Genomic DNA, 51,524 nt, shown 5'->3' with positions numbered 1-51,524 from the left:
AACGCTCCCAGCTGGTGGAAGCTCCAGGAATGCAGCGTGACCCGCTGGGGCTTGCGAAGCCGTACCCGGTCCCGGATGCCCTGGAGGTCTTCCAGGGCGATCCCTTGGCCGGTGCGTTCTGCCTCGGTCACGAGCTGCTTGGCGATGACGTGATTGGTGTTGGCGGCGAACCGGGCCTCGGCCCGGCGGCGTTTCCTCAGCAGCCGTTTCGCGGACTTGGTCTTTTTGGCCTGCAACCGGCGGCGCAACTCGCGCCGGCGGTGCCGGACCGCGTTCAGCCCCTTGCCGCTGTGCCGGGCTCCGTCGCTGGTGGTGGCGATGTTGACGATGCCCAGATCCACCCCCAGGAAAGCCTCCGGGTCCTTGACGCGGGCATCAGGCAGGTCGCAGGTGGCGATCAGGAACCACATGCCGTCCCGGTAGAGCAGATCGGACTCGCCCTTGCGGTGTGCCGACAGGGTCTTGAGCTGTTCGGCGGAGGCGGTGAATCTCAGGTTCTTCAGTCTCCCGGCCACCGACCAGATCGACACCGTCCGCGCGTCGATCTGCCAGGACAGGCAGCGATCGTCGAACGGCTGGGCGGCCTCAGCGCGGAAGGCGATCGGCGTGGATTCGGCCCGTACCCGGCGGGCAGAGCCCACCTTGCCCAGGTTCCCGGCTCGGATGTTGGCATGCAGGGTGGCGTAGGCGTCGGCGACCTTCTTGATGACGTGCTGGGCGGCCAGCCCGTACCCGTCCTTGATCTGCGTGTAGGTGTGCTTACGCAGGTCATAGTTGCGAAACGTGCGCAGGGTGTGGGCTTGGCGGGAGACCTGGCAGGCGGCCGCGTTGACCGCGCGCAGGGTCGCCTCCAGCGCCGTCGCCTGCTCAGGCGTCGGCAGCAGCTTCACCTGCACCACCAGCCTCACAATCGAACACACTATCGCTCTGTCCATGTCGCCGCGAGGGGAACCCGATCCCGATATCCGCAGGGCCACGCACCGTCGTCCACAGCCTCCACGCCCATGTGGTCTTCATCTCCACATATCGGCGGAACGTGTTCACCGAGGAGATGCTGCGCCGCTGTGAAGCCATCATGATCGAGGTGTGCGACACCTTCGGCGCCGTCCTGGTCAAGTTCAACGGCGAACACGATCATGCCCACCTGCTGGTCCACTACCCGCCCAAAGTGGCCCTGTCGGTCCTGGTCAACTCCCTCAAGGGCGTCTCGGCCCGGCTCCTGCGCAAAGAGTCCGGCCCGCACATGCGCCAACATCTGTGGGGCGGGCACTTCTGGTCCCCGTCCTACTTCGCGCCTCCTGCGGCGGCGCCCCACCGTCGATCATCAAGGAGTACATCGACAACCAGAAACGGCCGGACTGATCCGCCCACACGACCGGCTGTCACGGCACCGCTCGGGCCTGGAGACCCTCCCGCGCTGTCGTTTCCCCCGGGCGTAAACGCCCGGGGTCCCACGCCAGATTCCGCTGAAGTGACTGCCCATGGGACAAGCCACCTCTGAGGTGGCTGCCCGTGGAACGAGGCCATCTCTGGGACGGCTTCCTGTGGAGAAAGCCACCCTTGTGGTAACTGCCCGTGCACGAGGCTGCCCCAAGACAGCTGCCCGGGGAAAGAGGCCAGGCCAGGCGAGGCGTTCCGAAAGCCGACCACGCACAGCGCCTTGAAGGCCGACCACACTCAGCGCCATGAGAGAAAAGCCGCCCAGCCTACAAACGAGTCAGCCGGACAGCCCACGCATCGCGCTGTAGAAGGCGTGGTGCCGGCCCAGTTCGCGTTCCACCGGCTCCACCACCATGGTCTCCGACACCGCGGCCACCCGTCGGCGCATCTCCCGTTCCAGGCGTTCGCGTTCCCTCGACGCCCCGAGCACGACGAAGTTGCGTGACGCGATGCCCGACAGCGCCCCCAACCCCAGTACGGAGGCCATCATCAGCCCCACCCAGGGCAGCGCGGCGCTGTCGCCGAGCAGTTGGAGGGAGGCGGGGAGCTGGCCGGGGACGGTCAGTCCCACCGCCAGCCAGGCGAGCCCGCCGATGAAGGCGCCGACCAGGAGGTACTGCCAGATCTTGAGTATCCGCCACCAGCCCGGCACCCGGTCGAGCTCGGGCGCGACCTCCGTGAGGTCCTCGGTCAGTACCTTGGGCAGCTGGCTGGAGCGGGAGCGGGCCGCGCGGTGCACCGCCGTACGCCACACCGGGTGCATCCCGACCGTCAGCCCGTCGGCGAGTGCCTGGACGGCGTTGGACACCTCGGCGGCCTGCGCGCTCACCGAGCCGGTCGTGATGCCGCGGATCTCGTCGCTGACATCCTCCAGGCGCAGTGACTTGAGCGGGTCCGGACGGAACTTGGCCAGCCAGCGCGGGTACGGCCAGCCCACCCAGCGGCTCGACCGCTCGGCGTAGACGTTCTCCATGGCCTCGCCCACGGCCGGAACGCCCACGGCGTCGCAGAGCGCGTCCGTCAGGCCGAGCCTGCGAGCCTCGTCGACCGACGCCGGGGCGGACAGGGCCTCGCCGACCGGCATGGTCTCGGTCAGGCGTCGCTCCAGCCTGCGCAGGTCGGCTTCGATCTTGTGGATGGCCGCCCGCCGCCGGCTGACCGCGCCCGAGATGACGCTCTTGAGGCTGTCGATGCCCCGGCCGCTGACCGCCGAGGTGGGCACCACGCTGGGATGTTCGACGCCTTCGCGGCGGAGCAGGTCGTTGAGGTCGATGACCAGCTCGGCGAGCTCCTCGGTGGACAGCTTGTCGGCCTGGTTGAGCGCGAACACGGTCATCGCGTCGTGCCCGGCCAGGTCGGTGACGTAGCGCCGGTGCGTGGAGGCGTCGGCGTACTTCTGCGGGTCGAGCACCCACACCACCAGGTCGGCCAGGCCGATGAGGCGATCGGCCTCGGTGTCGGTCAGCGCCCGGATCGAGTCGTGGTCGGGCAGGTCGAGCAGGATCAGCCCGTGGAGCTGGCTCTCACCCTTGTCCAGCGCGCTGGCGCGGGCGAAGCGGTGGCGCCACTGGATCTGCAGCCAGTCGAGCAGCGGCGCGGCGCCCTCCAGCCCCCACACGCAGGCGTGGGTACGGGCCGTGGTGGGCCTGCGTACGCCCGTGGGCGACAGCTCCAGCCCGGAGATCGCGTTGAACAGCGACGACTTACCGCTGCCGGTGCCACCCGCGAGGGCGACCACGGTGTGCTCCGACGACAGCTTGAGCCGGTCGCCGGCCCGCGTCAGCAGCGCGCTCGCCTCGGAGAGCACCTTCTGGTCGAGCCGGCCGGGGCCAAGCTCAACGATCTTGGTCAGGGCGGTCAGCCGCGGAGCCAGGCCCGGCCTGGTGGTGACGGCGGTCATCGAGCGACCTCGAGGTTGTACGTCGCCTGGTAGAGGCGGGTCGCGGTGGACTCGTCGGGTATCCCGGCCGAGTCGAGCGCTTGCACGTAACGCATGGATTCCTCGTCGAACAGCATGCCGATCCTGGCTCGCAGGTCACTGAGCGCCTTGGCGCCGATGCCGCGCAGCGACTCGGCGCCGAGCAGGGCATTGACCAGCCGGTGCGGCACGCCTTCGACGGTGCCGCCGCTGAACATCGCAACCATGAAGATCAACGATAGCGAGTCGGCGTCGAACGAGACGAACTTGGACACCGACCGCTTGGCCACACCTTCCGTGCGTACGAGCTCCGTGACGTGCTCCTGCCAGGCGGCGATGGCCCGGGTGGCATGCCGTACGAGCTCGTCGGAAGGTCGTTCGAGGCCCGCGCCGATCGTGCCGCCCAGCTCCGAGCGGTGCCGCCAGCGGGCGACCACCTCCTCGGCGGCGCGGTGGGCGGCGGCGACGATCACCGACTCCAGACCGGCGCGCAGCGCCGCGCGGAACGCCGTGACGCGCTCGGGCGCCTGCCTGCCCGACCTGCCCCGCTTGCGGAACTGGATCGTGCGCATGAGGTCGCCGGACCCGGCGAAGTCCTGCCAGCGGGCCAGCACCTCACCGTGGACGAGCATGCCGTTCCTGGTCGCCTTGTCGATCTCGGCGAGCGCGCTCATGTAGGCGGCCTCCACGTCCGCGCGCAGCTCGGTGCGGAACGCGACCTGCCCCTCCAGATGCCTGGCCAGGGCGGGGACGCGGGTGCGGAAGCTGTCGAGCACACCGTTGAGCGTCTCGTGTACGGCCTGCGCGCGACGGTCCTCGTCGACGGAGAGCTCGGCCAGCCAGAGGCGCAGATCGGTCATCTCATGATCGGGCAGCCGGCCGTCGACGACCTTCGTCTCGCCGATGACGAACCGGTCGACCTCGCCCAAGCCGTATTCGCTGAGCATCCGGCCAAAGTGCTTCAGTACGACCTCACGCGCCTTGGGCTGGACACGTGAGAGCACGATGGCCAGCCGGGCGCCGCGCTCCTTGGCCAGCCGCAGGAGGTTCCAGGCGGGGGCGTCGGCGTAGCGGGCGGCGGTGGTCACGAAGATCCACAGGTCCGCGGCGTCGAGCATGCGGTGGGCGATCTCGTGGTGCTCCTCGACGACCGAGTCGATGTCGGGGGTGTCGAGCAGCGCGACGCCCTGCGGCAGCTTCTCGGTCGCGACCACGACCAGGCTGCCGATGCCGTCCTCGGGTGACGGCTTGTCGATCCGCCGCATGCCGCCGAGCAGGTCGCCCTTGGTGAACCACTGGCGGTCGTCCGGGTGGCAGACCAGCACCGGGATGCCGGTGGTGGGCCGTCGTACGCCGGTGCGGGAGATGTTCTTCTCGGCGAGGGAGTTGACCAGCGTGGACTTGCCCGCGCCGGTCGAGCCCGCGACCACGATGAGGGCGGGCGCGGTGTTCGTCCGTACTCTCGGGAGCACGTAGTCCTTGAGCTGGGCGAGCAGGTCGGCACGGGCCTGCCTGGCCTCGGCCGCGCCCGGCAGGTCCAGACCGAACCGCAGGTCGGTCACGCTCTCGCGGAGCGCGTCGAGCGCCGCCGTCAGCGCGGCGACCATCTCGGGAGGCAGCGGCTCGACCCGCCGGACGGGGGGCCGCTCAACTGCGGCTTGCTCCGCGCCGACGGGCCGCGCAGGAGCTGCAGGTTCCACGGGCTCAGCGTGTACGGCCTGCGCATCCGAGACTTGTCCGGTCCGCGAGTCGTCCGAGCCCTGTTCGGCCTGCGGGTCCGGGAAGTGCCACGCGGACGGCTCCGGGCGGACAGCCGCCGGCCCCTCAGGCTCGTCATCGGCGAGGCGAAGGTCGTCATCCGCAGGCTCACCGCCCCCGGGATCGGACAACGCGGCCGACTCCATCAACTCGGCCCACGCCTCAGCCTCCGACAACGCCTCGGCATCGCCCGAGGGCTCCTCGTCGAAAGACGCCTCGGCGCCGCCAAGAGCCTCCTCGTCAGACAGCGCCTCAGGCTCGCCAGACGGCTGCTCATCGGACGGCACTTCAGGCTCATCCGACAACGCTTCAGGCTCATCAGAGGGCTGCTCGTCCGACGGCGCTTCGGGCTCGGCAGATGGCTGCTCGTCCGACAGCGCCTCAGGCTCGTCAGACGGCGCCTCAGGCTCATCAGAGGGCTTGTCGCCCTCGTCAGACGGCTCGTCGCCGGACGGCGACGCCCCGGAATCCGCCGGCTCGCCGGCCGAGGCCGAAGCCGGGACCGGGCCCTCCTCGTCAGCAGCGGATGCCGCCGGCGGCGCCGCGGACTCGTCCGTGAAGGCGCGGAAGCTCAACGTCTGCTCCCCAGGCGACTCCTGCCGCCCGTCATCCATGGCCGTGTTCACGGCAGACGCTCCGCTCTGACCATCTCGACCTCCTGGCCGACCCGTACGACGTCGCCGACGATGACGATCGCCGGCGGCCGTATACCAGCCGCGGACACGCGGTCGGCCACGCTGGAAAGTGGAGCCACAACCGCCCGCTGGGTCGGAAGAGTACCGTCCTGTACCACCATTACGGGAGTCTCCGGAGGGCGTCCATCTCTCAGGAGTGCCTCGGCCACTTTCGCCAGCCTCTCGACGGCCATCATGAGCACCAGCGTGCCCTGCGAACGGGCCAGCCCCGGCCAGTCGACGGTCGACCGGGCGTCGTCCGGCGCGACGTGCACGGAGATCACGTGAAACTCCTGGCTGACCCCGCGATGCGTCACCGGAACCCCGGCCGAGGCGGGCACCGCCACGGCGCTGGTGATGCCGGGAACCACGAGCACCGGGATGCCCGCCTGGGCGCAGGCGATCATCTCTTCGCCGCCGCGCCCGAACACGAACGGGTCGCCGCCCTTGAGCCGGACCACGAACTTGCCCTGCCTGGCCCGGTCGACGAGCAACTCGTTGATGGTCTCCTGCGACAGCGATCTGCCGTAGGGGACCTTGGCGGCGTCGATGAGCTCGACGTCGGGCGCCAGCTCGTCGAGCAGGGCGCGGGGCGCGAGCCGGTCGGCGACCACGACGTCGGCCTGCGCGAGGAGCTGCCGGCCGCGCACGGTGATCAGCCCGGGATCACCGGGGCCGCCGCCGACCAGGGCCACGCCGACGGGCTTGGTGCGGCTGCGGCGGGCGTCGACCGTGCCGTCGCGCAGCGCGCCCACGACCGCGTCCCTGATGCCGGCCGCCCTGCGCGGGTCGCCACCGGCGGTCACGGCCACGGTGATCTCGTCCACCCGACCGGAGGCGGGCGTCCAGGCGGCGGAGGCGTCCTTGTCGTCGGCTCGCACGCACCAGATCCGCTTGGCCTCGGCCTCGGCCGCGACGGCGGTGTTGACGGACTTGTCGTCGGTGCACGCCTGGACGAGCCAGGCTCCGTCGCAGTCGCCGACCTCGTAGGGGCGGGCGTGCCAGGTGACCCGGCCGGAGGCGATCAGGTCGTCGAGCGCGGGCGTGACACTCGTGGACACCACGGTGACCTCGGCGCCTGCCTCCAGCAGCGCGGGCACCCTGCGCTGCGCGACACGCCCGCCGCCCACGACGAGGACCCGGCGCCCGGAAAGCCGCAGGCCGAGGAGGTAGGGGCCCATGCTGGGGAATCTCCCGTTCGCGAAGCTTGGTGTGTTAAGAGGTAAACCTACCGGGTCTTACCGAGAGATTTATCGGCCGTCAAGAAGCGGCTGGTGAGGATCCCAGCGGGGCCCGCCATTATCGTCCTTCCGGCGTCTGGCCATCGCTGACAGCGCCTCAAGGATAACCCGGTTCCCGAGGAACGCGGTGATGTCCGCATGATCGTACGGCGGAGCCACCTCGACCACCTCCATACCGGCCACCGGCAGTTCGTAGCAGATCCGCCGGACCGAGTCGAGGAGCTGCCTGGCCGACAGCCCGCCCGGCTCGGGTGTGCCCGTGCCGGGTGCGTGACCGGGGTCGCAGACGTCGATGTCGACGGACAGGAAGATCTGGTCGCACTCGTCGAGCGCGATGCCGAAGGCCTCCGTCAGGCACTCTTCGAGCCCTCGGGTGACGATCTCGGTCATCTCGTACGAGCGCATGTTCTGCTCGGCCATCCAGCCGAGCGTCTCGGGACCCGGCCAGTAGCCGCGCAGCCCGATCTGCAGGAACCGGTCGCCGCGGATGGCGCCGGACTCGATGAGGCGGCGCATGGGCTGGCCGTGGCCGTACAGGTGGCCGAAGGCGATGTTGCCCGTGTCGGCGTGCGCGTCGAAGTGGATCATCGAGGTCCGGCCCGGCTCGTACGCCCTGGACGTGCCCCTGGCGTCGGGCAGCGCGACCGTGTGGTCACCGCCCAGGACCAGCGGCACGGCCCCGGAGGCGGCGACGCGGTGGACCGCGTCCTCGATGGCGGCCAGCGAGGACTCGACGTCGCCGGAGTAGCACTCGACGTCGCCCGCGTCGAGCACGCGCAGGTCCCGCAGCGCGTCGACGCGCAGGGCCAGGCTGGGCCTGGAGCCGTCGTGCGGCAGGTAGCAGGCCTGGCGCAGGGCCATCGGGCCGAACCTGGCCCCGGGACGGTTGGAGGTGCCGCCGTCGAACGGAGCCCCGATGATCACTACGTCGGCCCCCGCGTACGTCGCGGGGTCGCCGACATCGCACCGTTCGACACCGAGGAAGGTGACATCGGGCCCGTACATGGGGCCGTATCTCGACATGGCCCCATCATCACACGTGTTTTTCGGTCACTCCCGCCGAGTCGAAGGTGGCGACCTCGTGCATGACGCGTACGGCGGCGCAGACGAGCGGGTAGGCGAGCAGCCCGCCGGTGCCCTCCCCCAGCCGCAGCTCCAGGTCCACCATGGGGCGCAGGCCGAGGTGGCCGAGGGCGGCGGTGTGACCCACCTCGGCCGAGCGGTGCCCGGCGACGCAGTGGTCCAGCGCGGCGGGGTCGAGCGCCGCCGCCACGAGGGCGGCCGCTCCGGCGATGACCCCGTCGAGGATCAGCGGCACGCGGGCCGCGGCGCCACCGAGGATGAAGCCCACCAGCGCCGCGTGCTCGAACCCGCCCACGGCGGCCAGGGCCCGCAGGGCGTCGTTGGGCAGGGACATGACGGAGTTGACGCCGTTCACGCGCAGCGCCTCACGGATCACGCTCACCTTGCGGGCGTGCGTCTCGTCGTCGATCCCGGTCCCCCGGCCCGTCACGTCGGCCGGGTCCCGGCCGGTGAAGGCGGAGATCAGCGCGGCGGAGGCGGTGGTGTTGGCGATGCCCATGTCGCCGGTGATCAGGCAGCGGGCGCCGCCCGCCACCAGGTCGCGGGCCACCGAGATGCCGGCTTCCAGAGCTTGTACGGCCTGGTCCACGGTCATGGCCGGCCCCGCGGCCAGGTCGGCCGTACCGTAATCGATCTTGCGCTTCACCAGGCCCGGCGCGTCGGGCAGGTCCGCCGCGACACCCACGTCGACCACGGTCACCGTCGCGCCGACCTGCTTGGCGAAGGCGTTGGCCACCGCGCCGCCGGACAAGAAGTTGGCCACCATCTGGATCGTGACCTCCTGCGGCCACGGGGTGACGTTGCGGGCGTGGACGCCGTGGTCGGCCGCGAAGATGGCCAGGGCCGCCGGGACCGGCATGGGCGGCGGGGTGGTGCCCGCGGCGCCCGCCAGACGTACCGCGACCTCTTCCAGCGCGCCGAGCGAGCCGCGCGGCTTGGTGAGGCGGTCCTGGTAGGCCCGAGCGTCGGCGATGGCGCGCGGGTCGGCGGGGCGAATCGCGGCGAGCGTCTCAGCGAGCACGGCTTACCTCCGAGTAGGGGTCACGGGACCAGTTGGAGCGCTTCCTCGTAACGGTCGATGACGACATCGGCCAGGGTCTCGCAGTCGCCGATCACCTCGGCGCAACGGATGTCGAGATCGGGGTGGCCGGCGCCGTAGGCCAGCGCCTGCGCCCACACGCGCTCCAGCATCCCGCCCGCGAACAGCAGGTACGGGACGACGATCACCCGCTTGGCGCCCAGCCGGCGGCAGCGCTCGAGCCCGCCGGGCACCCCGGGCGGCGTGACCGAGACGAAGGCGGTCTCGACCGTCATGAAGTCGTAGGCGTGCGTCTCCCAGAACAGCCGCGAGACGCGGTGGATCTCGGCGTTGGCCGCCGGATCGGTGGAACCCTCGCCGACCAGGACGACCGCGGTCTCTCCCGGCTCGACGTGGAGGGGCAGCTCGGTGGCCGCGGAGTCGACGGCCCGCAGCCGCGGCCGGCCGCCGACCAGCTCCAGCGGGCGCAGCTTGGGCATCTCGGTGGCGGCGTCGTTGAGGCGCTCGGCCAGCAGCGCGAGCACGCGGGGGTCGGGCCCGAGCGGGCGGCCGTAGTCGCACATGAGGGTCGGGTGGCGTTCCTGCACCCTGGCCATGGCGGCGGGGAACTCCGCGCCCACCCGGCTGAGGCTCAGCGGCAGCGCCACCAGGCGGTGGTGTCCCCGGGCGACCAGGGAGGCGACGGACTCGCTCACCCGTGGCGTGGCGCGCTCCAGGTAGCCTCCGGAGACGTCGGCGGCCCGCTGGTCCAGGCGGCATCGGAGCCTGTGGACGAACCTGCCGAACTCGGCGGAGTCGGCGTCATCGTTCGAGCCCTGCCCGATGAGCAGGAGCGGGGGCTTCATTGAGGGAATCTCCGGTGCGTAGGCAAGACACGCGAGGATAACCGATGCGTGCCGGTTGAAACAGGTCACGCCACACGCGAGGGGGTCGCGTGTACGACGAAGACAGGGTCGGCCGCGGCCAGGCTATGCGATCCGTCCGGCTGAATGGTGAGCTTTGAGGCGATTATCTGCGTGCCCTCGGCACGATAGCCGTGCTCGCGGAGCCGGTCGAGCACCGCGGCGACCCGTTCGACCGTCTTCAGCGCGCAGACCAGCGTGCGCGGCCGACGGGCGGCGCAGGCCACGATGACGTCCGCCCCGCCCCCGCCGACGAAGACGGCGTCGGGATCGGGCAGCGGTTCGAGCGCGGGCGGCGCCTGTCCCCTGGCCAGGGCCACTTTGACGCCGTGTTCGAGTACGGTGGCGCGCAGCCGGGCGCAGGCCGCCTCCTCCCGCTCGACGGCCACGACGGCCGCGCCGAGCCGGGCGCACTCGACGGCGATCTCGCCGGAGCCCGCGCCCACGTCCCAGACCAGGTCGCCGAGCCGGGGGCCGAGCTTGGCCAGAATGTACGCCCTGACCTCGGCCGGCATCGAGCCCGCGAACGGCAGCGCCCATTCGGCCGGCCCCGGCTGCGCGCCCGCCACCCAGCCGGGCTCCCTGGCCTGGTGGAGGGGGTCGATGACGAGCACCACGTCGGGGTCCTTCCACGGCCGGGTGGTGGCCTCGCCCATGCGGCTGTGGGTGACCCGCTCGTCGGGTCCGCCGATGTCCTCGCAGACGATCAGCTCGCGCGGGGTCGTGGGCGCCAGCTCGCGGGCGATGTCGCCGGGCCCGACGCCGGGCGCGACCAGCAGGGCCACCTTGGGGTGCGCCCGGCAGGCGTTGACGACCCGGTTGAGCTGGTGCGGGCCGGCCGGGGCGACGACGAGCGCGTCCTCCCAGTTGAGGCCTGCGCAGGCGAAGGCGCGGGTGACGAGCGAGGTGGCGGGGAGTACGTCGGGCTTGAGCCCGTGGGCGCGCAGCCTGCGCACCACGCCGAAGAAGCCGGGATCACCCTCGGCGACGACCACGGCGGCGCCCTCGCCCTGTTCGAAATGGCTGTCGAGGGTCTGGAGCAGCGACCCGTCGGCCACGACCGGCGCGGTCAGCCTGAGCTGCCCGATGATGGCGTCCGGCCCCACCACGAGCGTCGCCCCGCGCAGCCGCTCGACCGCTCTGGCCGACAGCTCCGATCCGTCCCACCCGACCACTGTGATCATGCGCACCACCGCCTCACCACTAAGGGTGACGGGTGCCGCGGTGTTTCACAAAGGGTACGAAGGCCTGTCCGGTGTGCCTGTCCGCACGAACCACCCCGTCCTGCCCGCTGGACCGGCGCGATCCGTCAAGCCAGATCGGCTGGCGTGAGACTGTAGACGACCAGGTCACGCCCATGGAGCGCGTTGCGTGCCACACCCTCGCGGACGAAGCCCGCCTTCTCCGCGACCCGCTGCGAGGCCACGTTGCTGACCGCCGCCCGCAGTTGCAGCCGTCCGAAGCCCTGCGTGACGAACAGCCAGCGGGCGATCGCCAGCACGGCCTCCCCCGCGTACCCCTGACCGCGGGCCCAGGGCGCGGTCATGTAGCCGACCTCCGCCGACCTGTTTCCCCAGTCGGCGTCCCTGAGATCCACGTTCGCCACGAAACGGCCACCGGCCAGCTCCGTCACGGCGTAGGCGATCCCCTGTCCCCTGGTCCTGATCCGCTCGGCGGCGCCGATGAACGCCCGGGCGTCCGCCTCCGTGTAGCCGCGCGGCAGCCCGGTCTCGGCCTGGGTGAGCGGGTCGGCGCCCGTGGCCGCCAGGTCCGCCACGTCGGCCTCGGCCGGCGGCCTGAGCAGCAGCCGCCGGGTACGCAGCTCGGTGCGGGGCAGCGTGTCGGAGGGGGCGCGGCTGTCGCCGCGCAGCAGGCCGAACATCACCAGATCGTGCGGCCCGTCGTCCTCCATCGCGGCGTCGCGGAGCACGCCTTCCCAGGTGAAGCCCGCTTTCTGTGCGACGCGCAGCGAGGCGAGGTTGTCGAGGTTGGCCGTCAGGTCGATCCTGCGCAGCTCCGTGGTGGCGAACACCCAGTCGACCAGGCCGCGTACGGCTTCGGGCGCGAACCCGCGACCCCGGTAGAGGGGGTGCACGCCGTAGCCGACCTCGGTCGTACCCGCGCCCCACGAGGTCTTGAACAGGCTGATGGCGCCCACGACGCGGTCGTCGGCGTCGGCCATCGCCAGGTGCACGCCCTGTCCGGAGCGGCGCAGCTCGTGCACGCCGGACTTGAGCCAGTGCGCGATGCCCGACGCCTTGCCGGGGGTGCCGGGCGGCAGGAACTGGGCACCGGACTGCACGATCGAGCGGATCCGGTCGGCGTCCGAGACGCCGAAAGGCCGGAGCACGAGCCGCGCGGTGGTGATTTTCACACCGGGATCGAACACCTTCGGCAGGGTACACAGCCGCGATGTTTGCCCATGAAAGCGGGGGTAGGTCGCCTTAGAGAGGAGTGACCACCATGGAATGTGGCAGCGCCGAACACCTTGATGGGGAGCGCAAGCAGGAGAGGGGCGGCGGCCCCCCGCACACCGAGGGCGCCGAGCTCTTCGAATGGGTCAATGACACCTCTTTCCCCTCATCCAGGGAGGACCTGCTGCGGCACGCGGAACACCGGCACGCGCCCGACGAGGTGCTGGAGCTGCTGCACTCGCTCCCGGAGCGGCAGTACCACACCATCGGGCAGGCCACGGAGGCGCTCGGGCTCAGCATGGAGAGGCGGAGGTGGTAGGCGGTGCGGCTCGACTTCATCCGGCCGCTCTATGAGCGCCGCGGGCCGTACGCCTCGGTCTATCTGACCACCCTCACCAGGCGAGATCGCGAGAAGAACTGGCGCGGTCTACGCGCACAGCTCCGCGGCGAGGTGGATCCGGACACGCTCGATGCTCTGGAAGCGCAGGCGGCGGAGTCGGTGGCCGCGCGGGCGATGTTCGCCGCCCACGGCGACGTGGTGCTGACGGAGACGCTCGCCGAGGCGCCGGAGCTGGCCGCCTACAGCCCGCTGCCGCTGGTCACGCCCATGCTGATGCTGCGCGGAGAGAACGTGCCGCACCTGCGGGCCATCGTGGACCACGCGGGCACCGAACTGACCGTCTTCGGCAGCGGCTCCCCCCGCCGGGCCACCGTGGCGCCCACCCCGTGGCCGCTGCACAGGACCAGCTGGGGTGGCTGGTCACACAAGTGGTACGAGCGCGACATGGAGGAGGCGTGGGAGGAGAGCGCGAACGCCGTCGCGCACGAGATCGACGAGCAGGTCCGGCGGCTCGCCCTCGAACTCGTCGTGGTGGCCGGCGACCCGAAGTCGCGTTCGCTGCTCTGCGATCATCTCGGTACGAAGTCCGTGGACCGCGTGCTGATGGTCGAACACGGCAGCCGCGCCGACCACGAGCAGTTCGAACGAGACGTGGAGACCGCGCTCGACTCCTACCTCGACCGCCGGCGGGCGGAGCTGCTCGACCGCTACCGGGAGACCGGCGGGCCCACCGGGCTGGCCGAGGTCGCGCACGCCCTGCGGGAGGGCAGGGTGCACGCGGTGCTGATGCCGGGCAAGGTGACCAAGCCCATGTGGATCGGCGGCGGAGGCGGCACGCAGCTGGCCACCGCCCCCGAGGAGCTGCGCGGCTGGGGGGTGGACGATCCGGTGCCGGAGCGCGCGGACTCCGCGCTGACCAGAGCCGCGACCATGACCGACGCCGAGCTGTGGTTCAGCCCGGAGATCTCGGACGCGGCGGCGGTCATCAGGTACTGATGATCACTTCCAGCGTCCGCGGCCCGTGTACGCCCTCGACCCGGTTGAGCTCGATGTCGCTGGTGGCCGACGGGCCGCTGATCCAGGTCAGCGGGCGGACCGGGTCGAGCCGGGCGACCGCCTCGGGGACGCCGGCCACGATCTGGTCCGCGCGGACCACGCACAGGTGGTAGTCGGGCACCAGGGTCTGCGCCCGGCGGCCCTGGCCGGGGCCCGAGTCGAGGACGATCGTGCCGGTCTCGGCGATGGCCACCGCGCAGCCGGTGACCACCCCGTCGGCGGCGTCCAGCTCGGCCACGGAGCCGCCCGCGACGGCGCCGGGCACCTGCCACTCGGCCGGCAGCCCGTCGGGCACGACCATCCGGCGGCCGGCCACCAGCTCGGCCACCTTGCCGGGCACCTCGGCCGCGGGCAGTACGTGGACGACGGCGCGGTAGTCGTCCACCCGCTCGGCGAACAGTCCCACAAGGTCATCTACCTGCGTGCCCGTACGGTAGCCGCGCGGGATCGCCACCTCGGGGGCGCCTTCGACGGCTCGGCGGACCCTGGCCAGGATCTCGTCACGCGCGCTCATTCCGCTCCCACCAGTCTCTGAATGATTCTTCCGGAATCTCCGGCAGGTCCCGGGTGTCGGTCCAGGCCGACAGGGGGCCCGGCAGGCGTTTCGGCACCACCTTGCGGAAGCGGGTGGCCAGGCGTTGCGCCTTGGCCAGCCGTACCTCGTCGTTGAGTATCCAGCCCGCGACGCGCATGCCCGCCCGCTCGGCCGGCGCGTGGCGGACCTTGGCGCGCAGGTCCACGAGCACCTCGGGGATGTCGATCGCGACCGGGCACACCTCGTAGCAGGCGCCGCAGAGGCTGGAGGCGTACGGGAGCGAGGCGTCCAGCTCCGACGACATGCCCCTGAGCTGCGGGGTGAGGATCGCGCCGATCGGGCCCGGGTAGACCGAGCCGTAGGCGTGGCCGCCCGCGCGCTCGTAGACCGGGCACACGTTCAGGCAGGCCGAGCAGCGGATGCAGCGCAGCGCCTGGCGGCCCACCTCGTCGGCGAGCACGTTCGTGCGGCCGTTGTCGAGCAGCACCAGGTGGAAGTCCTGGCCCTCGGCCGAGCCGGTCCACATGCTGGTGTAGGGGTTCATGCGCTCGCCGGTGGAGCTGCGCGGCAGCAGTTGCAGGAAGACCTCGAGGTCGCGCCAGGAGGGCAGCAGCTTCTCGATGCCGACCACGCTGATCAGGGTCTCCGGCAGCGTGAGGCACATCCGGCCGTTGCCCTCGGACTCCAGCACCACCAGCGTGCCGGTCTCTGCGATCATGAAGTTGGCGCCGGAGACGGCGACCTTGCTCTTGAGGAAGCGTTCGCGCAGGTGCAGCCGGGCGGCCTCGGCCAGCGCGCGCGGCTCGTCGGTGAGGTCCGCCGGGACCGGGCGCATCTTGTCGAGGAAGATCTCGCGGATCTCGGCCCGGTTGCGGTGGATCGCGGGCACCAGGATGTGGCTCGGGAAGTCGTCGCCGAGCTGCACGATCAGCTCGGCCAGGTCGGTCTCGTAGGCGGTGATGCCCTGCGCGGCCAGCGCCTCGTTGAGGCCGATCTCCTGGGTGGCCATCGACTTGACCTTGACCACCTCGCTCTCGCCCGTGGCCTGGACGAGCCGGGTGACGATGCGGTTGGCCTCGTCGGCGTCGCGGGCCCAGTGGACGTGGCCGCCCGCCCTGGTCACGGCCTCCTCCAGCTGGAGGAGGTAGCGGTCGAGGTGGCGCAGCGTGTCGTCCTTGATCGCCTTGCCGGCGGCGCGGAGCTCCTGCCAGTCGGGGAGCTCGCCGACGACGTTCGCGCGCTTGCCACGGATGGTGTGCGTGGCCTTGCGGAGGTTGTAGCGGAGCTGAGAGTTCTGTACGGCCTTCGCCGCATTTTGCGGGAAATTTCCTGGCATGCCGAGGAATGTCGCGCTCATTGGGCACCGCCCTCTTCGGTGGAGGCGAGGATCTCGGCGAGATGCATGACCCGGACGCCGGTCCGCTGACGGCCGAGCGTGCCGCCGATGTGCATCAAGCATGAGTTGTCGGCCGCGCACAGCACTTCCGCGCCCGTGTCGAGCACGCCGCGCGCCTTGTCGGCGCCCATGGCGGCGGAGACGGCCGGGTTCTTGACCGAGAACGTGCCGCCGAAGCCGCAGCACTCCTCCGCCCCCGGGAGCGGGACCAGCTCCAGGCCCCGGACGTTCTGGAGGAGCCTGGTCGGACGGTCACCGAGGTGCAGCCCGCGCAACGAGTGACACGTCGGGTGATATGTAACCCGGTGCGGGAAATATGCTCCTACGTCGTCGACTTTGAGGACGTCGAGCAGGAACTCGGACAGCTCGTAGACCTTGGGCGCGACCTCGGCGATCGCCGCCGCTCCCCTGCTCCCCTGCCGCACCAGCTTGGGATACTGCTCGCGCACCATGGCGGCGCACGATCCGGACGGCGCGACGACCGCGTCGTATCCGGCGAACACCTCGGTGAAGCGGCGCGCCAGCCGTACGCCCTCCTCGCGGTAGCCGGTGTTGACGTGCATCTGGCCGCAGCACGTCTGGGCGGCGGGAAAGTCCACCTCGCAGCCGAGCCTGCGCAGGAGCGACACGACGGCCTTGCCGGTGCCGGGGAAGAGCGTGTCGTTCACGCACGTGATGAACAGGGCGACTCGCACGGCTCTCCTTCCGATGTATGGTCTGACCACAGTATGGTCAGACCATATCGAAGCCGCACGAGGGGGACAATGGTGGCCGACTGGCAGCCCGTCCGGCGGACCCGTACGTTCGAGGACGTCATCGCACAGATCGAACGGCGCATCGCCGAGGACGGTCTCAAGGCGGGCGACCGGCTGCCCGCCGAGCGCAGCCTCGCCGAGCAGCTGGGGGTCAGCCGCTCGTCGGTGCGGGAGGCCATGCGCGTGCTGGAGACGCTCGGCGTGGTGTCGTCGCAGGTGGGGCGGGGGCCCGATGCCGGGGCGGTGCTGACCGCCCGCCCCGACACGGCGCTCACCGATCTGCTCCGGCTGCATCTGGGACTGGCCAGTCTGGAGCTGCGCGAGGTGATCGACACCCGGCTGATGATCGAACGCTGGGCGGCGGCCCGCGCGGCCTCGGCCGGCTCCGACACCTCCGGCCTCGCCACGGCCCTGGCGGGCATGGACGCGGCGACGTCGGCCGAGGAGTTCGTCGAGCACGACACCGCCTTCCACTGCGCGCTGGCCGACGCGTCGGGGAACCGGCTGATCGCGGCCATCATGCGGTCGCTGCGCGACTCGATGAGACGCTACGCGGTGGAGGCGGTGACGCGGCTCGGCGACACGTCGGTGCTGCGGGCCGACCACGAACGCATCCTCGCGGCGGTGCGGGCGGGCGATCCCGACGAGGCCGCGAACGCGGTCGCCGAGCACCTGGCCCACGCCTACCCCTCGCTCAGCTGAAGGCGTTTCGGTGATCCCGGACCCAGGACTCGTAGGAGGTGGCCGGGCGGCCCAGCACCAACTGGACGTCGTCCGAGAGATGCGGCCAGCCCACCTCCTTGAGCATGGTCCAGCCTGTGGCCGCGACCGCGACCAGGCTCGGATCGGCGCCTGAGGCGAGCATCTGCTCCTTGGCCGCCTCGATGGAGATCTCGACGGTCTCCAGCGGGCGACCGAGCACCTTGGCCAGGATCGACACCTGGGCGGGGACGCTGAGCAGATCCGGGCCCGTGAGGTCGTAGGTGCGCGAGTCGTGCGCGCTCGTCGTGAGGGCGGCCACCGCCACGGCCGCGACGTCGCGCGGGTCGATGATGGGCTGCACGCCGTCGCCGGTGAAGTTGGGGATCGGGCCGCCCGACCTGACGGCTTCCGCCCAGCCCAGCGAGTTGGAGGCGAAGCCGGCCGGGCGCAGCACGGTCCACGACATGCCGCTCGCCTTGATGGCCTCCTCGCCCGGCACGTGCCACGACCTGACATCGTCGGGGTCGTCGCTGTCGCCCGTGCCGATGGCCGAGAGCTTCACCACCTTTTTGACGCCCGCCGCCACGGCCGCCTCGATCATGGCCTGGTCGTGCTCCTTCAGCCGCCCGCCGAATCCGGTCAGCAGGAGGGCGGCCGACACGCCCTCGAACGCCCGCCGCAGCGATCGCGGGTCTTCGAAGTCGGCCTGGACGGCTTCGCCGCCGGGCGCGCGGGACAGGTCACGGGTCATCGTTCGTACGATCTCGCCGCGCTCGATGAGGAGGCGGGCGGTCTGGCTGCCTATGGTGCCCGTGGCACCGGTGATCAGGATCATGTCACCCAGGCTGACAGCGCACTTGGCGTCGGTTATAGGAAGAATCGGCACTATGGATGGAGCACTCCTGGGAACCCGGCGGATTCACGTCCGGGAGCCCGACACCACGCCGACGGTGGCCTTCCGCACGGTGGACGGGGCTGGGCGCCTGTATGTGCTGGGGCCGCGTACGCGGGCGTCGTACCTGGTGCCCAAGGACGTGCCGCACTGCGTCACGGTACGGCTGCGCCCGGGGACCGCCCGGCCGCTGCTCGGGGTGCCGCTGAGCGAGCTCGTGGACCAGATCGTCCCGCTCCGGGATCTTTGGGGGGTACGGGCGGACCGGCTGGCCGAGGAGCTGACCGGCATGGTGACGGGAAGTGACTGGGCCGAGCAGGTGATGGCGCGCCTGGAGGCGGCGTTCCGTGACCGGCTGGCCGCGCGGTCATCCGCCGACCTGGACCGCGCCGGTCTGGTGGGCGCCGCGGCGGCGCTGCTCTCCGCCGGGGCGGCGCTGGAGCATGGTGACCTGGTGGGCGTCGCGGCGGCGCCGCCGGTGGTCGCGGTGGCCAGGGAGCTGGGGGTGAGCGAGCGGCACCTGCGCAACCTGTTCACGGGCGGCGTCGGGGTTCCGCCCAAGCGGTTCGCCCGGATCAGCCGGGTCCGTGGCGTGCTGGCCAGGGTGTGTCGCGAAGAGGGCGCTTCGCTGGCCGCCGACGCGGGCTACTACGACCAGTCGCACATGACGGCGGAGTTCCGTGAGGTGATGGGCGTCCCCCCGAGCGCCTATCGGGCGGGCCGCCTGCCGGTCCCCGCCAGTTGCTCAGCCGGCTGAGTCGGCTTCCAGGCATTCGGCGCCCGAGCAGGCGTGCATCCTCGACAGCCGTTCCTGGAGCCCCAGCACCAGCCCGGGGTCCGCGAATCTGGCGAGGTTATGCAGTTCGTACGGATCTCGGGTGAGGTCGTACAGCTGTATCTCGCCGGTGACGTACCTCACGTAGGTATGCGTCTCCGTACGCAGTGCCTCATAGGAGGGCACCGGCGTCTGCGCGGCCGACGACCGGTTGGCCGGCCGGCTGAACTCGACCAGCACGTTCCGCCGCCATGGCGACGGCCGCTTGCCCTGCAACAGCGGCACCAGCGAGCGCCCTTCGGCGAACGGCGGCACCGCCGCCCCGCCGAGCGCGGCGAACGTGGGCGCCAGATCCACCGTCGCCGTCATCTCGTTGATCGTCGAGCCCGGCTCTATACCTGGCCCGCGCACCACCAGAGGGACGTGGATGGCCTCCTCGAACGGGGTCGTCTTGCCTTGAGGGAGGCGATGCGTCCCCAGGTGGAAGCCGTTGTCGGAGGTGAAGAAGATGTAGGTGTTGTCGAGCTTGCCGGAGTCGCGCAGGGTGGTGATCACCGAGTTGACGAGGTCGTCGACGCCGAGCATGGCCCGCAGCCTCCTGCGGTAGCGCTCGTCGACCTCGTCGATGACCGCCGGTGAGAGCGGCGGCCTCGATCGCAGCCACTCCGGCTCCTCCGACACGTCCGCCTGGTTGAACGACGGCGTGCGCGGCGCCTGCGACCAGGGGAACGCGTCCATGTTGCGGACGGCGGGATTGGCCGGGTTGTGCGGCGCGATGGGGGCGAGATAGAGGAAGAACGGCTCAGGGCCGGCGGTGATGAAGTCTCTGGCCTTGCCCGCCAGCACGTCGGACAGGTAGTCCTGCTCGCCCCAGCCGTAGTCGACCAGATTGCCGTTCTCGTTGAGGCGGTAGCCGTACTCCTGGTAGAGGTTGCGCACGGGCACGTCCCACTCGTGCCAGCCGGGCGGCACGTACGTCTGAGAGGCGGTGCCGCCCGGATAGTGGTTGAGGAACTTGCCCATCAGCGCCGTGCGGTAGCCGACCTGCTGCATCCAGGTGCCGATCGTGGACTGTTCCAGACCCAGGGTGTGGAAGCGGTCGAAGCCGCCTTCGGGCGCGGTGTTGGTCAGCACGCCATGACTGTGGACGTACTGGGAGCGCAGGATCGTCGTGCGCGACGGGCAGCACCAGGAGTTGGACACGAAGAACCGGTTGAACGAGGCGCCCTGCTGCACCAGCTGCTGATCTATCGCGGGAAAGTAGGAGAGCGTCCCGTACTCCAGGTCGTCCGCCATCACCATGACGATGTTCGGCCGGCTCGCCCCGGAGGCCTCCGCCGGACGAATCACGGGCAGGGCGCCTGCCGAAAGAATCAGCAGCGCGCAAGCGAGTCGACACAGAACGTTAACCACGAGGTTGATTTCCCCGGAAGATCATGCATTGACACCCGGCTCCGCTGCGGCCGTAATAGAACTAAATTCCGGAGGTGTCACATGAAGCTCGGCTTGCAGCTCGGCTACTGGCAGCGCAACGCGGACGACGCGACCGAAACTGTCCTGACGGCCGAGCGGCTCGGCTATGACTCGATATGGACCGCCGAGGCGTACGGCAGCGATGTCTTCACCCCGCTGGCCTGGTACGGCGCGCGGACCTCGCGCATCAAGCTCGGCACGTCGATCGCCCAGATGTCGGCCAGGCCGCCCGTCACCACGGCGATGACCGCGATGACACTCGACCATCTCACGGGCGGGCGGCTGCTGCTCGGCATCGGCGCCTCGGGACCCCAGGTGGTCGAGGGCTGGTACGGCCAGCCGTTCGCCAAGCCGCTGACCAGGACCCGCGAGTACATCGACATCATGCGCCAGGTCTGGCGCCGCGAGGAGCCGGTGACCAGCGACGGACCGCACTACCCGCTCCCCCTGGCGGACGGGCTGGGCAAGCCGCTCAAGCTCATCACCCACCCGCTGCGGCCCGACATCCCCCTCTACCTCGGGGCGGAAGGGCCCAAGAACGTGGCCCTGGCCGCCGAACTCGGCCAGGGCTGGCTGCCGCTGTTCGCCTTCCCGTCCAAGATCGAGGAGATGTACGGCGAGGCGCTGTCGGGCGCAGCCCCGGGCTTCGACGTGGCGGCCATGGTCATGGTGGTGATCTCCGATGATGTACGGGCCGCGCTCGACGGCGTGAAGATGATGCTCACCCTGTACATCGGCGGCATGGGCGCCAAGCACCGCAACTTCCACGCCGACATCATCGGCCGGATGGGATTCGCCGAGGCCGCCGAGCGCATCCAGGCGCTGTACCTGGCCGGGAAGAAGGATGAGGCGTTCCAGGCGATCCCGGACGAGCTGGCCGACGGCATCTCGCTCGTCGGGCCGCCCGGGCGGATCAAGGAACGCCTCGAACTCTGGCGCCAGAGCCCGGTCACCAGCCTGCTGGTGATGGGGCCGCGGGACGAGCGGTCACTGACGATCATCCGCGACCTCGTTCTGAACTGACGAACTGTTGCGGTGACCACCGGCCGTCTCGGTTCCGGTGACGGTCTGTCGTGGCTGGGGTCCCTCGGTGGGATACCCCCTCCGGGGGGAGCGGAAGAAGGCGGTCCGTTGTGGCTGGGGTCCTTTGGAGGAGGCCCCTCCGGGGAGCGGAAGGGCGGCGAGCGTCGCGCTAGTCGGGGCGGGGGGCCGGGTCGGTGGTGACCGAGTTGAGTAGCGGTCTGCTCAGCGCCCCGGCCCCGATCACCCCGGCGAAGCCGAGTCCGACGCAGAGCAGCAGCGTGACCACCCCGGTCGAGTTCACCGCGCCGATCATGAAGGGCGTCGCGCAGAACGCGCCGATCAGGATCGCGCCGCCGCCCATCACCGTGAGCGGGATGAGCGTCTCGGCCCTGCGTGCCTTGTCGAGCACCTCCAGCGGCGTGCCCGCCAGGCGTAGCAGCCCGTACGTCTGGCGCCGGTCGAGGATCGACGACGCGGCCGTGATCCCGGCGCTGGCGATGGCGACCAGGAACGACACCGACAGCACGACCACCGTGCCCGCGCGGATGTCGGCCAGGATCTGGACGCCGAAGTGCCCGTCGTCGGCGTCCGTGGTGGGCGTGTGCCCGGGAACCAGCCCGGCCAGCGCCGTACGGGCCCGGTCGATGGTCGCGGCGTCGGCCGAGGTGCCGAGTGCGACGGCGACGACCTTCTTCACCGGCTGCACCGTGGCCGTGATCCCCGCCTCCTTCAGCCGGGCACGCGCCCGCTCGGCCACGGCGGCCGTCTGATCCGCCGGAACGGCGATCCGAAGCTGTCCCGTGACGGCGGTGCTGTTGAAGACGCCCGGACTGAGCAGGCAGAGGAACCCGGCGACGAAGCCGGTCATGGCCACACCGCTCACCGTGCGCCAGGCGGAGCGCGGATCGTCCACCAGTCGCCGGCCCGCCAGCAGCCGGGCGGGCCGGTTCGCGCGCCTGGCCGTGACGCGTCCGATGATGCCGACCACCCACGGGCCGACCAGGTTGACGCAGAGGAAGGCCAGGCCGATCACCACCGCGATGGGACCCACGGCGTTGCCCCGGCTCAGCAGCGGAACGGCGGCGAGCACCACGAGCAGGGCGACGACCCTGACGAAGCGCATGGCGGGAGGTGTCTCCCGCTTGGCCACCCCGAGCGGGCTGACCACGACCCGCCGCAGCCCCACCACGGCCGAGAGCCCCACCAGCAGCGGGACCGCGACCAGCAGCCCGCCCAGGACCAGCGGGCTCGGCCACAGGTCGGAGACGAACCACGGCCCACCGCCGATCTGGATCCCGGCCAGCAGCGGCGCCGCCAGGGCGTAGGCGAGCGTGCCCGTGACCGCCCCCGCGAAGGCCACGATCATCGCCTCGGCCACGGTCATCCCGACCACCTGGCCGGGCGTGGCGCCAACGAGCCTGAGCGTGGCCAGGCGCTGGTCCCTCCTGGCCACGGTGAGCCGGGCCGCCGCGCCCCCGAACACGAGCAGCGGCACGACCATCAGCACCCCGGCGATGAGCGCCAGCACCTGGTAGGCCTCGGCGTCCTCCGTCGGCTCCCCCGCCAGGCTCGCCACCTTCACCGGGGGTTTGCCGATGATCCAGTCGTCGCTCCGCTGCGCGGTCAGCTCGGGCGCGTCCGGCTTGTGGCCGACGACCGCGACCAGCTCGCCCGGATAGAGCAGCGCCTCCTCTCCGAGCACGCCCTTGGTGCCCGGGAAGCGGGCGGCGAGCTGGTCCGCGGGTAGCTGCTCGGCCAGCTCTTTCAGCGCCGGGGAGAGCCAGACCTCGCCGGGCGCGGGGAAGCGGGCCAGGCCGGGCGGCGGCGCGGGGGCCTCCGCGCCGAGCGCCGCCAGGTCGACGACGGTGATGTCCTTGTCGCGGACGAAGTCATGACGGGACGCCTCGATCGCCACGGCCTTGCCCGTGGTCGCGACCGGGTTCCGCCAGGCGCTCCGGTCGGCTCGGGCCTCGAAGGCGTAGTTGGCGGCCACCGCGAACAGCAGCAGCGCCATGGAGACGGCCACGGCCCCCAGGGTCAGCCAGGTGCCCAGCAGGCCCTTGCGCCCGCCGCCCTTGAGCAGCCGCCAGGTCAGGTCCAGGTTCACGCGCGTACCCCGCCCGCGAGCAGGTGGCCGTCGCGGACCTCGACCGTGCGGTCGCACCAGCCGGCCACGTTGGGGTCGTGGGTCACCACGATCAGGCAGGCGCCGTTGTGCTTGGTCGCCTCGACCAGCAGCCGCATCGTCTCCTGGCCGGTCGTCTGGTCGAGCGCGCCGGTCGGCTCGTCGGCGAAGACCACCGCGGGCTTGGTGACCAGCGCCCTGGCGATGGCGACGCGCTGCGCCTGGCCGCCCGACAGCTCGCCGGGCCGCCGGGTCTCCATGCCGTGCAGGCCCAGGGGTCCGAACCAGTCACGGGCCTGCCGTACGGCCTGCGCCCTCGGTACGTCGCCGAGCATGAGCGGCAGGGCCACGTTCTCCTCGGCGGGCAGCTCGGGCAGGAGCTGGCCGAACTGGAAGACGAAGCCGAAGCGGGTACGGCGCAGCGCGCTGCGGCCCCGCTCTCGCATGTTGTCGATGCGCTGGCCGAGCAGGTGTACCTCGCCGGAGTCGGGCTTCATGATGCCGGCCAGGCAGTGCAGCAGGGTTGATTTGCCGGAGCCGCTCGGGCCCATGATCGCCACGGCCTCTCCGGCCAGGACCGCGAGGTCCACTCCGCCCAGGGCCACCGTCTGCCCGAACCGCTTGGCCAGGGCTCGTCCAACAAGCACGTCGTTCATGGTGTCGAGCCTCCCGCCGGGGAGGGCTCCGGCGGATCAGCCGGACGTCCGGTTCCCCATCGGCCGAACGGCTGATCCTAGGGTGGAGGGTTGATCCCAGAGTTGGCGGCGTCGGCTGATCCTAGAGTTGTGGCGTGACTATTCGCGTGCTCATCGCCGACGATCAACAGCTTGTACGTACCGGATTCCAGATGATTCTGGATGCGCAACCGGACATGGAGGTCGTGGCGGCGGTCGCCGACGGCGCGGAGGCGGTGTCCGAGGCCCGGCGGCTCAGGCCGGACGTCTGCCTGCTCGACATCCGGATGCCCAAGCTGGACGGCATCGAGGTGACCCGCGCCCTGGCCGGTCCCGGCGTCGAGAACCCCATGCGCGTCGTCATCGTCACCACTTTCGACCTGGACGAGTACGTCTACGGCGCGCTGCGGGCGGGCGCCCTCGGCTTCCTGCTCAAGGACAGCGGGCCGACCCTGCTGATCGAGGCGGTCAAGGCGGCGGCGAGCGGCGACTCGCTGGTGTCGCCTTCGGTGACGGTACGCCTGCTGCAGCACCTGGCCCAGCCCAAGGTCCGCGTCCCCGTCCCGCTGAACGACCCGCTGACCGACCGCGAGCTGGACGTCGTACGCCTGGTGGCGCGGGGCCGGACGAACCAGGAAGTGGCCGGCGAGCTGTTTGTCTCACTTTCGACGGTAAAGACCCATCTTGGGAGCATCCAACGGAAGCTCCGCGTCCGTAATCGGGTGGGAATCGCTGCTTGGGCGTGGGAATCCGGTGTCGTCGGCTGATTAATGGCCTCAGCTGATTAACAAGGAGCCTGGCGGGATAGAAGTGAAGCAGAACCTCAGCGCATGGCCCGGGGGGAGAACAACGTGCGCTACGCCCAGGCACCGCCCACTAGGGCCGCTTCTGTCGTCTACGTGACCCTTGCCGCACAGGTCCTCTCCCTGGGCGCTCTCGTGATCTTCGAACAGAGCCGCGGCCACCGCCTCGCCACCCAGCTCGCGGCGTTCGGCGGCCGGCCGCACGGCGCCGACGCCCAGGCGGTGGTCGGGGCCGTGACGGTGTTCGCCGTGCTGATGATGCTGGTCGCGGGCACGGCGATCGCCGCCGCCGCGGCCTACGTCACCTGGCTCGTCCGGGCCCGGCAGGCCAACGACCGCTCGGCCCCCACGGGCCCGGTGGCCGCCGCCTGGCTGATCCCCGGCGTCAACCTGATCGCGCCGCCGCTCCTGCTGGACCAGGTGTGGCGCGGCACCGGCCCGCCCGGCGACCGGCGGCCCCGCTGGCTCGCCCTGCTGGCCGCCTGGTGGCTGACCTGGCTCGCCATGCTGGCCCTGGTGACGATCCGCCTCCCGCTCGGCTCCTCGTCGGGCGACCTGACGGGCATCGGTCTTCCGGAGCTCGCCTGCGCGACGGTGTCCGCCCTGCTGTGCGCGGCCACGGTCCGCGACATCACCCGCATCCAGTGCTCCACGTCCAGCGCCAGGGGCCGGGGCCGCCTCCGCAACGCGGGCACGGTCACCCGGCTCACCCCGCCGGCCCCCGAATCCGCCACCCCGCTCGAACAGACGGGTTGACGGTCACCGCCGGAGTCACGCCGCCAAGGTCGCCATAGCTGGAGTCACGCCGCACTAGGACCCGAACTTCCCTGGCTGGCGTGCCAGAGGCGGCGGGTGGGCGGCGCGACCACCGGCCCCAGGTCCGCGTACGGGGACAGGCGGAAGCCGTTGGCGTACTCGATGCGGCGCCCGCCGACCCCGGCCGCATCCTCGGGAGCCTGGTCGAGCAGCGCTCTGACCGCCTCGATCCCGCTCGATCGCCACAAGGCGTCGAGGTCGACCAGGTTCCAGCAGTCCACCGCGCGCATCGAGATCGCCCGCGTCCCCGTACGGCGGACCACGCCCCGCGCCACCATCAGCCACGACCCGAACACCGTCGCCGCGCACCGCCCCTGCACCGACTCGAAGAACGTCAGGTCGATCGGCCCCGTCGAGTCGTCCAGCGTGGTGAAGATGACGCGCTGCCCCGAGCGTACGGCGGGCGTCTGGGTGGCCACCTTGACCCCGGCGACCAGCACCTCGGCCCCGTTGCGCTGGGTCAGCAGGTCCTTGGAGCGCACCACCCCGATCGCGTCGAGCAGCTCGTCGTGGAAGCTGATGACGTGGCGGCTGATGTCGATGCCCAGGATCTCCAGTTCGGCCTCCACCATCTCGCTCTCGGTCATCTCGGGCAGTTCGCCGGGCGCGATGTGCTCGGCGAAGCCCAGCGGAAGCTGCACCGCCGCCTCCTCGGGCTGGGCGGCAAGACGAGCGGCGGGTGGGGTGTAGCGCTTGGACTTCGTGGCGGACGACTTGACGCCCGACGTGGAGGCCCGTTCGAGGACGCCGACCTGGGCGATCAGGTCGCGGCGGGTCAGCCGCCCCGGCTGCCAGCGCGCCCCGCCCGGATGCAGGTCGTGCAGGTCGTCGAGGCCGCCCACCTGGACGATCCGCTCGATGACGGGTCGCGACGGGCGGGCGCGGTCCCAGAAGTCGGCGAGCGACGTGTACGGCTGGCCGGCCACCATGCGCCCCACCTCCGCCTCGCTCACCCCCTTGATCGCGGAGAACGGCACCCGCAGCGCGTAGCCCTTCCCGATCTCCCCGATCCGGAAGTCGCCCGGCTCGATCCTGAGCCGCACCCGTGGGCCGAGGCGTTCCACCCGCCAGTCCTTGCCGGACCTGTTCACGTCGAGCGGCAGGATCTCCACCCCGCACTGCCGCGCCTCGTCGATGATCACGCGTTGCGGGTACATGCCGGGCTCATGCGTGAGCACCCCGGCGAAGAACGCGGCCGCGTGGTGCCGCTTGAGCCAGGCCGACTGGTAGGTGGGCAGCGCGAACGCCGCCGCGTGCGCCTTGCAGAACCCGAACGCCCCGAACGCGTCGAGCACCTTCCACGCCTTGTCCACGGCCGCGTCGCCGAACCCGTTGGACTTGGCCAGCGGCACGAAGTGCTTGCGCACCCGCTCGCGCCCCTCCGGCGAGGCCAGCGTGCGCCGCAGCGACTCGGCGAAGGACAAGTCGCGGCCCGTCATCACCTCGATGATCTTGAGCACCTGCTCGTGGAAGACCACCACGCCGTGCGTCTCCTTCAGCGCGCCGCGCAGCCGCTCGTGCGGATAGTGCGGCTTGCGCCACCCATGTCGGGCCTCCAGGTAGGGCGTGACCATGTCGGAGTTCACCGGCCCCGGCCGGAACAGCGAGATGTCCACGATCAGGTCGTGCATCTTGCGCGGCTCCAGCTTGGCGACCAGCTCGCGCTGGCCGGGCGACTCGATCTGGAAGCAGCCGAGCGTACGGCTGGCGCAGATCATGTCGTAGGTGGCCTGGTCGTCGTGGGGCACGTACTCGACGCCGGGCTCCGATCCGTGCTGCGTGTCGAGCTCGACCACGACGTCGTCCACCCGCTGGATCTCGCTCAGCGTGTAGGCCATCGCCGACTGCATCCGTACGCCGAGCACGTCGAGCTTGAGCAGCCCGGCCTCCTCCACGTCGTCCTTGTCGAACTGCGACATCGGGAACTCCAGCAGGCTCCGCTCCACCGGCGTCCTGTCACGCAGCCCCGCGTTGCCGATGAGCACCCCGCACGGATGCAGCGCGATGTGCCTGGGCAGCCCGTCGAGCCGCTCCGCCAGCCGGAACACCCGCTCCAGCCCGGCCTCGCCGAGCCGGCTGTCGCGCAGCTCGGGCAGGTCGTTCAGCGACGCGGTGATCTGCTTGGCCCTGATGTGCGGAAACGCCTTGGCGATCGCGTCGATCTCGTACGGCGGCAGCCCCATGGCCCCCGCCACGTCCCGGATCGCGCTGCGCGCCCGGTAGGTCTCCATCATCGAGACGCAGGCCACCCGCGACTCGCCGTACCTGTCGAAGATGGCCTTGTAGCAGTCGAGCCGGCGCGCGGACTCCACGTCCACGTCGATGTCGGGCAGCCCGATGCGGCCGTCGGACAGGAAGCGTTCCATGAGCAGGCCGTGTTCGAGCGGGTTCACCTCGCCGATGCCGATGAGGTAGTTGACCAGGCTGCCCGCTCCCGAGCCGCGGATCGCGCAGCGGATGCCCATGCCACGGATCATGTCGGTGATGCCAGCCACGGCTATGAAATATCCGGACAGACGTTTCCGCTCGATGACGTCCATCTCGGCCCGCAGGCGGTCCCTGGCGTCGCCGGAGCGGTCCAGCCCGCGCGAGCTCAGCCCGTCCTCGACGCGGTGGCGCAGCAGCGGCACCGGGTCGCGGCCGACCTCGGGCAGGTGCAGGTTCGGCGGGTCGTGCTTCAGCGCGAGCAGGTCGACCGGGTCGATCGCGCACGCCTCGGCCAGCGTCCGGGTGGCGTGCAGGAGGCGGCCGATCCGGTCGGGGTCGGCCCCGCAGATCTTGGCCGCCACCTGCCACATCTCCTTGGTGCCCTTGAGGTAGGCGTGCGAGGTGGTGCGCTCCAGGTGGCGCGGGTGCAGCGGGACGAGCTGCCGCGCCGCGTCGAGCACGTCGCCCACCTGGTGGTCGGCGGGGTCCAGGTATCTGACGGCATTGGTCAGCACGGCCGGCACGCCCCGGGACTCGGCCAGGGCGAGCATCCGGACGGCGGTGGTGGCGTCGCGGAAGCCGTACTGGTCGACCAGCTCGATCACCACGCCCGGCACGGTGGCCAGCCACAGGTCGAGCAGCGCCCTGGCGTGCTCGTCACGCTGCTCGGCCACGGCGCGACCCACATCGGAACGCGGCCCGAGCAGCACCGTCAGCCCGCCCCCGGCCATGGAGGCGATCAGGTCGCGCGTCACCTCGGGCGCGCCGCGCTCGCCCGCGTAGTGGGCGGCCGTGACCAGGCGCACCAACGAGGACCAGCCGCCCGCCCTGGCCAGCACCGTGACCCGGTCCTGAGCTCCCGGCCCGGTCCTGGCCCGCCCCCGGCCGCCCGGCTCGGCGCCGGACCGCCCCCAACCGTCCGGCCCGGTTCTCGGATGTGCCGCGGAACCCGCCAGCGCGAAGTTGACCCCGAACACCGAGGCGATCCGGGCCTCCGCGCACGCCTGGGCGTGCTTGATCGCGCCATAGAGACCGTCGCGGTCGGTCAGCGCGAGGATGTCCATCCCGTCCTCGGACGCCCTGCGCACCAGCGCTCGCGGAAAGGCGGTGCCGTAGCGCATCGAGTAGGCGGAGCTCACGTTCAGGTGAGGGAACGGCGGCGCCATCAGTCCCACGCCCGCAGGAGCAGCCACCCGCCACTGGCGGTGTCGAACCGCAACTCGTAGGACCCGACCTCGCGCCCCGGGCTGGCCTCCACCCGCCAGAACTGCCGCTCACCGGGATCGTTCTCGTCGATCTTCCACCACTCGCGGGCCACCACCCACTGGTCGAGGACCCGGCGGACGAGATAGAGGCGATCGCGCCAGACGAACTGGGTCGGCTGCCCGTCCCGGGTCCACACCTCTATCGGATCGCCATAGAGTCTGCTCAAGACGCTTCTCCCCGCGGCTCTGGTGCCTATTCTGAGCCACCCGGGGGAAGGCGGGCGCTTATGTCTCGAACATATGTTCTTACGCCCCGAAACGCAAGTCGCCGGCCTGCCGCACCAGAGGGTTGGCGTCGATCGAGTTGCGGATGCTGAAGACCACGCTGCCCGCCCGGTAGCGGTCGTCCGACCACTCCACCGGCCGGCCCTCGTGCGTGGTGGTGATGCGGCGCTGGCGAAGCAGCGGGCTGCCGCGCCGTACGCCCAGCAGACCGGCGTCCTGGACGCCCGCGGAGACGGCGTCGATGAGGTGCTCGCCGTAGGCGAAGACCAGCCCGATCGAGTCGTAGAGCGCCTCGGTGACCGACTCGCAGCCGGGCGCGAGCCCTTCGACGGCGGCGGCCACCCATCCCGCGTACACCGTCCGCTCGACCAGGACGGGCTCGCCCTCCAGTGTGCGCAGCCGGAGCACGTCGAGCACCTCCTCGGTGCCGAGCCTGGCGGCCTCGGCGGGGCCGGCCGCCCGGCGCCTCTGGGCGATCACCTGGCCGCCGTAGCGGTAGCCGTTGGCGCGCGCCCACTGCGCGAAGCTGTGCAGCTCGGCGAAGCTCTGGCTGCGTACCTTGCCCAGCACGATGCGCCTGGCCCCCTGCCGGGAGCCGACGATCCCCTCGGCGACCAGCACCGCGACCGCCTGGCGTACGGTGCCGCGGGCGGCGTGGTAGCGCGCGGCCAGCTCCGCCTCCGTGGGCAGCTGCGAGCCGATCGGATGTACGCCGGTGAGTATGTCGTCCCGCAGCTCATCGGCGATCCGTTCATAACGCGCAACCATCCGCGACCCTTCGCATTCATGAAAGAGCAATCTTCATGGGACTTACTTGTGCTGGCTTGTTTGTACAAGTTCCCATAAATTCTTCCCAACACCCCCTCAGAGTGGAGGCGACGTGTTCACACCCCGCGCCCGTGTGGCAGGCGTCATAGCAGCTCTTACCGTAGCCACGGCGGCGTGTGGCGCCGCCCCTGGCACACAGGAGACCAAGGCGTCAGAGGGCGGGGTGAACGCGAAGACCGCCACCTCCGCCGCAGATTTCGGCGGCCTGGACAAACTCGTCGAGGCGGCGAAGAAGGAGGGCAACCTCCACGTCATCGCGCTGCCGCCCGACTGGGCCAACTACGGCGAGATCATCAAGGGGTTCACCGCCAAGTACGGGATCAAGATCGAGAGCGAGGACCCCGACGCGGCCAGCGCCGACGAGATCACCGCGGTGAAGACCCGCAAGGGCCAGGACCGCGCGCCCGACGTGCTCGACCTCGGCCAGTCGTTCGCGATCAGCGGCGCCAAGGAGGGCCTGTTCGCGCCCTACAAGGTGCAGGCGTTCGACAAGATCCCCGAAGGGCAGAAGGAGCCGACCGGGCTCTGGACCAACGACTACGGCGGCTACGTGTCGATCGGCTGCGACGCCAAGAAGATCAGCGCCTGCCCGACGAGCTTCGCCGACCTGCTCAAGCCCGAGTACAAGGGCAAGGTCGCGATGAACGGCAACCCGACCAAGTCCGGCTCGGCCTTCGCCGGCGTCTACGCCGCCTCGATCGCCAACGGCGGCTCCTTCGACGACATCCAGCCGGGCCTGGAGTTCTTCAAGAAGCTGAAGGCGGCCGGCAATTACAACCCGGTCGAGACCACCCCGGCGACGATCGAGAAGGGCGAGACCCAGATCAGCATCGACTGGGACTACAACAACGCCGCCTACGCGCCCGAGATGTCCGCCAAGGGCCTCGACTGGAAGGTGAACGTCCCCTCGGACGGCAAGTACTTCCAGATGTACGCCCAGGCCGTCAACAAGGACGCGCCCCACCCGGCCGCCGCCCGCCTCTGGCAGGAATACCTCTACAGCGCCGAGGGCCAGAACCTCTACCTCAAGGGCTTCGCCAGGCCGGTGCTCCTGCCGTCCATGACCACCGACGGCTCGGTCGACAAGGCCGCCGCCGACGCGCTGCCCAAGGTCGAGGGCACGCCCACGTTCCCCACCCCCGAGCAGGTGGACGCGGCCAAGGCCAAGCTGGCCGGCGGCTGGGACGCCGCTGTCTCGGGATGACCCGCGCCAAGGGGTGGCTCGGCGCGCTGCCCCTGCTGGTCTTCTTCGCGCTGGTCTTCGGCATCCCCGCCATCGCGCTGGTGGCGGGGGCGTTCACCGCGAACGGCCGGCCGAGCCTGGCCAACCTGGGCCAGAGCCTCCAGGGCGGCTACCTCACCGCGATGGCGGGCAGTGTCCAGCTCTCGGCCGTGGTGGCGCTGGCCGGGGCCGTGCTCGGCACGTTCCTCGCCCAGGCCGTGGTGACCTCCCGGTTCGCCCTGCTGCGCGAGGCGGTGCTGACGGCCTCCGGTGTGCTGGCCAACTTCGGCGGCGTGCCGCTGGCCTTCTTCTGGATCGCCACGCTCGGCAACTCCGGCGTGATCAGCGGGCTGCTCGGGCTGCCGTCCGGCGCGCTGTACACCTTCTGGGGACTGGTGATCGTCTATCTGTACTTCTCGATCCCGCTGATGGTGCTGGTCATGGCGCCCGCGCTGGACGGGCTGCGGCCGCAGTGGCGCGAGGCGGCGGCCAACAACGGCGCGACGGCCTGGCAGTTCTGGCGCTTCGTCGGGCTGCCGGTGCTCACCCCGGCCATGCTCGGCGGGGTGGTGCTGCTGTTCGGCAGCGCGTTCGCGGCCTTCGCGACGGCCAACGCCATGGTCGGGACCGTGGTGCCGCTGGTGACCCTGAAGATCGCCAGCGCGCTCACGGGTGACGTGCTGATCGGCTACGAGAACATCGCGCTCGCGCTCAGCCTCGACATGATCGTGGTGGCCGGGCTGATCATGGCCATCTACCTGCCGTTGCAGAAGAGGAGCACCCGATGGCTGCGCTGACCGGACTGGAGCCGGTGACCGCTGCGCCGCGCGCGCCGTCCCGGCCCCGGTTGTGGCGCGGGGCGGTGTTCCTGCTGGCCGCCGCGTACTTCCTGATCCCCCTCGGGGCCTCGCTCTGGTACACGATCTACACGCCCACGGCCGGGGTGTCGTTCGCGGCCTACGGGGAGCTGCTGACGGCCGAGGGCTTCGGGTCGTCGCTGCTGCTGTCCATGTCGCTGGGCGTCGCGACGATCGTGCTGGCCCTGCTGCTCACCCTGCCGGCGATGCTGGCCGTACGGCTCAGCGCGCCGCGGCTGCGTCCCGTGATGGAGGTGCTCTGCACGCTGCCGCTGGTGGTGCCGCCGATCACGTTCGTGGCCGGGCTGACCACGTCGCTGCGTACCGGCACGGACGTGCTCGCTCCGACGCCGTTCTGGGCCACGCTGATCGCGGTGCAGAACCCGGCGTTCCCCGTCGTGCTCGTGCTCGCGTACGTGGTGCTGGTGCTGCCGTTCGTCTACCGCTCGCTCGACGCCGGGCTGCGCACCATGGACGTGCGCACGCTCGTCGAGGCGGCCCGCAATCTGGGCGCGTCGTGGCCGCACGTGCTGTTCCGGGTGATCATCCCGAACCTGCGTTCGGCCCTGGCCAGCGCGTCGTTCCTGACGCTCGCCCTGGTATTGGGCGAGTTCACCGTGGCCAGGCTGCTGGGCTACCAGCCGTTCGCGGTGTGGATCGTGACGATCTCCGGGTCCAAGGGCCAGCTGTCGGTCGCGGTGTCCATCCTCAGCCTGCTGCTCATCTGGCTGCTACTGCTCGCGGTATCCACCGCGTTCTCCGGAAAGGAGCGGAAATGACGGCTCAGGTGGAGTTCCGGGGGCTGCGGCGGGTGTTCGGCAAGACGGTGGCGCTGGACGGCTTCGACCTGACGATCGCGCCGGGCGAGTTCGTCGCGCTGCTGGGGCCCTCCGGCTGCGGCAAGACGACGGCGCTGCGGTGCGTGGCCGGGTTCGAACGGCCCGACTCCGGCGCCGTGCTCGTCGACGGCGAGGACATCACCGACGTGCCCGCCAACAAGCGCGACGCGGGCATGGTCTTCCAGTCCTACTCCCTCTTCCCCAACCTCAACGCCCGCGACAACGTCGCCTTCGGCCTGCGCGTACGCAAGGTGCCCGTGGCCACCAGGCGCACCAAGGCGGACGAACTCCTCGAACTCGTCGGCCTCCCCGCCCACGCCGACCGCTTCCCGCACCAGCTCTCCGGCGGCCAGCAGCAGCGCGTCGCCCTGGCCCGCGCGCTGGCGCTGGAGCCGCGGGTGCTGCTGCTCGACGAGCCGCTGTCGGCACTCGACGCCAAGGTACGGGTCTCGCTGCGCGAGGAGATCCGCCGCCTCCAGCTCGACCTCGGCATCACCACCATCTTCGTCACCCACGACCAGGAGGAGGCGCTGTCGATCGCCGACCGGGTCGCGGTCCTGCGCGACGGCCGCCTGGAACAGTGCGGGCCGCCCGCCGAGGTCTACGACCGCCCGGCCACCCCGTTCGTGGCCGAGTTCGTCGGCACCATGAACCACCTGGCCGGCCACGTCTCGGGCGACCAGGTGACGGTGCTGGGCCAGCTGCTGCCGGTGGACGGCGAGCCCCCCGGCACCCTGGAGGTGGACGTACTGATCCGCCCCGAGGCCGTACGGGTGACCCCCGATCCGGAGGGCAAGGCGGAGATCCTCGCCGCCTCCTTCCGCGGCGCCTCGGTCCGGCTCCGGGTGGCGCTGTCGGGGGGTGAGGTGCTGGCCGACGTACCGGGCCACGAGGCGCTGAGCCTGGCACCCGGCACCCGGGTGACGGTCCGCCTGGTGGAGCGCCCCGTACTGGTGGCCGAACGAACGGTCACGGTCCCCTCCCCCGCCTCGGAACCGGCCGATGCCGTCTGAGCCGCCGTCACCGGAGGCACCGTCATCGGGAGCGGTGTCGGCGCAGGCGCCGCAGGCCGTCCTGTTCGACATGGACGGCACGCTGGTGGACACCGAAGGGCTGTGGTGGCAGGCCACGGCCGCGGTGGCCCGGACTCTCGGCGTCGAACTGGGCCCCGCCGACACCCCGGACGTCCTCGGCCGCGCGGCCGAGGACGTGGCGGCCCACCTGCTGGCCACCGCCGAGCCCCACCCCGGCTTTTCCAGCAGGACCCGCCACCTCTCCGACATCGCCCGGCAGCTCATCGACGCCTTCGCCGCGCGCATCACCAAGCAGCCCGAAGGCGTGCCGCTGATCCCCGGCGCCCTCGACCTCCTCGGCGAACTCCACACCGAAGGCATCCCGACCGCCCTGGTCAGCGCCTCACCGCGAAGCATCGTCCACCTGGTGCTGCCCCACCTGGACCACGACTTCAACCTGATCGTGACGGCCGAGGACACCGCCCGCGGCAAGCCGCACCCGGACCCGTACCTGGCGGCCGCGAACCAGCTCGGCGTGGACCCTCGGCGCTGCGTCGCGATCGAAGACAGCCCCACCGGAATCGCCGCCGCCACGGCCGCCGGCTGCCGCGTCATGGCGATCGACGCCGGACGGGGACTACCCGGCTTGGACTCCCTGCGCGATGTCATGTGAGCGTCGAGTCATCCGCCAATCAGGCAGAAGTCGGTAAGCTAGCCCGCCGTGAGCGGTGAATCCCCCCAGATCGGGCGCTACAGGTTGCTGAGCGTGCTGGGCCGAGGCGGGATGGGTACTGTCCACCTGGCCGAGGATGCCGCTGGGCAGCGGGTCGCCATCAAGGTGATCAACCCGGAGCTCAGCCAGCACGAGCAGTTCCGGATGCGGTTCCGGCGGGAGGCCGATGCCGCGCAGCGGGTGCGCAGGTTCTGTACGGCCGCGGTGCTCGAGGCGGCGCTCGACGGTGATCAGCTCTACGTCGTCACCGAGTACGTGCCGGGGCCCAATCTTGAGGAGGCCGTCCGGCAGTCGGGGCCGCTCAAGGGGTCCAGTCTCGACGCGCTGGCGGTCAGTGTGGCCACCGCGCTCACCGCCATCCACGGGGCGGGGGTCGTGCACCGCGATCTCAAGCCGTCGAACGTGCTGCTGTCGCCCGTCGGGCCGCGGGTGATCGACTTCGGGATCGCGCGGGCGCTCGACACGCTGGGCGGGGTCACCGGGACGGGTGAGCTCATCGGCACACCCCGGTACATGGCGCCCGAGGTGCTGCGTGGTGAGCCGGTCTCGCCGGCGTGTGACGTGTTCTCGTGGGGCTCGCTGATCGTGTACGCGGCGAGCGGGAAGGCGGCGTTCGGCGGCGACACGCTGCCCGCGACCGTCTACCAGGTGCTCAACACCGAGCCGGTGCTCGACGCGGTCGAGCCGGGGCTGCGGGAGCTGGTCAGGGCGGCGCTGCGCAAGGATCCGGCCGCGCGGCCGACCGCGCAGCAGTTGCTCGACCATCTCGTGGGGCGTTCGGTCGCGCCAGAGCAAGCCACCGTCCAAGCCGTCCAGGGCGTACGGCCTGAGCAGGCCGCTCAGACCGCTCAGGTGGCCTGGCAGCACGGGACCGCGGCGTTCACCACCGAGCAGCCGGTCGGAAGGCGCCGGAGCAGCCGGGTCCTGGTCGGGGGGATCGCCGCGGCCGTGGCGGTGCTGGTCGCCGGGGGTGTCACCGCCTGGGCGACGCTCCGGGACAGTGGGCCGCCGCAGCTCGCCGTCCTGTACCGGGAGGACTTCACGCAGACCGGTGGCGGCTGGGACGGCACCTACGATCCGACCGACGAGTACAGCTACGGCTACCGCACCGACGGCATGTACGGGCTCGACGTGACGGACGACGACGAGGAGCACCTGGTGAAGGCCCCGGCGCCCTTCCTGATCGCCACGCCCACCCCGGCGCCCAGCCCGTCGGCCACGCCCACGCCGATGCTGCCCCACACGGTGGTGGTCGGCGTGACGGCCCAGGTGAAGCGGTCCGTGGGCACCGGCGAGTACGGCGTCTTCTGCCACAACAGCGCCGACGGCACGTACTACGAGTTCGCCCTGAACACCTCCGGCATGGCCCGCATCCGGCGCATCTCCGACGGCTCCGGCGGCACGCTGGCCCAGCCGGTCCAGGTGGACGAGCCGCAGAAGGACAGGAAAGCCAGGATCGAGGCCTCCTGCGAGCAGGACGGCGGCGCCGTGCGTTTGACCATGTGGGTGAACGGCGAGAAGGTCCTTCAGGTCGACGACTCCAACGGCATCGGCAACGGCTATGTGGGCCTGTTCGCGCGCACGTCCAAGGACGCGACGTCGGTGCTCAAGACCACCTTCGACGACTTCGAGCTACGTGGGAGAAAGGAACCCTGACCACACATGCTGATCGAGATCTCTGACGGCGCTCCGTACGACATCGCCACCGGCCCTGACGGCGCGCTCTGGTTCACGCTCGTGCACCAGGGCCGGGTCGGCAGGCTGGTGCCGGGCGCGGAACCCGTGATCCACCAGCTCGACCCGGCGGACGGCGCGCCGACGGTCATCGTGCCGGGAGCCGACGGGGCCATGTGGTTCACCGAGTTCCAGGGCGGCCGGGTGGGGCGGATCACCGGGTCGGGTCAGGTGACGTCGTTCGAGGCGGAGGGTGTCTACGGGATCACCGCCGGGCCGGACGGGGCCATGTGGTTCACGCGGATGCAGGCCGACAAGATCGGGCGGATCGCGGCGGACGGGACGCGGACCGAGTTCGAGATCCCGGTGATGGGCGGCATGCCCGCGGCCATCACCGCCGGGCCGGACGACGCCCTCTGGTTCGCCCTCAATCAGGGCAACGCCATCGGCCGCATCGCGCTGTCGGGCGCGGTGACGATCCACGAGCTGCCGACCGAGGGGGCCGCGCCGGTGGGCATCACCGCGGGTCCCGATGGGGCGCTGTGGTTCGTGGAGATCGGCGCGGGCCAGATCGGCCGCGTCGACCTTTCCGGAAAAATTACTGAATATCCGTTGCCGGATCGGGCCTGCCGGCCGCACGCCATCATCGCCGGGGCGGACGGCGCCCTCTGGTTCACCGAGTGGGCCGCCGACCGCGTGGGCCGCATCACGACCGAGGGCGACCTCAAGGAGTACGAGCTGCCCTCGCGCGGCGTCCAGGCCGAGCCGCACGGGCTCACGGTGGGCCCCGACGGCGCGATCTGGGTCGCGCTGGAGGCGGGCGCACTGGCCAAGATCGAGTGAAACACCCACGGTTCTGTCGGAAGGTGGATCGGGGGTGCGGACAAGAGGTTGACTAGGGGCATGCGTGCCATAGTCATCACCGCCCAGGGCGGCCCAGAGGTCCTCGAGTACGTAGAGCGTCCCGACCCGGAGCCAGGTGACGGGGAAATCGTGGTCGACGTCGCGGCCAGCGGCGTCAACTTCATCGACATCTACCACCGCTCCGGGGCGTACCCGCTCAATCTGCCCAGCCCGATCGGGTCGGAGGGGGCGGGTGTCGTCTCCGCCGTAGGCCCCCATGTGTCGGACGTGTCCGTCGGCGACACCGTGGCCTGGGCCAGCGTGCTCGGCAGTTACACCGAGAAGGCCGTGGTCCCGGCCGACCGGGTGGTGCCCGTGCCCGCCGGCGTCCCGGCCGAGGTGGCCGCCGCGACGATGCTGCAGGGCATGACGGCCCACTACCTCACGCACTCCACGTACGAGGTGAAGCCGGGCGACAGCGTTCTCGTGCACGCGGGCGCCGGCGGCATGGGCCAGCTGCTCATCCAGCTCGCCAAGCTCAGGGGCGCGACCGTGCACACCACCGTCTCCAGCGAGGAGAAGGAGAAGGTGGCCCGCGCGGCCGGTGCCGACGAGGTGCTGCGCTACGACGACTTCGCCGACATCCTGCGTAATCAGGTGGACGTGGTCTACGACGGCGTCGGGGCGACCACGTTCGACGGCGGGCTGACGGCGCTGCGTCCGCGCGGGCTCATGGCGCTGTACGGGGCGGCCAGCGGGCCCGTGCCGCCGGTCGACCCGCAGCGGCTCAACAAGGAGGGCTCGCTCTTCCTGACCAGGCCGACGCTGGTCAACTACATCGCCGAGCGGGAGGAGCTGCTGTGGCGCGCCTCTGACCTGTTCGGGTGGATCGCCGAGGGGCAGCTGAAGATCAACATCTCGCAGCGTTATCCGCTGTCGGAGGCGGGTCGCGCGCACGAGGACCTCGCCGCCCGCCGTACGACGGGCAAGCTGCTCCTGATCCCCTGAGCCCCAAGGCGCCGGGGAGGTGGCGCGCGCATGGCCGCCTCCCGCTGTCCGAGGGGGGTGAACTACGCTCCCGAGCATGGACATAGCCCCCTCCATCTGGTCATTCGCCGCGGTGGTCGCTCTCCTGACCATCACCCCGGGCCTCGACACGGCACTCATCCTGCGTACGTCCCTGCTGTCCGGCAGGCGCCCCGCCTGGGGCGTCGTGCTGGGCATCCAGGTGGGCACCCTCACCTGGGGCCTGCTGACCGCGGTGGGCCTGTCGACGCTGCTGGCCGCCTCCCAGCCGGCCTACGACGTCCTGCGCTGGGCGGGCGCCGCGTACCTGGTCTGGATGGGCTTGCGCATGCTCGTGAGCAAGACGAAGACCCAGGAGGAAGCACCGGAGACCGGCTTCGGCACCGGCTTCCGGCGCGGCCTGTTCACGAACCTGCTGAACCCCAAGGTGGGCGCTTTTTACGTGGCGATGCTGCCGCAGTTCATCCCGGCGGACGCCCCGCACGCGGCCATGGGGCTGCTCCTGGCCGGGGTTCACGTGGGCGAGGGTCTTCTGTGGAGTGCCGTGCTGGTCGGCTTCGCCGCCCTGATGAGCGGCGCCCTGCGCACCCCGGCCGTCAGACGCCTGCTGGACCGCGTGACGGGTGTCGTGATCGTCGCCTTCGGCATCCGCCTGGCCCTGGACAACCAGGCATAGAGGGGTACATCTCACGGCCAGGGCCAGTCGAGCAGGCGCGCGCCGAGGACCGCGGTCTCCAGGGTGAAGCGTTGCGTCGGATCGTCGGGCGAGAACCCGGTGAGCCGCCGGATGCGCTCCAGCCGATAGGTGATGGCGCGCGGGCTGATGTCCATGCGTCGCGCGGCGGCCGTCTGGTTGCCGTGCGAGGCGAAGATCGCCTCCAGCGTCTCCAGCAGCGGCTCGTGCCCGCCACGCGCCCCCAGCAGCGGGCTCAGGACGCTCGTCACCAGGTCCTCCATCGCCGTCCGGTCGCGTAACAGCACCGGAAAGACCAGCAGGTCGGCCGCCTTGACCACGTCCGGCTGGAGATCCAGCCGATCGGCCAGGTCGAGCGCGCCCGCCGCCTCCCTGAACGAGGTCACCACGCCGCCGGGCCCGCGCTGCGGGCGCCCCACCCCGATCCGCCAGCCGGCCGGGAACCGGGCCCTCACATGGTGCGCGAACTCCCCCAGCGCCGCCGGAAGCGTGTCCGGGGCCACGCACACCAGCAGCCCCTCGCGTACGGCGATCAGGATGTTGTGCGAGCCGAACCTGGCGATCAGGTCGCGTTCGATGCGATCCTGATCGCCCTCCTTGAGCCCGCGCGCCACCGCCACCACGTAGGCGCCGGCCAGCCGCAGCCCGAAGTGTTCGGCCCGCTCGGCCAGCCGTTCGGACCGGCCCTGCAGCAAGTCGTCGACGAACTCCCTGCGCGCCGACGTCTCACCGCGGATCGCGGCCAGCTGCGCCTGCTCGTACCCCTCCATGAGCGCCGCCACCAACCTCCGCAAAGCGGACAGCACAGCAGCGCTCCCCTCAGGGCCCGCCGATTCCAGGGCGAGCGCCGCGTCGATGAGCGACCGGAGGGGAATGCCCAGCTCGGCGGCCTCGATGCCCACGGCCCGATAGTGGTCGAGGACCGGCCGGTCCGGCAGGCGCCCGGTGACGGCGGCCTCGGCCAGTACGTCGAGATGCCCGCCGAGCAGGTCAGCGGGCACCTTCACGGCCACCATCACACTCCTACGTCACGCCTGTCGAAGGTGGCGACCGCGATGAGCACGAGCACGGCCGTCGCCCCAGCCAGCACAAGGTAATCCCCGACCGGCAGCCCCTGATAGAGCGGCCTGCCCTCGGCGTAGTAGTGGAACGGCGAGACCCACTTCAGCCACGCGATCGCCTCAATGTTCCTTCCGATCGTGATGACCATGTAGCCGACCATCACCCAGACACCCATGACGGCCATGGCCACGCTCTTGCGCCCAGTGGCCGCGCCGACGGCCAGCGTCAGCGTTCCGAAGAACAGAGCGAGCAGGTACACGCCCAGCTGGGCGGCCAGGATCTTGCTGAAGGGGATGTCCATGCCGGTCGCCCCGGCGAGCAGCCAGGTGACGACCAAGGTCACGACCGCCACGGCGAGCAGGCCGAGCGCGAGCGCGGTGAAGCGCTGGAGCAACAGCCGCCTCCGGGTGACCGGCAGTGTGACGACCAGTTCGAGCGTCCCGGTCTCCTCGGGCCCCGCGATCGCCCTGTTGGCCAGGGTCATCGCGCAGATGGTCAGCAGGATCGGCACGAACAACTGGTAGACGACGGTCTGGAGGTACCCGGCCCCGCTGGTGAAGTCCTGCAGAGCGCTGCCCATGAGATCCTTCAGCGGGCCGGGGAACTTGGCGATACCTACCCTTCCGAACGTCACGGGATCCTGCTTGATGTTCTGGTAGGCAGCCAGGTAGACGGACAGGAACACGCCGAGACCGAGCGTCCACCAGAGGAGCGCCCGGCGATATTCACGCAGGCTTCGAGCCACCATGGCGCTTCTCCTCATCGCTGTAGTAGGTCAGGAAGATCTCCTCCAGGTCCGGCTCCGCGCTGACCATGTGCACCACGGTGAACCGCGCCGCCGCCTTCACCAGCGCGTCCGGCCGGCCGTCGATCGTGCAGCGCACGCCGGCGCCCTCCACTCGCAGGTCGCGCACTCCAGGCAGCCCCTCGAACGCCTGCCTGGGCACCGGCGCGTCGAAGTGCAGCTCCAGCCGGCGCACCGCCTTCTCACGCAGCGCGGCCACGTTCTCCACGGCCACCAGCCGCCCGGCGCGGACGATGCCGACCCGGTCGGAGACGTGCTCCACCTCCGCCAGCACGTGCGACGACATGAGCACGGTCCGGCCGGACGCCCGCACCTCGCGCGCCATGGCCAGGAACTCCTGCTGCACCAGCGGGTCGAGGCCGCCGGTCGGCTCGTCCAGGATGAGGAGCTCCGGTTCGTGCATGAACGCCTGGATCAGCCCGACCTTCTGCTTGTTGCCCTTGGACAGCTTGCGCATCTGCACGGACAGGTCGGCGTCGAGCCGCTCGGCCAGCGCGTCGATGCGGCTGCCCGGCACGCCCCCGCGTATCCTGCCGAGGAATTCCAGGTAGTCCTTGGCTCGCTCCCTGCCTTCCAGCACCAGTTCGCCGGGCAGGTAGCCGATCCGGCTCCGGGTCCCGGCGTCACGGGAGTCCGCGCCGAGCACCCGCGCGAAGCCCCGCGTCGGCCGGATGAGGTCCAGGAGGAGCCGGATCGTGGTGGTCTTTCCAGCGCCGTTCGGCCCGAGGTAGCCGAAGATCTCGCCCGGCTGGATGTCGAGCGTGAGGTCCGCCAACCCCAGGCGCCCGCCGTAGTACTTGGTCAGCCCCTCGGCTTGCACCACTGCTGTCATGCCGGAATCGTCGCCCTTCACCAACTGAAGTGTCAGCGGGGCGATCCGGCAACCCTGCGGCCGATTCACTTCCGGGTCCCGGTAACGTGCTGCTGTGCAGACGGCGTTCGTGCTCGGTGGCGGCGGTGTGCTCGGCGCGCACGAGGTGGGCATGCTCCAGGCGCTCGACGAGGAGGGCATCGTGCCCGACCTCGTGGTCGGCACGTCCGTCGGCGCCCTGAACGGCGTGCTGCTGGCCGCCGATCCCGGCAGCGCGGTACAGCGGCTGTCGTCACTGTGGTGTTCCGACGTGGTCCGTACGGCGTTCGCCGGTTCGTGGGTCACCCGGCTGTCCACCCTGGCGAAGACCGGCACCCATCTGCACCCGATCGGGCCGCTTCGAGCGTTGTTGAGCGAGATGCTGCCGGTTTCGCGGATCGAGGACCTGGCCGTGCCGTTCCAGTGCGTGGCGGCCTCGGTGGAGCGGGCCACGGCGCACTGGTTCGATCGCGGGCCGGTGGTCGACGCCGTGCTGGCCTCGTGCGCGGTGCCCGGGCTGCTGCCGTTCGTGTCCATCGACGGTGAGCACTTCTTCGACGGCGGCCTGGTGCACAGCATCCCCGTCGGCCGGGCCGTGCAACTGGGGGCCAAGCGCGTCTACGTCCTGCACGTCGGGCGGATCGAGCGCCCGCTCACCGTGCCGCGGCGGCCCTGGGAGGTGGGCATGGTGGCGTTCGAGATCGCGCGCAGGCACCGGTTCGCCGAGGAGATGGCCACGCTGCCGCCCGACGTCGAGGTGCACGTGCTGCCCGCCGGAGTGACGCGGCCGCTGTCGAACCTGCGTTACCGCGACCTGTCACAGATCTCTCACTACATCGAACGCGCCTATCACGCATCTTCCCGATACCTGCGGACAGGAGGACGATGAAGACCTGACATCCTGGAGGCCGACGTTGCTGCCCCCACGCATCCTGCGACGGCTCATCCTCGCCCCCCTGGTCATCGTGGTGACCGTGGTCGTGCTCATCACGTTGCCGGTGTGGGTCGGGGTGACGTTCGCCGCCTCACTGCGGCTCCCGCCGCCGCAGCGCCGTGGGCTGCGCTTCGTCTGGTTCGGGGTGGCCTGGCTGACGCTGGAGTCGGCGGTGCTCATCGCCTGCCTCGGGCTCTGGGTGGCGGGGGCGTTCGGCCGCGACCGGGATCAGGAGCGGCACTACGCGCTGATCCAGTGGTTCCTGACCAAGGTGTACGGCGCCGCCGTACGGATCTTCCGGCTCACCGTCGACATCCACGAACCGCCGCGCACCGAAGAGGAGCAGGCCGCCCGCCTGACCCGCCCGGTGATCGTCCTGGCCCGGCACGCGGGTCCCGGTGACTCCTTCCTGCTGATCTACCATCTCCTCTCCTTGTACGGCCGGCGGCCCCGGATCGTGATGAAGGCGGCGCTGCAGTTCGACCCGTCGCTGGACGTGGTGATCAACCGGCTGCCGAACGCCTTCGTGCCCCGCCGCACCGCCGAGAGCGGCGTCATCGACGAGATCAAGCGACTGTCGGCGACCATGGACGAGGACGACGCCCTGGTGATCTTCCCGGAGGGCGGCAACTTCACCCCGCGCCGCCGCCGGCTGGCGATCCGGCGGCTGGAGGAGAAAGGGCTGAAAGAGGAGGCGTCGCGGGCCCGCGGCCTGGACCACCTGCTGCCGCCCCGCCCCGGCGGCGCCATCGCGGCCATCGAGTCCTGCCCGGCGGCCGACGTCATCTTCGTCGCGCACACCGGGCTGGACGACCTCATCACGGTGGGCGACGTGTGGCGCAAGCTGCCCGTCAGCGCGCACATCACCGCCAAGTGGTGGCGGGTGCCCGCCTCGCGGATCCCCGTGGCGCGCGAGGCGCGCATCCGCTGGCTGTACGACCAGTGGGAGCTCATCGACGACTGGATCAGCGCCCAGCGGCTCACCCTGCGCTAGCCCCCGGCGGCAGCGGCGGGACGGCGGGCGGGCCGTGCTCGATGAGGTCGAGCAGGGCGTCGGTGTCGAGGTGCTGCTCGACCAGGTCCCCGAGCGCGTCCAGGCGGCTCTCGCGCAGCAGGGCGAAGTCGGTGTCGGGCGCCGGGACGAAGGCGCGCCCGGCCCGCTCGGCCACCTCGGTGAGGAAGGCGCGGCGGAAGCCGTCGTTCTCCAGCGCGCCGTGCCAGGTGGTGCCCCACACGTCGGCCACGCGGCAGCCGTCGAGGAACGGCTCGCCGCCTTCGACGGTCGCCACGCCGTGGTGGATCTCGTACGCGCTCACCGGATGCCCGTACGCGTGACCGGCCGGGCGGCCGAGCGTCTTGCCCGCGGCGAACCGGACCCGGACCGGAAGCAGGCCCAGGCCGTCGACCCGGCCGGCGCCCGACTCGACGTCGTCGTGGATCTCGCGGGCGAGCATCTGGTAGCCGCCGCAGATGCCGAGGACGGGCCCGGTACGCCGCTGGACGGCGGCGGCCAGTCCCGTGTCGCGCAGCCAGGCCAGATCGTCCACCGTCGCGCGCGAGCCGGGCAGGACCACCAGGTCGGCGTCGTCGAGCTCCGCCGGGTCGGTCACGAAGCGGACGAGCACCCCCGGCTCGGCGGCCAGGGCGTCGAGGTCGGTGAAGTTGGAGATCCTCGGCAGCTTGACCACCGCCACGCGGAGCGTCTGGTCGCCGTGGGGCCGCTGCGGGGCGATCGAGCGGCTGCCGAGGGCCAGGGAGTCCTCGACGTCCATCCAGAGCCCGTCGAGCCAGGGCAGCACACCGTAGACGCGGCGGCCGGTGAGGTCTCTGAGCTGGTCCAGGCCGGGTTCGAGCAGCTCGGCCGCGCCTCGGAACTTGTTCACGACAAATCCGGAAATGAGGGCTTGGTCGGCGGCGTCTAACAGGCCGACCGTGCCGTAGAACGCGGCGAAGACGCCGCCGCGGTCGATGTCGCCCACCACGATCACGGGCAGGTTCGCCGCCCTGGCCAGGCCCATGTTGGCGATGTCGCCCCGGCGCAGGTTGATCTCCGCGGGGCTGCCGGCGCCCTCGCAGATGACCACGTCGTAGGAGCTTCGCAGCCGGTCGAGCGAGGCCAGCGCGCTCTCGCGGAGCAGGTCCTTGAGCCGGCCGTACTCCATCGCGTCGACGTCGGCCACCGGCTGCCCCATGAGGACCACCTGGCTGCGGCGGTCGCTGCCCGGCTTGAGGAGGATCGGGTTCATGTCGGCGACGGGTTCGAGGCCCGCGGCCCGCGCCTGCACCGCCTGGGCCCGGCCGATCTCGGCGCCGTCGGCGGTGACGTACGAGTTCAGCGACATGTTCTGCGCCTTGAACGGCGCCACGCGGACCCCCTTGCGGGCCAGCCAGCGGCAGATCCCGGCGGTGACGACGCTCTTGCCCGCGTCCGACGTGGTGCCCGCGACCAGCAGCGCTCCGCTCTTCATGGCTGACATCGTAGGGCGAGTACTCACATCGTGAGCCGGTGCTCCTTCTCGCCGCGCCACTCCACGCTCAGCACCGTGGCGTCGTCCTGGAGGCGGCCGTGCTGGTGCGCGAGGATCGACTGGATCAGCCGGCGCAGCGTCTCCGGCGCCGACACCCCGTCGGCCTCGCGGCGCACGACGAAGTCGGTGAACCGTTCGAGCCCGAACATCTCCCCCTCCGGGCTCTGCGCCTCGACGATGCCGTCGGTGTAGAAGAGCAGGCGATCGCCGGGTTCGAGCTGGTAGTGCTCCAGACCGGCGGACAGGCCCAGCCGGAAGCCCATCGGCGGCGACGGCACCGTCTCCAGGATGGCGACCCGGCGGCCCCGGCGGATCACCAGTGGCGGGTAGTGCCCGCGGTTGACCCAGGTCAGCTCGCCGGTCTTGAGGTTCAGGTCGGCGAGGATGCCCGTGGCGAAGCGGGTCATGCCGAACTGGTCGGCGATCGCCTCGTCGATGAACTCGCTCGCGGCCAGCAGGCCGGTCCCCCGTCGCCGGTTGTTACGGCAGGCGCCGACGGCGATCGTCGCGGTCAGCCCCGCGGAGGTGTCGTGCCCCATGGCATCGAACATCGACAGGTGCAGCGTGTCTCCGGCGATGGCGAAGTCGAACGCGTCGCCGCCCACGTCGTAGGCGGGCTCCAGGGCGGCGCTGACCACCACCTTGTCGTTGGCGAAGCTGCTGTTGGGCATCAGGTTCCACAGCACCTCGGCCGACAGGGTCATCGACTCCGCGCGTACCAGGGAGGCGTAGGTGTCGCTGATGGAGCGCTTGCTGATCACCATCAGGGAGACCAGGCCCGCCAGCTGCTTCACCAGCAGGTCGGCGGCCTCATCGCCGGCGGGAACGGTCACCGCCAGCATGCCGATCCGTTCGGTGCCGTCGAGCAGCGGCACCCACAGCCGCCGCCGGTCCCCGTCGGCCGGCGGCTCCGGCTCCCCTTCGACGGCGTGCTTGGCCTGCACGATCTCCACATTGCGGTAGGCCCGCCCGGCGAGCGTGGAGTCGATCCGGATCGGCTGCAGCGACTCCCCCGCCGCGTCGTGCTGGCCGGGTAGCGGGACGAGGTACTGCTGCTGCAGATCGACCACGTAGATCGTGGCGTGGGAGAACCCGGCCGGTTCGGCGTGCAGGGCGAGCAGGGCCGGCAGGTCCTCGATCGCGGCCAGGTGGCTCGCGTCCAGCAGGCGGCCCAGCATGGCCTCTCCCTCACCTCGCATGGGCGCGCCTCCTAGGTCTCCCTGAGGCTTCATACCCCGATGAGAGCCCCTAGACCTGCTGGTTCGCCGCGACCGGGAAGTGATGACGGCCGCCGCGTACTACGCTGCCAGGCATGCCCCGCGACGCCCTCATGGACTGGCTCACCACGCGCTCTCCCGAGCAGTTGGCGCTCGTGGCCGATCGCGGCGCGCTGCGCACCCGCGGTCGCGAGCCGTCGCTGGAGGACTACGCCCACCTGCTCAAGCAGGACCACGTGGTCGCCCGGCTGGCGGGCTTCTGCACGCTCCCGGAGCTCCAGGTCCTGCGCGCGATCGCCTGGCTGGCCACCCAGCGCTACGGCCCCTTCCCCGACGACTACTGGCGCACCCCCGACCCACGCCCGGTTCCTCGCGCCGAGGTGCTGACCCTCCTGGCGGGACAGGACGAGGACCTCCGGGCAGCGGCGGACGCCGCCCTGGAACGGCTGGCCGACCAGGCCCTGCTTCAGCCGCCCCATGGCGAGCAGTGCATGGTGGCGCCCTACGTCCACCGGAACCTGGCGGACGGCATGGGGCTGGGCCGCTCCGTCGCCTACCTCGTCGCCCGCTATTTCAACGCGCCCGAGGTCCATCGGCTGGCCACCGCGCTGGGGCTGGACAAGGTGCCGAGCCGGGAAGCCGCCGAACGCGACGTCGTGGCCCACCTGACGGATCCGGCGCTCCTGCGCGCCCTGCTGGACAAGGCGCCCGCCTCGGCCACGGAGCTGCTGGAGCGACTCACGTACGAGGGGCCCATGGTCGAGGCCCACTGTTTCAACCTGGCGGGGTCGTACGGCAGCAACAAGTACGCCTTCTTCGCCGGCGGGTCGGGGCACGCCGGCGCGGACTGGCTGGCGGCGCGCGGGCTGCTGCTCCCGGCAGGCGTGCCCCACATAGCCGAACTGCCGGCCGAGGTCGCGATCGCGGTCCGGGGCGAGCTGCGGGCGACGTTCACCCCCTTCCCTCCTGAGCCGCACGACCTGGAACGAGCCGAGGGCGTCGAGCCCGCGGCCGCGGCGGCGATGGGCACGCTCACCTGGCAACTCGAACGGTTGCTCGCCGGCTGCGCCGAACAGCCACTCACCCTCCGCAAATCCGGCGGAGTCGCGGTGCGCGACACCAAACGCCTGGCCAAGGACATCGCCGACCCGGAGACCGTCCGTTTCCTGCTGGAACTCTGCTTCCGCGCCGGCCTGCTGGGCCTCCTGGCCGAGCCCGCCGAGCCGCCCGCGAACCGCCGCGCCAAGGTGCCGCCGCCCACCCAGGTCGTCCTGCCCACCACGGCCTATGACCGCTGGCTGTCGCGCGCTCCCGCCCAGCGGCTGGTGCCGATCATCGCCGCCTGGGCCGTGTGCCGTGACATCCCGCTCTGGTGGCCCGACCCCGACCAGACACCCGTCGCCCTGGCCGGCCTGGACGATCCGGACGCCGTCAGCCTGCGTTACGCGCTGCTGGAGGCCCTGGGCGCCGCCCCTTCGCTGCGCGCGGCCGACGCACCGCCGTACCTGGTACCCGCGGCTACCTGGCACCGCCCCGCACGGATTCCGCAGGGCCCGGCCGGTGCCCAGCGCATCGAGTCCACCCTCCGCGAGGCCGCGCTCCTCGGCGTCATCGGCCAGGGCGCCTTGACCCGGCTCGGCCACACCGTCCTCGACCTGCTCCGAACCGGCGAGGCATGGAAGAGCGCGGACGCCGCGCTCGCCCCGGTCCTGACCGAAATACTGCCCGCGCCCCGGACCACGGCCCGCTTCCAGAGCGACCTGACCGCCGTGGTGAGCGGCGCCCCTGAGGCGAAACTGGCCGCCCTGCTCAACGCGGTCGGCGTGCGCGAATCGGAAGGCCACGCGGTGGTGTGGCGCATCAGCCACGCCTCGGTACGCCATGCCCTCGACTCCGGCCACCAGCCGGACACCCTGCTCGACCAGCTCCGAGCCGTGGCGGAGGGCGAGTTGCCGCAGCCGCTGGAATATCTGATCAAGGACGTCGGACGGACGCATGGGCGGATGCGGGTGGTGCGATCCGGCTGCTGCATCCGCTCCGACGACGAGGCGCTGCTGGCCGAGCTCGTGCACGCCAAGCCGCTGCGCGCGCTCGGCCTGCGGTTGATCGCCCCGACCGTACTGATCAGCGCCAGCCCGGAGCGGGAGACGGTGACCGCCCTGCGAGCGGCGGGCTACGCCCCGGCCGTGGAGGCGGAGACGGGCGCCACGCTGGTGGAACAGCCCCCCACCCGGCGGGCCCCTGATCCACATAGGCGTCGCCGTTAGGAGCCGAGCGCCGGGACCAGCCAGCGCCCGCCATTCAGCGGACGCCGCGCCGGCCGCTCGCGCTCCGGCGAGTCGTCGTCAGTCCGGGTGCTGACCGGGCTACTCCGGTGGCTGCTGCGGCTGACCGGGCTGTGTCGGCGGCCGGCCTGGCTGCGTCGGCGGCTGCTCGCCCTGCGGTTCGCCTCCTCCGTAGCGGCGCCGGACCGTGTCCGCGCCCTTTTCGACCTGGTCGTCGTACTTGTGGCCGGTCCGCTCCTTGGCGAACCGCTCGGCGCGATCCAGCACCTGGTCAGCCTGCTTGGAGTGCCCTCTGGCCAGGTCCTCGGCCTTCTTCAGCCATTCTCCGATGCGGCTCATGAGTGTTCCCCCTTCGTGCCTTACAGTCGCCCCCTACCCAGAGGCGGTGCGAGGTCACACCGGTGTCCGCGACAGGAGACCGCGCAGGACACAGGGCATGATGCCCCCGTGCCGGTAGTAGTCGGCCCCGATCTGCTCGGCCGGGCGACCAGGACGAGGTCGACGCCTGAGTCCCGGCCGGGCCGTTCGGCCTCCTAACATACGGCGCATGACCACGCACGGATTCACGCTCACCGCCGAGGGCCCGTTCGACTTCGGTGCCTCGCTGCGCTTCGTCGAGGACTGGCCGGCCACCAGCGCGCTGCCCTCCGACGGGCGGGCGCTGCGCTTCGCCTACTGCGCGGAGTCCGACTGGCTGCCCATCGGCGTGACCGTGACAGGCGCGCCGGGCGGGGTCGCCGTCGCCACGACGCGGCCCGCGGGGCCGGGCATCCGTGGCGAGGTGGCGCGGATCCTGTCCCTCGACGTGGACGGCGCCGGTTTCGCCCGGCTCGGCGAGGCCGACCCGGTGCTCGGCGACCTGCAGGGGGCCCGGCCCGGCCTGCGGCCGGTGTGCTTCTGGAGCCCGTGGGAGGCGGCGTGCTGGGCGGTGATCGTCCAGCGCTCGTCGATGCTCATCGCCGCCCGCCTCAAGCAGCGCATCGCGGAGCGGTACGGCGCGAAGGTCACCTTGGACGGGCAGGTGTACCCGGCATTTCCCCCGCCCGTGACGCTGCTGGAGGCCGGCGGCCTGGGCCTGCCGGCGCAGAAGGAGGAGTGGGTGCGCGGGCTGGCCCGTGCTGCGCTCGACGGCCTGCTCACCACCGAGCACCTGCGCGCGCTCGCCCCGGAGGAGGCCCTGTCCGAGCTGCGGGCCCTGCCCGGCGTCGGGCCGTTCTCCGCGGGCCTCATCCTCATTCGCGGCGCGGGCGCCCCGGACGCGTTCCCGGGCGACGAGCCGCGCCTGTTCGCGATCCTGCGTGAGGCGTACGGCCTGCCGGAGGACGCGCCGCCGGCCGCGTACCGGAAGCTGGCCGAGGCGTGGCGGCCCTACCGCTCCTGGGCCTCCTTCCTGTTCCGGGCCTCCACCTACGGCGTCATGGACGATCGGGACTGAGCGCCGCCCCTGGTCTCCTCGGGTAAAGGTCTAGAGCGCGGAATCCGGGGCAGTTCGTGGGTCTTTGACGACTCTCGGGAGAATCCATGAGCGAAGCTGAGGCGATGGCACGCCGGGCGGCAGACAGCCCGGCTATGGACAAGCTCGCGCGGGTTGGGCTGGTTTGTCGTGGTGTGCTCTATGGGCTGATCGGGGTGCTGGCGATCCAGATCGCGTTCGGCGGCGGCGGGAAGCAGGCCGACAAGAACGGGGCGATCAGTACGGTGGCCGCGCTGCCGTTCGGGGCCGTGCTCTTATGGATCATGGTCGTCGGGTTCGCCGCGCTGGCCCTGTGGCAGGCGTCTGAGGCGATCTTCGGCGCCCACAAGCTCAAGGACCGGGTCGAGCCGGCCAGCCGGACCGTGGTCTACGTGGTCATCTGCGCCGCGCTGCTGACCATGCTGCTGACCGGCAAGACCGGATCCGATGACAAGCGGTCCCAGGATCTGACGGGCAAACTGCTGGCGCTGCCGGCCGGGCAGGTCCTCGTGGGCCTGATCGGGCTCGGCATCGTCGCGCTCGGCATCTACTGGGTGCGGTACGGCATCAAGAAGGAGTTCCGCAAACAGCTCAGGCCGATGCCGCCCCGGGCGGGCGCCGTGATGAACCGGCTGGGGCTCGCCGGGTACATCGCGCGCGGCCTGATCGCCGGCCTGGCCGGGGTCTTCGTGATCCAGGCGGCCATCACCTTCGACCCCGACAAGGCCGGGGGCATCGACGCGACGCTCAGGGCGTTCGCCGACACCCCGGCGGGGCCGTGGCTGCTGGCGGTGGTGGCGCTGGGGCTGCTGCTGTTCGCCCTGTACTGCTTGGGAGAGGCCCGCTGGCGGCGTACCTGAGCCGTCGCTCCCCACAAGCGAACCGGGCGCGTGCGGCACGCGCCCGGTTC

The 51,524-nt window shown here is 71.2% G+C and carries 46 protein-coding genes and 1 pseudogene; 22 read left to right on the top strand and 25 right to left on the bottom strand.

Translation table 11 applies throughout. The features are described from left to right. Positions 1-908: transposase (locus tag AB0B61_RS54065; protein ID WP_358449537.1), on the bottom strand; the 908-nt coding region annotated here is incomplete at its 3' end. 47 nt (positions 909-955) lie between these two features. Here AB0B61_RS54065 and tnpA point away from each other — a divergent pair. Next, positions 956-1,362: pseudogene (tnpA, locus tag AB0B61_RS54060) on the top strand (IS200/IS605 family transposase). Between the two features lie 355 nt (positions 1,363-1,717). Here the strand turns inward: tnpA and AB0B61_RS54055 are convergent. From AB0B61_RS54055 to AB0B61_RS54020, 8 genes are all read right to left on the bottom strand, one after another. Then, positions 1,718-3,340 carry an ABC transporter gene (locus tag AB0B61_RS54055; protein WP_358449535.1) on the bottom strand — a complete coding sequence of 541 codons (1,623 nt, stop codon included), beginning with the start codon at positions 3,338-3,340 and terminating at the stop codon, positions 1,718-1,720. Next, positions 3,337-5,742, bottom strand: a complete 2,406-nt coding sequence (locus AB0B61_RS54050) for a dynamin family protein (RefSeq protein ID WP_358449533.1) — start codon at positions 5,740-5,742, stop codon at positions 3,337-3,339. The genes AB0B61_RS54055 and AB0B61_RS54050 overlap by 4 nt, the downstream gene beginning before the upstream one ends. Beyond that, complete coding sequence (cobA, locus tag AB0B61_RS54045) at positions 5,739-6,971, bottom strand: uroporphyrinogen-III C-methyltransferase (protein ID WP_358449531.1); 1,233 nt, start codon at positions 6,969-6,971, stop codon at positions 5,739-5,741. The genes AB0B61_RS54050 and cobA overlap by 4 nt, the downstream gene beginning before the upstream one ends. Before the next feature lie 69 nt (positions 6,972-7,040). Then, complete coding sequence (gene speB, locus AB0B61_RS54040) at positions 7,041-8,054, bottom strand: agmatinase (RefSeq protein ID WP_358449529.1); 1,014 nt, start codon at positions 8,052-8,054, stop codon at positions 7,041-7,043. 10 nt (positions 8,055-8,064) lie between these two features. Next, the gene (gene cobT, locus AB0B61_RS54035) at positions 8,065-9,135 is read right to left on the bottom strand and encodes a nicotinate-nucleotide--dimethylbenzimidazole phosphoribosyltransferase (RefSeq protein ID WP_358449527.1); all 1,071 of its coding nucleotides are present in this window, start codon (positions 9,133-9,135) and stop codon (positions 8,065-8,067) included. A gap of 20 nt (positions 9,136-9,155) precedes the next feature. After that, positions 9,156-9,998, bottom strand: coding sequence for a sirohydrochlorin chelatase (locus AB0B61_RS54030; protein WP_225292508.1), 843 nt, complete (start codon positions 9,996-9,998; stop codon positions 9,156-9,158). Positions 9,999-10,063: 65 nt separating this feature from the next. Continuing rightward, complete coding sequence (locus AB0B61_RS54025; RefSeq protein ID WP_358449524.1) at positions 10,064-11,239, bottom strand: SAM-dependent methyltransferase; 1,176 nt, start codon at positions 11,237-11,239, stop codon at positions 10,064-10,066. 125 nt (positions 11,240-11,364) lie between these two features. Continuing rightward, positions 11,365-12,444: a GNAT family N-acetyltransferase gene (locus AB0B61_RS54020; RefSeq protein WP_358449522.1), complete on the bottom strand. Its 1,080-nt coding sequence runs from the start codon at positions 12,442-12,444 to the stop codon at positions 11,365-11,367. A gap of 74 nt (positions 12,445-12,518) precedes the next feature. On the opposite strand from AB0B61_RS54020, the gene AB0B61_RS54015 reads away from it, so the two are divergent. Further along, entirely contained in the window at positions 12,519-12,788 is a 270-nt protein-coding gene (locus tag AB0B61_RS54015) for a DUF2795 domain-containing protein (protein WP_358449520.1), read from the top strand. A 3-nt stretch (positions 12,789-12,791) separates the two neighbouring features. Further along, entirely contained in the window at positions 12,792-13,805 is a 1,014-nt protein-coding gene (locus AB0B61_RS54010; protein ID WP_358449518.1) for a Vms1/Ankzf1 family peptidyl-tRNA hydrolase, read from the top strand. On the opposite strand, the gene AB0B61_RS54005 is transcribed toward AB0B61_RS54010, so the two are convergent. From AB0B61_RS54005 to AB0B61_RS53995, 3 genes are read right to left on the bottom strand one after another with little or no spacing between them, the layout of a single operon-like run. Then, positions 13,795-14,379 (bottom strand): lactate utilization protein C, encoded by a 585-nt coding sequence (locus AB0B61_RS54005; protein WP_358449516.1) that lies wholly within the window; start codon positions 14,377-14,379, stop codon positions 13,795-13,797. The genes AB0B61_RS54010 and AB0B61_RS54005 overlap by 11 nt on opposite strands. Further along, the gene (locus tag AB0B61_RS54000; protein WP_358449514.1) at positions 14,366-15,757 is read right to left on the bottom strand and encodes a lactate utilization protein B; all 1,392 of its coding nucleotides are present in this window, start codon (positions 15,755-15,757) and stop codon (positions 14,366-14,368) included. The genes AB0B61_RS54005 and AB0B61_RS54000 overlap by 14 nt, the downstream gene beginning before the upstream one ends. Continuing rightward, positions 15,754-16,491 carry a (Fe-S)-binding protein gene (locus AB0B61_RS53995; protein WP_358449512.1) on the bottom strand — a complete coding sequence of 246 codons (738 nt, stop codon included), beginning with the start codon at positions 16,489-16,491 and terminating at the stop codon, positions 15,754-15,756. Before AB0B61_RS53995 ends, AB0B61_RS54000 begins: the two co-directional genes overlap by 4 nt. Positions 16,492-16,563: 72 nt before the next feature. Between AB0B61_RS53995 and AB0B61_RS53990 the strand changes: the two genes are divergently transcribed. Next, positions 16,564-17,253: a FadR/GntR family transcriptional regulator gene (locus AB0B61_RS53990; protein ID WP_358449510.1), complete on the top strand. Its 690-nt coding sequence runs from the start codon at positions 16,564-16,566 to the stop codon at positions 17,251-17,253. Here the strand turns inward: AB0B61_RS53990 and AB0B61_RS53985 are convergent. Continuing rightward, positions 17,246-18,088 carry an NAD(P)H-binding protein gene (locus AB0B61_RS53985; RefSeq protein WP_358449508.1) on the bottom strand — a complete coding sequence of 281 codons (843 nt, stop codon included), beginning with the start codon at positions 18,086-18,088 and terminating at the stop codon, positions 17,246-17,248. The two genes, AB0B61_RS53990 and AB0B61_RS53985, sit on opposite strands and share 8 nt — an antisense overlap. Before the next feature lie 52 nt (positions 18,089-18,140). Here AB0B61_RS53985 and AB0B61_RS53980 point away from each other — a divergent pair, with 52 nt between their 5' ends. Further along, a complete protein-coding gene (locus AB0B61_RS53980) occupies positions 18,141-18,902 on the top strand; it encodes a helix-turn-helix domain-containing protein (protein WP_358449506.1) in 762 nt (253 codons plus the stop codon). On the opposite strand, the gene AB0B61_RS53975 is transcribed toward AB0B61_RS53980, so the two are convergent. After that, complete coding sequence (locus tag AB0B61_RS53975; protein WP_358449504.1) at positions 18,891-20,216, bottom strand: sulfatase; 1,326 nt, start codon at positions 20,214-20,216, stop codon at positions 18,891-18,893. The genes AB0B61_RS53980 and AB0B61_RS53975 overlap by 12 nt on opposite strands. A 198-nt stretch (positions 20,217-20,414) precedes the next feature. Here AB0B61_RS53975 and AB0B61_RS53970 point away from each other — a divergent pair, with 198 nt between their 5' ends. Then, entirely contained in the window at positions 20,415-21,416 is a 1,002-nt protein-coding gene (locus AB0B61_RS53970; protein WP_358449502.1) for an LLM class F420-dependent oxidoreductase, read from the top strand. A 169-nt stretch (positions 21,417-21,585) separates the two neighbouring features. Here the strand turns inward: AB0B61_RS53970 and AB0B61_RS53965 are convergent, their stop codons facing one another. Together AB0B61_RS53965 and AB0B61_RS53960 are read right to left on the bottom strand one after the other, a co-directional pair. Next, positions 21,586-23,523 (bottom strand): FtsX-like permease family protein, encoded by a 1,938-nt coding sequence (locus tag AB0B61_RS53965; RefSeq protein WP_358449500.1) that lies wholly within the window; start codon positions 23,521-23,523, stop codon positions 21,586-21,588. After that, positions 23,520-24,197 (bottom strand): ABC transporter ATP-binding protein, encoded by a 678-nt coding sequence (locus AB0B61_RS53960; protein WP_358449498.1) that lies wholly within the window; start codon positions 24,195-24,197, stop codon positions 23,520-23,522. The genes AB0B61_RS53965 and AB0B61_RS53960 overlap by 4 nt, the downstream gene beginning before the upstream one ends. A gap of 134 nt (positions 24,198-24,331) precedes the next feature. Between AB0B61_RS53960 and AB0B61_RS53955 the strand changes: the two genes are divergently transcribed. Both AB0B61_RS53955 and AB0B61_RS53950 read left to right on the top strand, forming a co-directional pair. After that, complete coding sequence (locus tag AB0B61_RS53955) at positions 24,332-24,982, top strand: response regulator transcription factor (RefSeq protein ID WP_358183259.1); 651 nt, start codon at positions 24,332-24,334, stop codon at positions 24,980-24,982. A gap of 63 nt (positions 24,983-25,045) precedes the next feature. Next, positions 25,046-25,774 (top strand): DUF4328 domain-containing protein, encoded by a 729-nt coding sequence (locus AB0B61_RS53950; protein ID WP_358449496.1) that lies wholly within the window; start codon positions 25,046-25,048, stop codon positions 25,772-25,774. Between the two features lie 44 nt (positions 25,775-25,818). On the opposite strand, the gene dnaE is transcribed toward AB0B61_RS53950, so the two are convergent. The 3 genes from dnaE to AB0B61_RS53935 all read right to left on the bottom strand — a co-directional run bounded on the left by dnaE (position 25,819) and on the right by AB0B61_RS53935 (position 30,519). Continuing rightward, entirely contained in the window at positions 25,819-29,427 is a 3,609-nt protein-coding gene (gene dnaE, locus AB0B61_RS53945; RefSeq protein ID WP_358449539.1) for a DNA polymerase III subunit alpha, read from the bottom strand. Beyond that, entirely contained in the window at positions 29,427-29,693 is a 267-nt protein-coding gene (locus AB0B61_RS53940) for a DUF6504 family protein (protein WP_225292491.1), read from the bottom strand. Before AB0B61_RS53940 ends, dnaE begins: the two co-directional genes overlap by 1 nt. Positions 29,694-29,772: 79 nt before the next feature. Next, the gene (locus AB0B61_RS53935; RefSeq protein ID WP_358449493.1) at positions 29,773-30,519 is read right to left on the bottom strand and encodes a GntR family transcriptional regulator; all 747 of its coding nucleotides are present in this window, start codon (positions 30,517-30,519) and stop codon (positions 29,773-29,775) included. A gap of 223 nt (positions 30,520-30,742) precedes the next feature. Here AB0B61_RS53935 and AB0B61_RS53930 point away from each other — a divergent pair, with 223 nt between their 5' ends. The 9 genes from AB0B61_RS53930 (at position 30,743) to AB0B61_RS53890 (ending at position 39,462) form a co-directional block, all read left to right on the top strand. After that, complete coding sequence (locus AB0B61_RS53930; protein WP_358449491.1) at positions 30,743-31,783, top strand: ABC transporter substrate-binding protein; 1,041 nt, start codon at positions 30,743-30,745, stop codon at positions 31,781-31,783. Further along, complete coding sequence (locus tag AB0B61_RS53925; RefSeq protein ID WP_358449489.1) at positions 31,780-32,598, top strand: ABC transporter permease; 819 nt, start codon at positions 31,780-31,782, stop codon at positions 32,596-32,598. The genes AB0B61_RS53930 and AB0B61_RS53925 overlap by 4 nt, the downstream gene beginning before the upstream one ends. Further along, complete coding sequence (locus AB0B61_RS53920) at positions 32,586-33,437, top strand: ABC transporter permease subunit (RefSeq protein WP_358449487.1); 852 nt, start codon at positions 32,586-32,588, stop codon at positions 33,435-33,437. Before AB0B61_RS53925 ends, AB0B61_RS53920 begins: the two co-directional genes overlap by 13 nt. Then, positions 33,434-34,510: an ABC transporter ATP-binding protein gene (locus tag AB0B61_RS53915; protein WP_358449485.1), complete on the top strand. Its 1,077-nt coding sequence runs from the start codon at positions 33,434-33,436 to the stop codon at positions 34,508-34,510. Before AB0B61_RS53920 ends, AB0B61_RS53915 begins: the two co-directional genes overlap by 4 nt. A 34-nt stretch (positions 34,511-34,544) precedes the next feature. Continuing rightward, the gene (locus AB0B61_RS53910; RefSeq protein WP_358449483.1) at positions 34,545-35,183 is read left to right on the top strand and encodes an HAD family phosphatase; all 639 of its coding nucleotides are present in this window, start codon (positions 34,545-34,547) and stop codon (positions 35,181-35,183) included. 48 nt (positions 35,184-35,231) lie between these two features. Beyond that, entirely contained in the window at positions 35,232-36,899 is a 1,668-nt protein-coding gene (locus tag AB0B61_RS53905) for a serine/threonine-protein kinase (protein WP_358449481.1), read from the top strand. Between the two features lie 6 nt (positions 36,900-36,905). Beyond that, the gene (locus tag AB0B61_RS53900; RefSeq protein WP_358449479.1) at positions 36,906-37,760 is read left to right on the top strand and encodes a virginiamycin B lyase; all 855 of its coding nucleotides are present in this window, start codon (positions 36,906-36,908) and stop codon (positions 37,758-37,760) included. A gap of 60 nt (positions 37,761-37,820) precedes the next feature. Continuing rightward, a complete protein-coding gene (locus tag AB0B61_RS53895) occupies positions 37,821-38,768 on the top strand; it encodes a quinone oxidoreductase (RefSeq protein ID WP_358449477.1) in 948 nt (315 codons plus the stop codon). Positions 38,769-38,844: 76 nt separating this feature from the next. After that, on the top strand, positions 38,845-39,462 hold the full coding sequence (locus AB0B61_RS53890) for a LysE family translocator (protein ID WP_358449475.1): 618 nt from the start codon (positions 38,845-38,847) through the stop codon (positions 39,460-39,462). Between the two features lie 11 nt (positions 39,463-39,473). Here AB0B61_RS53890 and AB0B61_RS53885 read toward each other — a convergent pair whose 3' ends face one another. The 3 genes from AB0B61_RS53885 to AB0B61_RS53875 are packed head-to-tail and all read right to left on the bottom strand — an operon-like array spanning position 39,474 to position 42,179. Next, positions 39,474-40,496, bottom strand: coding sequence for a helix-turn-helix domain-containing protein (locus AB0B61_RS53885; RefSeq protein WP_358449473.1), 1,023 nt, complete (start codon positions 40,494-40,496; stop codon positions 39,474-39,476). Beyond that, on the bottom strand, positions 40,496-41,290 hold the full coding sequence (locus AB0B61_RS53880; RefSeq protein WP_358449471.1) for an ABC transporter permease subunit: 795 nt from the start codon (positions 41,288-41,290) through the stop codon (positions 40,496-40,498). Before AB0B61_RS53880 ends, AB0B61_RS53885 begins: the two co-directional genes overlap by 1 nt. Further along, the gene (locus AB0B61_RS53875) at positions 41,268-42,179 is read right to left on the bottom strand and encodes an ABC transporter ATP-binding protein (protein ID WP_358449469.1); all 912 of its coding nucleotides are present in this window, start codon (positions 42,177-42,179) and stop codon (positions 41,268-41,270) included. The genes AB0B61_RS53880 and AB0B61_RS53875 overlap by 23 nt, the downstream gene beginning before the upstream one ends. A 94-nt stretch (positions 42,180-42,273) precedes the next feature. Between AB0B61_RS53875 and AB0B61_RS53870 the strand changes: the two genes are divergently transcribed. After that, complete coding sequence (locus AB0B61_RS53870; RefSeq protein WP_358449467.1) at positions 42,274-43,086, top strand: patatin-like phospholipase family protein; 813 nt, start codon at positions 42,274-42,276, stop codon at positions 43,084-43,086. Positions 43,087-43,111: 25 nt separating this feature from the next. Further along, complete coding sequence (locus tag AB0B61_RS53865; RefSeq protein WP_358449465.1) at positions 43,112-44,125, top strand: 1-acyl-sn-glycerol-3-phosphate acyltransferase; 1,014 nt, start codon at positions 43,112-43,114, stop codon at positions 44,123-44,125. On the opposite strand, the gene AB0B61_RS53860 is transcribed toward AB0B61_RS53865, so the two are convergent. Next, positions 44,112-45,599, bottom strand: coding sequence for a cobyric acid synthase (locus tag AB0B61_RS53860; protein WP_358449463.1), 1,488 nt, complete (start codon positions 45,597-45,599; stop codon positions 44,112-44,114). The two genes, AB0B61_RS53865 and AB0B61_RS53860, sit on opposite strands and share 14 nt — an antisense overlap. Positions 45,600-45,622: 23 nt before the next feature. Then, positions 45,623-46,858 carry a PP2C family protein-serine/threonine phosphatase gene (locus AB0B61_RS53855; RefSeq protein WP_358449461.1) on the bottom strand — a complete coding sequence of 412 codons (1,236 nt, stop codon included), beginning with the start codon at positions 46,856-46,858 and terminating at the stop codon, positions 45,623-45,625. 113 nt (positions 46,859-46,971) lie between these two features. On the opposite strand from AB0B61_RS53855, the gene AB0B61_RS53850 reads away from it, so the two are divergent. Further along, positions 46,972-49,143, top strand: a complete 2,172-nt coding sequence (locus AB0B61_RS53850; RefSeq protein ID WP_358449459.1) for a helicase-associated domain-containing protein — start codon at positions 46,972-46,974, stop codon at positions 49,141-49,143. Between the two features lie 99 nt (positions 49,144-49,242). Here the strand turns inward: AB0B61_RS53850 and AB0B61_RS53845 are convergent, their stop codons facing one another. Further along, on the bottom strand, positions 49,243-49,500 hold the full coding sequence (locus tag AB0B61_RS53845; protein ID WP_358449457.1) for an antitoxin: 258 nt from the start codon (positions 49,498-49,500) through the stop codon (positions 49,243-49,245). A gap of 208 nt (positions 49,501-49,708) precedes the next feature. Between AB0B61_RS53845 and AB0B61_RS53840 the strand changes: the two genes are divergently transcribed. Together AB0B61_RS53840 and AB0B61_RS53835 are read left to right on the top strand one after the other, a co-directional pair. Continuing rightward, positions 49,709-50,596: a hypothetical protein gene (locus tag AB0B61_RS53840; RefSeq protein WP_358449455.1), complete on the top strand. Its 888-nt coding sequence runs from the start codon at positions 49,709-49,711 to the stop codon at positions 50,594-50,596. An 86-nt stretch (positions 50,597-50,682) separates the two neighbouring features. Then, positions 50,683-51,474, top strand: coding sequence for a DUF1206 domain-containing protein (locus tag AB0B61_RS53835; protein ID WP_358449453.1), 792 nt, complete (start codon positions 50,683-50,685; stop codon positions 51,472-51,474). Positions 51,475-51,524: the final 50 nt, after the last annotated feature.

This window comes from Nonomuraea sp. NPDC049158 (assembly GCF_040648335.1).
Taxonomy (GTDB): domain Bacteria; phylum Actinomycetota; class Actinomycetes; order Streptosporangiales; family Streptosporangiaceae; genus Nonomuraea.
The sequence above is the reverse complement of the archived record's forward strand: the minus strand, read 5'-3'. Positions and strand labels throughout refer to the sequence as shown.

Excerpts from the sequence above, each read along its gene's own strand:
- AB0B61_RS53985 (WP_358449508.1), bottom strand. The coding sequence starts at position 18,088 with ATGATCCTGATCACCGGTGCCACGGGCACCATAGGCAGCCAGACCGCC.
- AB0B61_RS54000 (WP_358449514.1), bottom strand. The coding sequence starts at position 15,757 with ATGAGCGCGACATTCCTCGGCATGCCAGGAAATTTCCCGCAAAATGCG.
- AB0B61_RS53960 (WP_358449498.1), bottom strand. The coding sequence starts at position 24,197 with ATGAACGACGTGCTTGTTGGACGAGCCCTGGCCAAGCGGTTCGGGCAG.
- AB0B61_RS53970 (WP_358449502.1), top strand. The coding sequence starts at position 20,415 with ATGAAGCTCGGCTTGCAGCTCGGCTACTGGCAGCGCAACGCGGACGAC.
- AB0B61_RS53895 (WP_358449477.1), top strand. The coding sequence starts at position 37,821 with ATGCGTGCCATAGTCATCACCGCCCAGGGCGGCCCAGAGGTCCTCGAG.
- speB (WP_358449529.1), bottom strand. The coding sequence starts at position 8,054 with ATGTCGAGATACGGCCCCATGTACGGGCCCGATGTCACCTTCCTCGGT.
- AB0B61_RS53935 (WP_358449493.1), bottom strand. The coding sequence starts at position 30,519 with ATGGTTGCGCGTTATGAACGGATCGCCGATGAGCTGCGGGACGACATA.
- AB0B61_RS54025 (WP_358449524.1), bottom strand. The coding sequence starts at position 11,239 with ATGATCACAGTGGTCGGGTGGGACGGATCGGAGCTGTCGGCCAGAGCG.
- AB0B61_RS53845 (WP_358449457.1), bottom strand. The coding sequence starts at position 49,500 with ATGAGCCGCATCGGAGAATGGCTGAAGAAGGCCGAGGACCTGGCCAGA.
- AB0B61_RS53835 (WP_358449453.1), top strand. The coding sequence starts at position 50,683 with ATGAGCGAAGCTGAGGCGATGGCACGCCGGGCGGCAGACAGCCCGGCT.
- AB0B61_RS53875 (WP_358449469.1), bottom strand. The coding sequence starts at position 42,179 with ATGACAGCAGTGGTGCAAGCCGAGGGGCTGACCAAGTACTACGGCGGG.
- AB0B61_RS53850 (WP_358449459.1), top strand. The coding sequence starts at position 46,972 with ATGCCCCGCGACGCCCTCATGGACTGGCTCACCACGCGCTCTCCCGAG.
- AB0B61_RS53915 (WP_358449485.1), top strand. The coding sequence starts at position 33,434 with ATGACGGCTCAGGTGGAGTTCCGGGGGCTGCGGCGGGTGTTCGGCAAG.
- AB0B61_RS53950 (WP_358449496.1), top strand. The coding sequence starts at position 25,046 with ATGGCCCGGGGGGAGAACAACGTGCGCTACGCCCAGGCACCGCCCACT.
- AB0B61_RS53975 (WP_358449504.1), bottom strand. The coding sequence starts at position 20,216 with ATGGCGGACGACCTGGAGTACGGGACGCTCTCCTACTTTCCCGCGATA.
- AB0B61_RS53890 (WP_358449475.1), top strand. The coding sequence starts at position 38,845 with ATGGACATAGCCCCCTCCATCTGGTCATTCGCCGCGGTGGTCGCTCTC.
- AB0B61_RS54055 (WP_358449535.1), bottom strand. The coding sequence starts at position 3,340 with ATGACCGCCGTCACCACCAGGCCGGGCCTGGCTCCGCGGCTGACCGCC.
- AB0B61_RS53855 (WP_358449461.1), bottom strand. The coding sequence starts at position 46,858 with ATGCGAGGTGAGGGAGAGGCCATGCTGGGCCGCCTGCTGGACGCGAGC.
- AB0B61_RS53880 (WP_358449471.1), bottom strand. The coding sequence starts at position 41,290 with ATGGTGGCTCGAAGCCTGCGTGAATATCGCCGGGCGCTCCTCTGGTGG.
- AB0B61_RS53925 (WP_358449489.1), top strand. The coding sequence starts at position 31,780 with ATGACCCGCGCCAAGGGGTGGCTCGGCGCGCTGCCCCTGCTGGTCTTC.
- AB0B61_RS53885 (WP_358449473.1), bottom strand. The coding sequence starts at position 40,496 with ATGGTGGCCGTGAAGGTGCCCGCTGACCTGCTCGGCGGGCATCTCGAC.
- AB0B61_RS53860 (WP_358449463.1), bottom strand. The coding sequence starts at position 45,599 with ATGAAGAGCGGAGCGCTGCTGGTCGCGGGCACCACGTCGGACGCGGGC.
- AB0B61_RS53840 (WP_358449455.1), top strand. The coding sequence starts at position 49,709 with ATGACCACGCACGGATTCACGCTCACCGCCGAGGGCCCGTTCGACTTC.
- dnaE (WP_358449539.1), bottom strand. The coding sequence starts at position 29,427 with ATGGCGCCGCCGTTCCCTCACCTGAACGTGAGCTCCGCCTACTCGATG.
- AB0B61_RS53900 (WP_358449479.1), top strand. The coding sequence starts at position 36,906 with ATGCTGATCGAGATCTCTGACGGCGCTCCGTACGACATCGCCACCGGC.
- AB0B61_RS53920 (WP_358449487.1), top strand. The coding sequence starts at position 32,586 with ATGGCTGCGCTGACCGGACTGGAGCCGGTGACCGCTGCGCCGCGCGCG.
- AB0B61_RS54005 (WP_358449516.1), bottom strand. The coding sequence starts at position 14,379 with ATGAGCGCGCGTGACGAGATCCTGGCCAGGGTCCGCCGAGCCGTCGAA.
- AB0B61_RS54015 (WP_358449520.1), top strand. The coding sequence starts at position 12,519 with ATGGAATGTGGCAGCGCCGAACACCTTGATGGGGAGCGCAAGCAGGAG.
- AB0B61_RS54030 (WP_225292508.1), bottom strand. The coding sequence starts at position 9,998 with ATGAAGCCCCCGCTCCTGCTCATCGGGCAGGGCTCGAACGATGACGCC.
- AB0B61_RS53980 (WP_358449506.1), top strand. The coding sequence starts at position 18,141 with ATGGATGGAGCACTCCTGGGAACCCGGCGGATTCACGTCCGGGAGCCC.
- cobA (WP_358449531.1), bottom strand. The coding sequence starts at position 6,971 with ATGGGCCCCTACCTCCTCGGCCTGCGGCTTTCCGGGCGCCGGGTCCTC.